Here is a 57671-nt window from a genome sequence, read left to right as displayed (position 1 = left end):
TAAAATACTGACCAGATGATCCAGAATTTTGTCTCGTCCCGGACGAAGTTGCTGGGTTTCCAATGCCAGAAATTGCAAACCAACTTGTAACCATTCTGGTGCTGTATCTCCCAGAATATGCTGGATGTGCAGATATTTAGGTAAAGCACTCAATAGCGGTTTCGCCATCTGGATATCCAGATTGGAACGAATCGCCAAAATAAAACTACGTTCTGCTGAATGGGTGATATTGAGATCCACACATTGCTGTGCATGAGTCTGAAAATAAGAATTGATCGAATGATGTTCAGAAAAATCCGCATTACCGGGACTAGAAATCCGATGGGCAGAACCAGCAGGCAATAACACCAGATCACCTTGTTGCAGCTCAAGCAGATCGCCATCTTTGAATATTAATCGCGCTTGACCCTGTAATAATACATAAGCCAGCATGGACGGTTCATACTGATAATCAAACCCGCCTGGATGAAACACATTGAGGTAGAGATATTCGGATTTTTCCAGATGAATATCATCAAAAATTTTACTTAAAGCATCCATGCCTGACTCTATTCTTTTGTTTTAATTCATTTAATTAAATTTAAATAGCCCAGTCTTGTGATTTAAGGCCAAGACTTGGCCTATTGCGCCAAAGACGCTGACATAGTTTTTCTGGACGTTTAATACTGTTCGCTAATGCTGAAATATTCAACTATATGTGCAGAGTAACATAAAAAGGAGGGTCGCAATGAATGCCCCTGCACAAATTAGCAAAGCTCAGTTCACGCAGGATGCGTCAGCACTGAAAGGTTTACAACTGGATAAAAAACGTTTTGGCTGGCTGCTGAGTCCCGGTTTGCCTGTGATCGGTATGGGAATTCTGGCTGGCTATCATTTTGGTCCCAAAGCCACTAAAAAAGTCTTTGCGATGGGTGGGCCTTTATTATTGCATGTGATTATCCCAACATTAGATGCTTTAATTGGTGATGATGCCAATAATCCAAATGATGAGCAGATTCAGGCATTGGTCAAAGATCCTTATTATGACCGGATCGTGAAGGTGTTTATTCCTTTGCAAATGGCTGCCAATGCTTTTGCAGGCTATGTCGTATCCCGTCCAAATGTTTCTCTGGTCGATCAGGTTCTACTTGGCGTTTCTATGGGGGCGATCAATGGAATCGGTGTGAATACTGCACATGAGCTGAGCCATCGCCCTCAGAAAAAAGACCATTACTGGTCGCATGCCAGCCTGATGCCACTGGCCTATAATCATTTCCGGATTGAGCATCCTTATGGACATCATAAACGGGTGGCGACGCCAGAAGACCCGGCATCTTCGAAAATGGGAGAATCCTTTTACCGTTTCTGGCCACGTACTGTATTGGGTGGCTTGAAATCAGCAATTCAGATAGAAAAAAGACGTTTGGAACGTAAAGGCTTAAAATTTTTTAGTCTGGAAAATGAGTTATTTCATGGCTGGGCGATGAGCGCAGGTTACCATGCCTTAATGCTGAAAACGTATGGCAAGAAAATCATTCCTTATACGCTGACCCAAGCCTTTTACGGCATCAGCCTGTTTGAGATCGTGAATTATATCGAACACTATGGATTGAAACGCGGGCAAAAAGCAGATGGTACCTATGAGCGAACCTTGCCCGAACATAGCTGGAACAATAACAACATCGTGACCAACCTGTTCCTGTACCAGTTACAACGCCATTCGGATCATCATGCCTATCCAAGCCGACCATTTCAGGCATTGCGACATTTTGATGAAGCACCAGAATTACCAAGTGGTTATGCCACCATGCTGATACCGGCACTGATTCCACCATTGTGGTACAAGATGATGGATCAACGTGTGTATCAACATTATCAAGGCGATCTGGCTAAAGCGAATATTCTGCCTTCGAAACGTGCCAAGCTGCTTAAGAAATTTGGTCTAAAAGACACTGCGGCTTGATGATGTAAACAAATAAAAAATGCGCCATTCGAGGCGCATTTTTTATTGATTTTTATTTAGAACCAGTCACTTTGCATATTTAGACAGGTGTCATCGAAGTTCATCAGTAATTTAGCCTGATGTTCAATTTCAGGCAGTTCCCAATGAATAAAATATTGAGCTGCCTGAATTTTACCCGCCAGAAAGGCTTGATCTTCCTGTTGAGAAGATGTGCCAAATTTAAGTTGAGCCTGATTGGCCATTTCCAGCCACAGCCACGCAATAATAGTTTTGCCCATCATATCCAGATATAGGCCAGAATTGGCCAAAGTTTCACTAACTTTGCCTTGATGCAGAGCCTGACCTAAAACCTGTGTGGTTTTTTGCACAGTGACAAGATGCTGTTTATAGACATCTGCCAGTTCTGTTAACTTGCTATCCTGAATCTCAGACAAGGTTTTCTGGATGCGTTGCATGAGCAGGGTCAGGCCTTTGCCATTGTGCTGCCAGAGTTTACGACCTAGTAGATCCAGAGACTGAATCCCATAAGTGCCTTCATGAATCGGATTAAGGCGGTTATCCCGATAGCATTGCTCAACCGGATATTCACGCGTATAGCCCGCACCACCCAAGACCTGGATCGCCAGATCATTGGCTTTAGGACCATAGGCAGAAGGGAAGGACTTGACCACTGGTGTAATGAGATCCAGCAAAATGGTACTCTCTTCATCTTGTGCAGCCTGATGTTCATCAATTAAACGAGCTGCAAATAAGCACAGCGCTAAAGCACCTTCAACATAAGATTTTTGTGCCAATAACATGCGTTTGACATCAGTATGCTCAATGATATTCACGGGCTTGGCGTCAGGTGTTTTTTCATGAACCGGACGACCTTGAGGACGGTTTTTAGCATAGTCCAGAGACTCCAGATAACCACGATAACCGATCATGGCTGCACCCAGACCGACACCAACGCGCGCTTCATTCATCATCTTGAACATGTATTTTAAGCCATGCCCCGCTTCACCAATTAAATAGCCTAAGCAATTATCATTTTCTCCAAAGCTTAGCACTGTTGATGTGGTGCCACGATAACCCATTTTATGTAAAAGGCCAGCTAATTGTACATCATTGGATTCACCTATAGTTCCATCTGTATTGGTTTTGAATTTCGGCACGATGAATAGGGAAATACCTTTTACCCCTTGCGGAGCATCTTGGATACGAGCCAAAACTAGATGTACAATATTTTCAGTAATGTCCTGATCACCACCAGAAATAAACATTTTCTGGCCTTTAATTTTATAGCTTCCATCTGACTGAGGAATCGCTTTAGTGGTCAGATCTCCCAAAGAGGAACCTACATTCGGCTCGGTCATCGCCATAGTCCCGGCAAAGCGGCCACTAAGCATATGCGGCAAGAACATTTGTTTTTGTTCTGGAGAGGCAAAGGCTTGAATCAGATTTGCTGCAGCGGCTGTCAGAAAAGAGTAGGCAACAGTCGAAGGATTGGCCGACATGAAATAGGCATTGCAGGCCATATTCACCAAAGTCGGCAATTGCATGCCGCCGTCTGCGTAATCATGCTGGGCGCAGAGTAGACCAGCATCAGCAAATTGTTGCCATGCTATTTTTACTTCATCAATGGTCTTCACCTGTTTGCCATCAAAGCTCGGTTCGTGGTGATCAGCCTTGGCATTATGCGGCGCAAAATAATCGGTCGCGATGCCTTTTGCCGTTTCCAGAATACTATCAAAGGTATTTTTGTCATGATCCTGATAGCGTTCCAGTTCAGTTAAGGCTTCGAGTTTGAAAACATCATAAAGCAGAAAATTGAGGTTTTTATCATTAATCAGCTGAGTCACGGTACGGTCCTGAATGTGCAATCCTTGAGATAGCATCAAGACTAACAGTTGCATTTATCAAGGAGGATTGTCAATAATGACATGAAACGGGTGAAAAGCGACAAACAGAACAATATGCAACAGGTAGTGATTTTAGGCTTTGATGGTGCTTTGGCTTCAGCAATTACAGGTGTCGTCGACTTATTCGCCATGGCTGGCGTCAGCTGGAATCGGATTCAGCTGCAAAATGTGCAACGCCTGTTTAAAGTCAGGATCGCCAGTCCAGATGGACAACCAATTCGTTGTATTAACGGCCTGGAATTACCAGCTCATTGTTCATATCAAGAAATTCAAACAGCAAATATTCTGGTAGTGCCGACCATCGCCGCGCCTCTTCAAGAGGTACTGGATGAAAACCCAGGCCTGATTCAGTTTTTAACTTTCGCTCATGCACAATCCATCTTAATCGCTGGAAATTGCACCGGGAATTTCTTTCTGGCAGAAGCGGGTATTTTAGATGATCGTGTAGCGACCACACATTGGGGTTTTCAGGACATGTTTCGTGCACGTTATCCTCAGGTCAAACTCAATGCCGATCTGATGATTAGCCGGGATCAGAATATTTACTGTGCAGGTGGAGGCTTAGCCTGGTTTGACTTAGGCTTGCATCTGATCGAACGTTTCTATGGTTTTGAAGTTGCCATGCAATCTGCTAAATCCTTTGTGATTGATTATCGACGCGATAGCCAACTCTCCTATTCATTAATGAAGATTGGACAACCACATCATGATGAACTGGTGCAAAAAGTTCAGGACTGGTTAGAGCAGCATTTTCATGAAGAGTTTACTTTGAATGCGCTGGCAGAAGGTTTTAATGTCACCACTCGTACTTTAATCCGGCATTTTAAACAAGCGCTAAATATTGCACCGAACCAGTATCTGCAAGCCATTCGTATTGAAGCGGCCCGCAAACGGCTTGAAGAAACCGATCAGGCAATAGATCTGATTATGCAAAATGTCGGTTATCAGGATCCAAGTTCATTTCGGCGTTTATTTTATAGAAAAACAGGACTTACGCCGCTAGAATATCGCCGTCGTTTTAGCCGACGTTTCTAGATTTTGATAAAAAGAGAGATTCGAAAATCTCTCTTGGCATACATATTAGCTAAAGATATCTTTACGTAAATAATGCGTATAAATGGTTGATGCGATGCTTTGCAGGAAGCCGGTGAACATAATCCAGTAAATGAAAATTTCACGTTCTAACTATTTTAGTCCGAAACCTTCAAATCCGATGATGATCAAGAAGGCTGAACTAATCCCCAAAAATAAAATGTTATAGGATAATGACTTCTGCTTTAATAAAATCATTGTTCCTCTTTCGTCTTTGTCTTCTTGTGAGCATTCAAAGCGTATTTTATATATTTCACAGCAGATCACAGCAACCACAATACTTAAAATACTAGCCATCAATAACCAATAGTGTCATGTTTCTTCCTCAGCATAACTAAACAGTTCCTCAATCGTGGTTTCAAGTGCATTTGCTAACTTGAATGCCAGAATCAAGGAAGGGTTGTACTTCTCTTTTTCTAATGCGGCAATCGTTTGGCGGCTGACTGCCACTGCATCAGCAAGCTGTTGTTGTGTCCAACGTTTTTTAGCACGGAACACGATGATGTCATTCTTTAACATGTCTTTACTCCAACATCATTTAGAATGTAATATATATTTTACATTATGTGAACTATATATTTCATAATGATAAAAATAAGCGTCATTTAAAAGAGTTGAGATATAAAAAACGGGCTTGATGCCCGTTTAAAAAAGTATTGAATCAACTTGTTTAAGCTTTGACTGAGGTCGATTTAACCTTGCGGCCATGCAGCAGGTAATACCAGATTAGACAGCTAAAGGTAAGCAATGCAGAGAACAGATAAAGCTGACGATACCCCACCTGATCCAGCAGCATACCGAGGAAATAAGGTCCGAAACCAAGACCGGCATCTAGCGCAATAAAGAAAGTTGAGGTGGCCAGACCCATCCGTTGCAAGGTGGTACTTTTTACAGCAATAGTTTGACACACGGACTGGATATTCCCGAAACCAAAACCTAATAACGCGGCACTCGCCAGTAACATCACAGAGTTTTGTGCCTGACTCAGCATTAGAATACCTACTGCCATAATCACGATTGCAGGATAGATAATGATGTTTTCACCTTTACGATCCATTAATGGGCCAGTAAATGGACGCGACAGCAGAATGGCAAAAGCATACATCAGGAAGAAGAAAGAGGCTGCTTCGACCAGATTGATGTCTTTGGCATAGAAGTGGATAAAGGACAATACGCCTGAATAACAGGTAGCCACCAGCAGGACAATGATAGCAATCGGCAAGGCATTCGGCTCTACATACTGAGCGAGCTTACTGGCAGATTGTGGAACAGAGGAAGTCGATGTACCACTCGCTTTAAGGCGCGGCGGCTGGATAAACAGACCGCAAATCAGGCAGCTGAGCGCAACAATAGTAGTAAAGATAAAAATCACCTGATAATTAAAATTCGTCATCAGCCAGATCCCGACAAAAGGACCAATCGCTGTACCAAGCGTACTGCTCATACTGAAATAACCAATACCTTCACCACGTCGTGTTGCTGGAATGGTTTGCGCAATTACTGTGCCGAGTACGGTAGAGGCCATACCCATCATAAAGCCGTGTATCAGACGAATACCCAATAACACTTCTAGTTTGGCCGGAATCATATAAAGTCCGGAAAATAGCAAAAAGCCAGTCAGGCCAATCACCAGGGTATTTTTCAGTCCTAGACGATTCAGCAATTTCCCAATAAATAAGCGTCCAATTAGCGTTCCGACAATAAACAGACCGGATACCAGACCGGCTTGTGCAGTCGATGCTCCCAGTTCAGCGACCGAGAAACCGACAATCACAATCACCAGCAGGTAAAACACCAGAACGAGCTGGAAATTAACCAGACTGACCAGGACGAAATTAGAGGTCCATAAGCGGGCTTGATCTTGGCTCATTGTGGTGTTTCCTGAGATGAAGGATGTAATTGCTGAATCAGCTGTACCAAAGTGTTTTTACTGCTTTGCAGATCATGTGCGTCAATCTGTTGCAGTAACTGATCTTCAAAAGCATCAATCTGTTTGGAACACAGGTTAAAGGTTTTAACCCCTTGCTCGCTGAGTTTGAATAATTTCTGACGTTTATCTTCGGTTTCGATCTGGCAGATTAAGTCGAGTTCACTTAAATGCTGGATACGTTTGGTTATGCTTGGTTTTGAAACATTTAAATAGCTTGAAATATCAACCAGTGTGCATTGCTGTTGGGATTGAATGGTATAGAGCACTTGCCATAAGGAATAATTAAGTTGGGAGGATAACAAAATAGTATTGATTTCATCACTCATGAGTCGTGCGCAACGCAGCAACAGTGAACGAAATCTGGAAGAGGGTTGAAACATATAGTTAACCTGGCTAACTAAATTGTGCCTAATTTACGCCTCTTTATTGAATTAGACAAGAGGGAAATTTTGAAAATTTTTGCATGGTTAACGTCTTTTTGACTAAGTTATTACAAGTCTTTAACCTGATTAAAAAACAATCAACAAAAGACTACATACTTTTAAGAATGATTCAGCCTAAGCTACCTAAGCACTAGAAAAATCCATCACTTAATAACTGAAGGGCAGATATGCCAAATAACACTGCATAGGTGAAGTTTATGACTCTGGGTTTAACTGCATTAGAGTTAGCACGAATACAGTTCGCCTTTACTGTATCTTTTCATATTATCTTTCCTGCAATTTCAATCGGATTAGCAAGTTTTTTGGCTATTCTGGAATGGCGCTGGTTAAAGACTAAAAATCCGATTTTTCAGGATCTGTTCAAGTTTTGGGTCAAAATTTTCGCCGTCGCATTTGGTATGGGCGTCGTATCCGGTGTGGTAATGAGCTATCAGTTCGGAACCAACTGGAGTGAGTTTTCCCGGGTCGCTGGAAGTGTGACCGGACCCTTGCTGGCTTATGAAGTTTTAACTGCGTTCTTTTTAGAAGCCGGATTCTTGGGCATCATGCTCTTTGGCTGGGATCGGGTTGGCCCACGAGCGCACTTTTTCTCCACTTTAATGGTCGCAATCGGCACCTGTATTTCCATGTTCTGGATTTTATCTTCCAATAGCTGGATGCAGACCCCCCAAGGTTTTGCGATTGAAAATGGCCTGATCGTCCCGCAGGACTGGGTAGCGATCGTATTTAACCCGTCTTTTCCTTATCGTCTGGCCCATATGGCAATGGCCGCCTTTCTGGTTTCGGCCTTACTTGTAGCCTCAACAGCGGCATGGCATCTGATCAAGGGCCGTCGTGATCCTTTAGTCAAAACTTCGTTTTCCATGGCTATGTGGCTGATTCTGGCACTTGCACCTTTACAGATTTTTGTGGGGGATATGCATGGTCTGAATACACTTGAACATCAGCCAGCCAAACTGGCCGCGATGGAAGGCCATTGGGAAACCAATCATGATGAAGGAATGCCTTTATACCTGTTTGGGATTCCAGACATGCAAGCTGAAGAAACCAAATATGCAATTGGTATTCCTAAATTGGGTAGCCTGATTCTGACGCATTCTATGGATGGAAAAGTCACGGGGCTTAAAGATTTTGCACCTGAAGATCGACCCAATTCACTGGTCGTGTTCTGGAGTTTCCGGATTATGGTCGGGCTGGGTATGTTAATGCTCTTGCTTGCACTCTGGGGATTATGGTCACGTACTCGAGGACGGTTTTATGAGTCACGTGGTCTGCATCGTTTTGCACTCATCATGGGTCCATCCGGATTTCTTGCCATGCTGGCAGGATGGTTTACCACAGAAGTCGGCCGTCAGCCTTGGGTTGTCTACGGCATTATGCGGACCAAAGATGCATTATCACCAGTGTCCGCTGAACAGGTCGGTTTGACCTTGATTATCTTTGTGGTGGTGTACTGCGTTGTTTTTGGCGTGGGAATTTTCTACATGATGCGCCTTATGCATAGAGGACCAGAATTTATTCATTCCAGACCACACCATGAATCGGATAGCGATGTGGTTCAGGCTTCCCGTCGACCATTGAGCAGTATTCGCGAACGTATTGAAGAGGTTCCTGAACATCCGGATCAGGAGGATAAAAAATGATTGATTTATCATTAATTTGGATTGCGATTATTGGCTTGGGTGTACTGATCTATACCATTCTCGATGGTTTCGATCTGGGCATTGGCATTCTATTTCCATTCTTCCCGCATCAGGATGAACGCGATGTCATGATGAATACGGTCGCTCCGGTCTGGGATGGTAATGAAACTTGGATGGTTCTAGGGGGCGCCGGATTATTTGCTGCCTTTCCATTGGCTTATTCGACGGTACTCTCAGCGCTATATATGCCCATTATCCTGATGGTGATCGCCTTGATTTTTCGTGGTGTCGCTTTTGAGTTTCGTTTTAAGGCGAATAAAAGCAAACACTGGTGGGATAAAGCCTTTATTGGAGGATCGATCGTTACCAGTTTCTTGCAAGGGATGATCCTGGGTGCATATATTCAGGGGATTGAAACACGAAATGGTGTCTATGTAGGCGGTGGTCTGGACTGGCTTAGCCCATTCAGTATCTTTACCGGAGTCAGTGTCGTAGTGCTATATGCAGCATTAGGCTGTGGATGGCTCATTTATAAAACCGCTGATGATTTACAGGATCGCATGTTTAAACTGATGCCGAAACTGATTATTGCCTTACTGATTATTCTAGGTGCTGTCAGCGTTTATACGCCGTTGACCCATCCGCAAATTGCGGAGCGCTGGTTCAGCCAGCCACAATTTACCTACTTTATGCCCGTACCGATCTTGGTCATATTGTTTACCTGGCTGGCCTTACGCGCCTGTAAAAGACGCAGTGAACTAGGTCCATTTTCCTATATGCTGGTGCTGGTATTCCTGGCATATACCGGTTTTCTGATTAGTCTGTGGCCATATATTATTCCGCCATCAGTCACGATCTGGCAGGCAGCGGCACATGAAAATAGTCAGTTATTTGCCTTGATTGGTGCCTTGATTCTGATTCCGATTATCGTGATTTATACCTGTATGTCCTATTGGGTATTCCGACACAAGGTACGTGTTGGAGATGATGGTTATCATTAAGGAGCAGTTATGACACGCAAACAGATAGTATGGTTTGTCGGCTTATGGCTTGCAGGTTTTTTGACACTAGCACTTATTGCAGGGGCATTCCGCTTTCTGGTGCATTTGGCCTATTAGGTATATTAAATGAACAAAGAAAAGGGATTTGTTAGTACAAATCCCTTTTTATAGGCTAAATTTTTGATTTTTAAAATATCAAGATGAGGCTTTGATCTGTTTACGATAAACACTTGGACGGACAGGGCGGCTGTTTTTCCATAACCCTTTTTTCTGCTTTTTGGCTTTATTCTGTAGTTCCATCATATAGCGTAAATGGTTTTTATCCCGGATATATTCCTCATAAACCCATGCCGCACCACGTTTCACAATCTCTTCATTGATATTCTTGCGATAACGATAGACCACACCGACACAGCGACCATAACGGTCAATATCCGTAATTTGTACCCGAATCATTTTATTTTTAACCATACTTTGAACCAGGCGTAGTGATTCCTTACCATATGCCTGTGAAGATTCAGGCGCATCGACATAGGCAAAACGCAGTTTGGTCTCAGAGCGACGGATATTAAAACGGTAGCAGGTGAGGGTGTCACCATCACTGACAGCACTTACCCTGCACCAGTATTTCTTACCTTTCTTAAAGGGGCGAAATAGGTCCTTTAAATACACCGTAATTTTATGCAGCAGAAAATAGGAAAAACACAGAAGTACGAAGCCCAGCACAATTTGCCAGGTAGTGGAGAGATGTAACAAGGGCAAGATCCAAATCAGCAAAAACAGCCGCATAAACACAGCTAAAAGTTGAGCCATTTTAGATCAAAGCCACTCCGCATAGGGCTTAAAAAGCCATCAATCGGTGTTTTGTTTTGTACCGATAAAATAGCCTAAGCACTATCAAATTAGGCCAATCTCAATCCTAAAACCTGATAATAAAAATAGCCTAAGCAAGTTTAAATTATCTCATAAATAGCCTAAGCAAAAATTTTATAAATTTCATTTCTCAAAAATTGATGTCTTTTATTCTCCTGCAAATCTTTATGCCAATACATCCCCATATTAATTTTCGGCAGTTGTACAGGAACGTCAAAAATATTCAGACAGTTTGCTAACTGTAGATGAGTCAAAACATTTTTAGGAATTGTCAGCATGGCAGTCTTTTGCTGTTCCAGAATTTGCAGGGCTGTGGAATAGTGCTGACAACGTAAAAAAATCTGTCGGGAATAATGTTTTCGACTTAAATATATATCTTCAACTAAAACTCCCGTACGGCGTGAGGAAACGCCAATATGAGGTGAGGCCAGATAAATCTGTTCATTCATTTCTGTTCGTTGTGTACAGACCACGAATTCATCCTGTACCAGTCGTTCAAACTGAATTTTTTCACTAATACTTTGCTCCAGATCAATAACAAAATCGACCTGTTGAGAGGCGAGATCTGCAGCAATATTTTTACGGTCGAGTTTCATGCTACTCAGTTGAAGATCCAGGTTAATTTTTTGGAAATGTTGAACCAGTTTAGGAAATATCATGGGTTCAATTTCGTCATGTACAGCAATTTTTAAGCTATGAATCGATTCCGGTCTGAATTGCTGATGCTGCATCGAAATATTCTGAATCGTAAAAAGTGCATTTTTAATTTCAGGATAGATCTGATCCGCAAACGGCGTAGGTTGCATCTTGCTACCAGTTCGCACAAATAAATCATCTTGTAAATGCTGTCTTAAACGTTGTAAAGCATGACTGGCCGCTGACTGGCTTATCGATAGAATTTGCGCAGCTTTAGAAATACTGTTTTGTTCGTAAATGGCAATAAAAAGTGGATAAAGATTAATATCAATACGATGAAAATTTCGTAGATCCATCACGGTTTTTGAATGAATACTATGCATACTACTATATGGAATTAAATCATTTTATTCATAATAAGTTTTGGGTTAAGGTGTTGTAAAGCGTATGAATTAGAATATTCAGAGGGATAAAGCAATGTTTGAGCTGTCAGCACGTGCACAGGATTATTTAAATAGAACAAAAAAGTTTATTACTGATGAAATTGAACCTGTCGAGGCTGATTTCTGGCATCAGGTGCATGAACTGAATCAAGGCGGTGACTGGACCAAATGGCAATGGCCGGCAGAACTTGAAACATTGAAAGATAAAGCCAAAGCGGCAGGTCTCTGGAATATGTTTTTGCCTTGTCCAGAATTAGGTCAGGGATTATCCGTTCAGGAATATGCGCATATCGCTGAACTTTCTGGACGAAGCTTAATTGCACCTACCGTCTTTAACTGTAATGCACCAGATAGCGGCAATATGGAAGTATTGTGGCGCTATGGTTCTGAAGAACAAAAACAGCAATGGTTAATGCCACTACTGGAAGGGAAAATCCGTTCAGTGTTCTGTATGACTGAGCCTGCAGTGGCTTCAAGTGATGCTACCAATATGCAGGCGACGGCGGTAGTTGAAGGTGATGAAATTGTTTTGAATGGTCGTAAATGGTGGTCTTCGGGTTTGGGTGATCCAAATGCCAAAATCATCATCTTTATGGCACAGACGCCAGATGAATCCAAAGACCGTCATCATCAGCATTCCATGGTTTTAGTTCCAGTCGATACTGCAGGCGTAAAAATCGAACGGATGCTTCCAGTCTTTGGTGATTATGATGCGCCACATGGCCACGGCGAAGTCAGCTTTGATAATGTTCGTGTTCCAGTTTCGAATTTTATTGGGGGGGCAGGTCAAGGCTTTGAAATTGCCCAAGGTCGTTTAGGGCCAGGCCGTATTCACCATTGTATGCGTTGCATCGGCGCTGCTGAAAAATCATTAGAACTCATGATTGATCGGGGTATGAGCCGTACCGCATTTGGTAAAGAGATTTTAAAACTGGGTGGTAACCTGGAACGTGTCGCAGAAGCTCGCGTTGCCATTGATCAGGCTCGACTATTAACCTTGTATGCTGCCTATAAAATGGATACTTTAGGGAATATGGCAGCACTGACTGAAATTTCTGCAATTAAAGTCGTTGCGCCAAGTGTACTGGAAAAAGTTGTGGATATGGCGATTCAGATCCACGGTGGTGCGGGTGTTTCTCGTGATACACCGCTGACCGGATTCTTTGCCCAAGCCCGTGCCTTACGTCTGGCTGATGGTCCGGATGAAGTGCATAAAGGTATGATTGCCAAGCTGGAACTGGCAAAACGTGGTTATAGCACACGTCGTAAAAAATAAGCTGGCTTTATATACAGAACATTGAAACGTATTAGAAGATTTTAAGGAAAAATTATGGCGGTCATTGATGTAGGTGGATCAGTTCGTGAAGGTGAGGAACTGGATGTACAGGCCATCACAGATTGGTTAAATCAACAAGGAGTAAATGTAGAAGGTCCTTTAGAGCTTACTCAATATTCCGGTGGAGCTTCAAACTGGACTTATCGTTTGCAATATGTCAATGCCGATTTGATTCTACGTCGTCCGCCTCAAGGGACTAAAGCTAAATCTGCGCATGACATGGCACGTGAATATCATGTACAAAAAGCTTTGGCTGAACACTATCCAGTCGTACCTGAAATGGTGGCACTTTGTCAGGATGAATCAGTCATTGGCTGTGATTTTTATGTGATGAAACGCATTGAAGGTATTATTCCGCGTGCCAAGCTGCCGCCTGAATTACAACTGACTGAACCAGATATCCAGACTCTATGTATTAATGTGATTGATAAGCTGATCGAACTACACCAAGTTCCTTACACTGGTACAGAACTGGAAAAGTTAGGCAAAGGTGAAGGCTATTGCCGTCGTCAGGTAGAAGGCTGGGATGCACGTTACGAAAAAGCCAAAACATTAAATGTTCCATCTTTTAAATACGTGCGTAACTGGCTGAAAGATAATATTCCATCTGATTCTAAAACCTGTGTCATTCACAATGACTGGCGTTTTGATAATGTCATTTTGGATCCAGAAAATCCAACTGAAGTTATTGGGGTGCTGGACTGGGAAATGGCCACCCTGGGTGATCCGCTGATGGACTTGGGTTCTGCCTTGGCTTATTGGGTAGAAGATACGGACAATGCCATTTTTAAAGCAACACGTCGTCAGCCCACCAATTTAAAAGGTATGTTTACCCGTAAAGAAGTGGTGGATTACTATTTGGAGAAAACCGGTCTGCAACCGGAAAACTGGACATTCTATGAAGTGTTTGGGATTTTCCGTCTCTCGGTAATTGCTCAGCAGATCTATTATCGTTATTACCACAAACAAACCAACAATCCAGCCTTTAAGGATTTTTGGGTAGTCATTCATGCCTTGCATATTCGTGCCTTAAAACTGATTGGTCTACAAAAGCTTGAAGCCAATGACATTGCACAAAAATATATCCTGAAATTTAAAGAGTTAATGCCAAAATGACCACCATTTACTTGATCCGGCATGGACAGGCATCTTTCGGGGCAGCCAGTTATGATCAGCTTTCGCCAAATGGGGAACTACAGGCAAAATTGCTCGGTCGTTATTTTGATGAAATTCTGAAAGAAGCACCGTATGTAGTGGCTGGTTCTATGCAACGTCATCAACAGACGGCACAGTTATCTTTAGATGAATGTTTTCCTGAAAGCGAGATTTTGACCGATAGTGCCTGGAATGAGTTTAATCATCAGCAGGTCTTTGCCCGTTATGAACCGCGTTTTAATCAGCCTGAACTGCTTAAGCAGGATGTCTCAGAACATGCCAATCCACGGGATTATCTGAGCAAGATCTTTAGTGGAGCGATTGCTCGCTGGACCTGTGATGATTATCACCATGAATATGATGAATCCTGGCCAAATTTTAAAAGCCGCGTAGAAACCGGTTTGCAGAACTTATGTGATCAGCTTGCGCAAACTAAACCGCGCTATGCAATCGTGTATACCTCAGGTGGCGTCATCTCTGTGGCGGTAGGCAAAATCCTGGGTCTGAGTCCGGAAAAAACTTTCGCTTTAAACTGGGCAATTACCAATACCAGCATTACTACATTGCGTCTGGTCGGAAATGAACCCCAGCTACTCAGTTTGAATGAACATCATTTTATTAAAGCACAGCGTCCAGACCTGCTAACCTGGATTTAAAAATTATTGAAGATAAAACACCTTATAAAATAAAGGGATAGGGTAAAAATATGGCTAAAACGATTTTAATTACTGGTGCAAGTTCAGGGATTGGTGCCGGTATGGCACGTGAATTTGCAAAAAAAGGGTATAACCTGGCGATTTGTGCACGTCGTCTGGAACGTCTGGAAACTTTGAAGCAGGAACTCGAGAGCCAATATGATATTAAAGTCATTGCCAAAACACTGGATGTGACCAATTATGATCAGGTTTTTGAAGTTTTCCGTGCCTTTAAAGAAGACTTTGGCACCATTGACCGGATTATTGTCAATGCCGGTGTAGGTGAAGGCCGCCGGATTGGTAAAGGTAATTTTGCGATCAATAAAGCTACTGTTGAAACCAACTTTATTTCTGCATTGGCACAATGTGAAGCTGCAGTGGAAATTTTCCGCGCACAAAACTCCGGTCATCTGGTGATGATTTCATCGATGAGCGCAATGCGTGGTATGCCAAAACACTTGACTGCTTATGGCGCAAGTAAGGCTGGGGTTGCACATCTGGCTGAAGGCATTCGTGCTGAGCTAATTGATACACCAATTAAAGTCACGACCATTTTCCCAGGCTATATTCGTACTGAAATTAATGATGGCGCGAAAAAATTACCATTTGAAGTGGATGAGAAAACTGGTTCACGTTTATTGGCAGAAGAAATTGAGAAAGCGCCAGTCAAAGCCTATGTACCGAAATGGCCTTGGTTGCCACTCGGTCTGGCAATGAAAGTATTGCCGCTAAAATTAGTCAATAAATTAGGTTAAAACTTCAATTTAAAAAAGCTCCATTCGGGGCTTTTTTAATTTTTAGTATTTAAAAATTTGGATAAAAGTAGGTTGGATAATTCTGGCATCGGATCTAAAGGTATTATAAATTATTAAAATAATTAGTTAATTCACTAAAAGTCATTAACACTTTGATGATGAATAAATTTTATTTATATATAAAAATTAAAATTCTATCAGAATAGAAATAATTAAATTTTTAAGAAGAGAATTTTTAGACGACAAGTTTTATAGAAAATACTCCTTATTTTTCTGCTTTATTCTTGATCTTGAAAAAATTACTAAAACTGCCCAAAACTTGGACATACTCGCTGCGAAAGTGGAAAGATAACTTCTCTTTTTTATAAATTCCTTTAATGTACAACTGTTCAGAAATCAAAGGTTGTCCATATGTCTACATCTTCGGATATGACTGACCAACAGCGAATCTCTAAGGTCAGAAATATCGTTACACAGGCCGGGGAAGAAATACGTACCCGTTATCCTATACTTAAACATCAGAATTTCATTGGTGCGAGTATTTTAGGTTTTGCCTGGACGGGGATGATCGCATGCGCATTGGCATATGGATATGGTTATCTTTCTGCGTGGTTCACCATTCCCCTAATTGCAATTTTTGCTTCACTGACACATGAATTAGAACATGACCTGATTCATTATATGTATTTCAAAAAAACACCTTGGGCACATCATTTAATGTTGGCTTTAGTGTGGCTGGCTCGTCCAAATACGATTAGTCCATGGGCTCGCCGACGCATGCATTTGCATCATCATAAATATTCAGGCACTGAATATGATCTTGAAGAACGTGGCATCAGTAATGGTATGCCATGGGGGATTCGCCGCATACTAGTGATAAGTGACCAGTTGATGTCGGTCTATTTACGTCCTTTTCAGATGTTTAAAATGATTCATCTTTTTATGGAAAAACAGCCTGAAAAAGAACGTAAAGTTGCCATGATTTCTCAGCTATTAGGCTTCTTGCCATTAAGCTTGATTTATTATGGTCTGTGCTATTTATTTGTAGTCTTTCATGTAGGCAATGCCGTTGCACCAATCTTTGGTTATGAAATGCTTTGGTCGGAAAGTATCATCGAAGCTATGCCGCTCGTGAATTTCTTGGCAGTAATTTGGATCATTCCGAATTTTATCCGTTCTTTTAGCCTGCAATTCGTTAGCTCCAATATGCATTATTATGGTGATATTGATCCACGCGATGTCATCAAGCAGACTCAGGTACTGAATCCATGGTGGATGGTGCCATTCCAGTTATTTTGCTGTAATTTCGGTTCAACTCATGCGATCCATCATTTTGTGGTCAAAGAACCCTTTTATATACGTCAGTTGACCTCTAAAACGGCGCATAAAGTCATGAAAGAAGTGGGTGTACGCTTTAATGATATTGGGACGTTCAAGCGCATGAACCGCTGGAATGATCATAAAGTTTGATATATCAGCCACATTAAAAAAATCCCGTTAAACGCCGGGATTTTTTTATTTTGCTAGTTAAAGTTACGTGAATATTCATTAAAAATGACTGCTGAGGTATTACTCGTAATCCATAAATTGCAGTAAAATTAATCATATCTTTATATAAATTAGTCCATTATGTTGCTCAAAGCTGCCACTATCGCCTTAATTCCCGCGCTCGTAATTCAGGGTAACCGTGTCAAAAAAAATACGATAAAACTTCCAGAACCAGAGGGTGCACGTGAAGGTCAAACAGGAACAGGCAAAAAACTTTCATTACTGATTGTGGGTGATTCAGCAGCAGCAGGGGTCGGGGTAGATCATCAGAATGATGCCTTACTTGGCGCGATTCTGAATGAGCTAAAAAATGACTTTGAAATTGAATGGAAGTTACAGGCAAAAACGGGCGATACCACCTCAAAGGTCATTCGTACTTTAGACCAGATTGAAGCTAAATCCTATGATGTGGTCGTGACTTCAGTCGGCGTGAATGATGTGACTAAGCTCATGCCTGCCGATGTCTGGATCAAGAAGCAGGAACAGTTTTATGGCAAAATCCAGCAAAAGTTTAATCCAAAACTGGTCATTGCAGCTGGTGTTCCTCCAATGAATATGTTCCCGGCTTTACCGAATCCTTTGGCCTGGTTATTTGGTCAATATGCCAAACACATGAACCAGCAGCTGGAAAAATTTGTGAACAAGCAGATCAACATGCAATGGATTGAATATGATATTGAAAAATATCGTGCCATGAATTTACAAATGGCCAAAGACGGTTTTCATCCAAGTAAGGAAGTTTATACACTTTGGGGACAAGAAGTTGCTAGCAAGATCCGTCAGGCATTCTAAAATAACTGAAATACCTGAATCTGGAACAGTTTATGTCGGATATTGAAACCCATCCATTACCGCCATTTTTACCGCCCAATGCCAAATTACTGATGTTGGGCAGTTTTCCGCCACCCGCAACGCGCTGGAAAATGAATTTTTATTATCCGAATTACCAAAATGATATGTGGCGGATATTTGGATTAATTTTCTTTAAAAATAAAGATTACTTTTTGGACTTACCTAATAAAAAATTTCAGGAACATCTAATCCGTGAGTTTCTAACTGAAACGGGGATTGCGATTTTTGACAGTGCTTATCAGATCCGACGCCTGAAGGGAAATGCTTCCGATAAATTTCTAGAAATTGTAGTGCCAACCAATTTGCAGGATCTATTAGGGAAAATGCCGGACTGCAACCACATCATGACTACAGGCGACAAGGCCACAGATACTTTGATGCTCTCTATGCCTGAAGGTACGTTGAAACCCGGTATAGGTGAGCCAACACAGGCACATTTTCTTGGCCGTGACCTGTATCTATACCGGATGCCATCTTCATCCCGGGCTTATCCTTTGGCTCTGGATAAGAAAGCAGATAGTTACCGGATGATGTTCGAGCATGTCGGTCTAATTTGAGTTATGAATAAATATAAATATTAAGTATATTTATGAAATAAGCTTATTTTTAGAAAGTATTTAAGTATTTTCTACCTGCATATTGGGATATTCGACCCAGCGATAATCCTTAACTTTAATATCCCGAACATGATGAAAGCTGGACCAGATCAGTTTGCTACCTTTACTCCATTTTAATGTAGAGATACGAGATTCAACTTTCTCAATCTCTTCCGCTGTTGCAGGACGTAAAGAGCCAATCTCTGCATATAAACGTACACCGGGATAATGCTTAAATTTTCCCTTGAACATGGAACTTAACCAGAACAGTTTGCTGCTATTCACAGCCTGAATGCAGGCAAGTGGCTGATGCTGTAAATTTTCAGAGAAGGTGGTGGAGTAAGTATCAAAAAAGAAACCTGTACTAGACTGCTGATCCAGAAAGACAGTTCCGATCGGAGTAATACTAGGAAAGCCTTGGGGATTGACGGTTGCGATCGAACAATGCATTGCTGCACGCTGCGCATCTGCAACAACTTGACGGATATTTTGCCATTCAGAAGGGGAAATCATGATGTTTTCTCTTTATTATTTTAATCAAGCTTAATCTGTATGTCTAAAATAGGCATTGCCATAAAAATATTCAGGCAAGGGCAATTTAACCAATTAAATATATTAGGTAAATTCCCTGTAAACGAAAAAGAGCCGATATGGCTCTTTCAAATTTTAGAAATGGAAAAATGAATTAACCATCATATTCCACATAATCCCACAGGTTTAAGCGCGCTTTAATTTCTTTGCGGATATTCGGCAACATCGGGAGTAATGTCCCGTCAATCCATAAACTTAAAGCTTGTGCAGAAATCAGTTGCTGTTGTTCATCGACCAGTTGCGCGCCTTTAACCATCACCAGTGTTTCTTCAGAAGCTTCGGTTTCAACACCTTTGAATAGCACCTGTAATTCATAACCGGTATCCTGAATCAGCCATTCCAGTTCGACCTGGATATTCTGATTAGATTTAAGTACGACCTGACCTTCGACCAAGTCCGAATCAGACAGGCAGTCATGTTCAATCCGTATTTTGGCTAAAAACCATTCTTGTTGAGACAGATCCTGCAAGGTCTTAACAGGGGTGAGAATATCACTGAGTTTAAACTGACGACTTAAATCAAAAAATTGCATGGGAGTGGAAAGCGAAAATTCGCAAAATACTGGAAAAGTGTAATTTTAGAGCAATCAACGGAATAGGTAAAACCTTTGTAGGTATTGATCTGATTAATATATAAGAAATAAGCTGAAAAATATAAGTATAAAAACCCGATTTAGAGATTTAGTCAATTTTATATTGTTCAGCTTATCACCAATAAAGATTTAAAATATCCAAAGCTAACTATCAATTAAGGAAAAATCACATTAAATGTAATTTGATTGCAATGTATCTGTCATTACATTAACCATTCTCCCGGGAATTTTGTTGCCAGATTCATCATATAACGCTGGAACTGTGTCGTTTCAGGGTCATGATTATGCTGAATGACTGAACCATTTTTTTGGTGTTCCAGCCAAATGATCTCACCCTCTTTATCTAACTTCAGTTGATAAGCCATTCTGGGTAAATACTGGTTTAAGGACTTAGTAATTTCATCTTGAAGTTGATCGGATTCAATCACCAGACCGACTTCAGTGTTTAAATAGGCAGAGCGTGGATCAAAGTTAAAGGAACCAATAAATACCATGCCATCCAGATCAAAGAATTTGGCATGTAAACTGGAACTGTTCTTATTTTTGGCCGGAATAATATTACCGGTCATAATTTCATACCAGGTCCGTTTTGGCCGTTCAATATAAGGTTTGAATTCCCAGAGCTCGATTCCATTCTTGAGCAGCTGTTTACGGTATTGCTGATAATAGGCATGAACCAAAGCAACATCATTTGCTTGGAAAGAATTGGTTAAAATTCTGATTTTGACACCCTGTTGGGAACGTTTACTTAAATAATCCGCACCTTCCTGAGTAGGAATGAAATAAGAAGAAACCAATTCCAGGTGGTCTTTGGGTTCACCCATGAGTTCCAGCATATGGGTATAAATATAATCGCCATTCTGGGCGCTACGACGAACCTTGGAAGGGGCATCGGCAACAAAATAGGCATTTCCCCATTTGATCGGGCGCTTTCTCAGTTGTTCATCAATCTGCTGCTCCGCAATACCGACTCGGCGTTTCAATTCATTTTTATCGACTTCATCTTCTTTAAATTCAGTTCTTAGTCGTTTTAAAAGTTGTGGATTACCCGAATCATTTAGAACTTGTCGGATATCATAGCTTAGATCATCGTTCCAGAATTTGATAAAGGTTTGATTCGCATCGTGTGCTGGCTTTCCGGCAAAGAAAATATCAACATCGCTAAACTGAAAATCCTTACTGGCATCAAAATATTCACTACTGATATTCCGACCACCTGTGACCGCTGCCGTACCATCCGCAATAATCAGTTTGTTATGCATACGCGGATTAATATATTTCATACGGAATCCGTAATCCAGGGCACGCAATTGACGGAATTTATAAGGATTAAATAGTCGGACTTCGAAATTAGGATGCTGGGCTAAGGCCAGCAACTTATCATCCAGTTGAGTCCCGTTCTGGTTATCAATCTGAACCCGAACCTTCACCCCACGGTCTGCGGCTTTTAATAATTGGGAGAGGATCATGTTGCCAATATAGTCATCTTTCCAGATGTAATATTGCAGGTCGAGATGGTATTTGGCTTGATTAATCAGATATAACCTTGCCGCCATACTCATAAAACCGTCATATAAAGGCAGATAAGCCGTTTTCCCTTCCTGAATCTGTGGCAGTTGTTCCTCTCTGATCCAGTGGGTCGATTGTACTGGAGTAATAGCTTCTTCTTTTGCTGTATTGGGAGCTAATTCACAGCCAGAAATAGTCAGGCTAAAAACAAAAATACTTAAACATGTAATTGACGAGGGCTTAGTCATTGATGTTCCATTAGTTATAGGGGTTTTATTCCTCAACTTGTGATGTTAATGGTTGAATCTCCGAATAGAAAGAGGTTACTGTTAACCATCTGTAAATCAGTAATAAAAGGATCGTTTTACATGAAATCACGTGCAGCGGTTGCATTTGGCCCAGGTCAGCCATTAGAAATTGTGGAAGTAGATGTTGCTCCACCAAAAGCAGGTGAAGTACTGGTAAAAATTAGCCATACTGGCGTATGTCATACCGATGCATTTACCTTGTCTGGTGATGATCCGGAAGGCGTATTTCCAGCCATTTTAGGCCATGAAGGCGCGGGTGTGGTCGTTGAGGTAGGTGAAGGCGTGACGAGTCTGAAACCGGGTGATCATGTGATTCCACTTTACACAGCAGAATGTGGTGAATGTCTGTTCTGTAAATCGGGTAAGACCAACCTGTGTGTAGCGGTTCGTGCGACTCAGGGTAAAGGTGTAATGCCAGATGGAACTACCCGTTTTTCTTATAATGGCCAGCCGATTTATCATTATATGGGCTGTTCAACGTTCTCTGAATATACAGTCGTTGCAGAAGTTTCTCTGGCGAAAATTAACCCTGAAGCTAACCATGAGCAAGTGTGTTTATTGGGCTGTGGCGTGACTACCGGTATTGGTGCAGTACATAACACTGCTAAAGTACAGGAAGGCGATAGCGTCGCTGTATTTGGCTTAGGCGGTATTGGTCTTGCAGTTGTACAAGGTGCTCGCCAGGCCAAAGCCGGCCGTATTATTGCCGTGGATACCAATCCAGATAAATTCGAACTGGCTAAACAGTTTGGCGCTACTGATTTTGTGAATCCAAAAGACTATGACAAGCCAATTCAGCAAGTGATTGTGGAAATGACCGGTTGGGGCGTAGACCACTCTTTTGAATGTATTGGTAATGTCGACGTAATGCGTTCAGCACTAGAATGTGCACACCGTGGCTGGGGTCAGTCTGTGATTATTGGCGTAGCAGGTGCAGGTAAAGAAATCTCAACTCGTCCATTCCAGCTAGTCACAGGCCGTAAATGGATGGGTACGGCATTTGGTGGTGTTAAAGGTCGTTCTCAATTACCGGGCATGGTTGAACAGGCCATGAAAGGTGAAATTCAGTTAGAACCATTTGTGACACATAAGATGCCATTAGAACAGATCAATGAAGCCTTTGATCTGATGCATGAAGGCAAATCGATCCGTAGCGTGATTCATTTTGATTAAAATGATTTAGCGATTTAAACTTCATAAAGGCCGGTAAACACCGGCCTTTTATTTTAATAATTAAAATATATCAGATACATTTGCCTATCAAAGCACCACAGAGCTTTACCTAAAAAACACAAGGCTTCTAAGGTCATTACATGCCAGATGCTTATAGTGAATAGAAGCGTATTGAGAGACGCGATTAAAACCATGTTTAAGAATCATTTTAAAGAATAAGGATAAGCTCTATGTCGAATGATAGATTTGATCGTATTAAAAATTCTCCTAAAGATGTCCGTGATGATTTAAATGCCGATCCAATTAGCGGCGAGCCAGGTGCACATCCTATTGGCACAGGCGTAGGTGCCGCCGGTGGCGCAGCTGCAGGTGCAGCGGTCGGTGCAGCAGGCGGTCCGGTCGGTGCAGCAGTAGGCGGTGTTGTTGGGGCAGTGGTCGGTGGTCTCGCAGGTAAAGGCGTAGGCGAAGCTGTGAACCCGACTGAAGAAGCAGCATTCTGGCGAGATAATGCCGTTGAAACCCCTTATTATTCAGATGCCCGTACCACGTATAGCGATTTAGATTACGATCGTGACTATGATGCGGCCTATCGTGTCGGTTATGAAAACCGTGGAGCATATGATGCCAATACCCGTTTTGAAGATGTAGAAAGCGATCTGAAAGTAAAATGGGAACAGGCAAAAGGCCAGTCACGTCTGAACTGGGAACAGGCAAAATTTGCAGTACGTGATGCATGGAATCGCGTAACCCGTTAATTGCAAATGCCAAAACCAAGATCTAATATGCTCTTGGTTTTAAGGAAATGGGCAAAGTCTGCTGACCGTCACGACTTTGTCCATTATTAATATCTGAAAGGTTAGAATTCTAGGGCAATAAGTAAAAGTATAAATACTGATAAATATTTTTTTATATTTACTACTTGTCAAAACTGGATAGAGCGCGTATTTTAATTTCAGATTCACATTTTTATGAAAGACATAAACATGTTAAAGCAACCTATCATTTCAAACGCTTATTTTTATTTCTGGCAGTTTAGATAATTGCCTGAATGCGTTTGGGCAATGAAAAGGTTGCCCACCAGTTAATACCTGATCGGCAACCCTGATCAGGTTTTTTTATGCATGTGATTTAACAATTTTTTGGAGACAGCCATGACAAACTTTAACTATTCATACTTTAGCAACTTTTATTGGTCTTACTTTAGCCAGCTAATGACGCTTTCGACATCTTCGATTAGACCCATAACGCTCAAATAAAAGTTTGGACTGATTGCCAGTCCCAGGATTTAAAGTCATGAATATTGCACATACATCACAACAACATCAAACAGAAACCATTTTAGCTTTACCACAGCAGCTTAAGCAGCAATTGCCACTGTCTCCGCAATTGGCTGCACAAATCGCTGAACAGCGTCAAATTATTCAAAATATTTTAGAGGGTAAAGATCACCGTTTAATGGTGATTACCGGACCATGTTCCATTCATGATGAAGCTTCCGCACTGGAATATGCAGAAAAATTAAAACAGCTTCAGGAACAGGTTTCTGATCAAATTTTCCTGGTTATGCGGGCCTATATTGAAAAACCACGTACTACTGTAGGCTGGAAAGGCTTCCTGTATGACCCAGAACTCGATGGCTCATCCAATATGCAATTGGGTCTGGAAAAATCTCGTGCACTGTACCTAAAACTGATTGGCATGAGCCTGCCGATTGCCTCAGAGATCTTAAGTCCAATGGCAACGGCGTATTTCGATGATCTATTGGCCTGGGGTGCGATTGGCGCGCGTACCAGTGAATCACAAATTCACCGTGAAATTTCCAGCCATATGCCGTACAGCATCGGTTTCAAAAATGGGACAGATGGTTCGATTCAAATTGCTCTTGATGCTATTCAGTCAGCTTCCAATCCACATCAGTTCATGGGCATGAGCCAATCGGGTCTGCCGTGTATCCTGAGCTCAAAAGGGAATCCAAAAGCACATTTGATCCTGCGTGGTTCAAATAGTGGTCCGAACTACCAGTTGTCTGAAATTGAAAAAATTAAAGCGAAACACTCAACCGATTTGCCGGCCCTGGTTATTGATTGCAGTCATGGTAATAGTTCAAAAAACCCAATGCTACAACCTGAAGTGCTGGAGCAAATCGTCGCTGAACGTTTGCACAGCAATGTGCGGGGTGTAATGCTCGAAAGTCATCTGGTCGATGGCAATCAGAAAATCTCTGAAGATATGGTTTACGGCCAGTCAGTGACTGATGGATGTCTGGGCTGGACAAAAACCGAGCAATTATTGTTAAATATGGCTGATTCACTGCGATGCGAAAGTTTAAAGCGTAGCGCTTAAACTCACGATCTTATCTTTCCTCAATTCGTTGAGGAAAGATATTATGATCGGATATGGTTGTTCAGAAGTATTTTTCTAAATGCTGAAAGCAACAATTCGATATTTTGAAAATTAAAACAATGAGTATTAAAACGATTTTAAAAAATTCATAAAAAATAATTAATTTAAAAAAATAAACAATAACAATAATTTATTAGAGGTCAGCCTGATACTGTTTTTAAACAGCGGATGAGTAATGATCCCGGGAAGCTTGCTATGTATACAACTGAATTACTCGATGAAGCACGTAAATTTATGCACCATATGCTGACCAAAGTCGTGGAATATGGTGGTTCCGACCTTTTTATTACAGCTGATTTCCCGCCCAGTATCAAACAGCAGGGGTTGATGAAACCATTTGGTCAGCAGAAACTCACAGCCGATAAGACCCGTTTGTTTGCTTATGCCTTGATGAATGAGCGACAGATTCAGGAATTTGAATCGGTGATGGAATGCAATTTTAGTATTAGCATCCCGGGCGTGTCGCGCTTCCGGGTTAATGTCTTTCAGCAACAGCACAATGTAGGCATGGTGATTCGAATCATTACGACAGATATTCCAAGCTTTGAGCAGTTAGGCTTACCAGCTTCATTGCAACAGGTCATCATGCAGAAACGTGGTTTGGTGCTGGTAGTTGGTGCAACGGGTGTCGGGAAATCGACTACATTGGCAGCCATGATTGATTATCGTAATACGCATACTGAAGGGCATATTATTACGATCGAAGACCCGGTGGAATATGTCTATCAGCATAAAAACTCGATGATCACCCAGCGTGAAATTGGTGTAGATTGCGTTTCCTGGCACAATGCACTGATTAATACCATGCGGCAGGCACCTGACGTTATCGTGATTGGCGAAATCAGGGATACAGACAGTATGGAGCATGCAATTGCCTTTGCTGAATCTGGCCATTTATGTCTTGCAACACTCCATTCTAATAATGCCGATCAGGCACTGGACCGGATTATTAACTTCTTTCCAGAAGAATGCCGTAATCAGTTACTGCTAGATTTATCAGCTAATATCAAAGCCGTGATTTCTCAGCGGCTAATTCGCACTGAAGATGGTAAAGGTCGTCGGGCTGCGGTAGAAATTCTGCAAAATACCCCTTTAGTTTCTGACCTGATTCGTAAAGGTGAATTCCATGAACTTAAAACGATTATGGCTCGTTCGCGGGAACTGGGCATGCAAACCTTTGATCAGGCATTATTTGATTTATATAACCAAGGCATTATTTCTTATGAAGAAGCCTTGCGTAATGCAGACTCCAGCAATGAATTACGTTTGCAAATCAAGCTGAAGAGCAGTCGTATTAATCCTGTTTTACAGGCAGAAAATGCACAGATTTCACTTCTGGAACAGTCCGGATCGCGTGTACTTTCTCCTGATTAATCTTTTTTTAATAAACAGATTACTATTCAGCTCAATAGAACTGAGTCATAAATCTTCTTTAATGGTGGCTTTTAAGCAAGGCTGCTTTCAGCCACCTATCTAATTTTTTAATTTTATCCTTACTTGCCTGGTGAATTCAGTTTCACCGTCTTGCATTTATCCTGAATATGATCTTTTTCATTGTAATATTCTTTTAAAATGAAATAGGTTTTAAAAGGCAATATATGTCTACTTAATTGATATTTAATTGAACTACATCACATAAATTTTAAAAAATATTTTCTTTATAAATCAAATCTGTTTGAGGCTTTAAAAAAAACGCTGCACAATAAAAATCAAATGATATTGGCATGAATCAAGCATTTAAATTCATGTAATTGTGTATTTCCAGGGGAAGAGAATGTTCACGGCAGAACTGTTGGACGAAGCAAAAAAATTCATGCATCACATGCTGACCAAAGTAGTGGAATATGGGGGCTCAGACTTATTTATTACCGCAGATTTTCCACCGAGTATTAAACATCAGGGCTTAATGAAGCCCTTTGGACAACAAATTCTTACTGCTGAAAAAACCAAACTGTTTGCTTATAGCTTGATGAATGATAAACAGCGTCAAGAGTTTGAAGCTGAACTAGAATGTAACTTCGCGATTACTGTACCGGGTGTATCGCGCTTCCGGGTAAATGTTTTTGTACAACAGCTTCAGGTCGGGATGGTAATCCGGACCATTACGGCAGAAATTCCAAATTTCCAGAAACTGAAATTACCAGAATCATTGAAACACGTGATTATGGAAAAACGCGGTCTGGTACTGGTTGTAGGAGGAACGGGTTCAGGTAAATCGACCTCTCTGGCAGCGATGATTGACTACCGCAATGAAAATTCGGCGGGGCATATCATTACCGTGGAAGATCCGGTGGAATATGTACATAAACACAAGAAATCCATGATTACTCACCGTGAAGTTGGAGTCGATTGCCATTCCTGGCACAATGCGCTGAAAAATACCTTGCGTCAGGCCCCCGATGTAATTCTGATCGGTGAGATTCGGGATACCGAAACCATGGAACACGCAATTGCCTTTGCTGAAACCGGACATTTATGTCTGGGTACACTGCATTCCAATAATGCTAACCAGACTTTGGACCGGATTATTAACTTCTTCCCGGAAGAACGCCGTAATCAGTTATTAATGGATTTATCTTCGAATATGAAGGCGATTATTTCCCAGCGTCTGATTCGTACTCAGGATGGAAAAGGGCGTCGGGCTGCAATTGAAATCATGTTAAATACACCTTTGATTTCTGATCTGATTCTAAAAGGTGAGTTTCATGAGCTGAAAGCCATTATGGGCAAATCTCGTGAACTGGGCATGCAGACTTTCGATCAGGCCTTATTTGACCTGTATAACGAGGGTGCGATTTCTTATGAGGAAGCATTGCGTAATGCTGATTCGACTAATGAATTACGTTTACAGATCAAGCTGAAAAGCAACCGCCAGGATAATCCTGCTGCTGGAGAAGCAACACAATTCACGATGATGCAAGAACCGAAAGCTGAAGAAAAAGAACAGGAAAATACTTCAGCATCTGAATAAATACATCTTCGTGTCAGAATTAAAACAGGCAGTTCATCTGCCTGTTTTTTTATTATATTTAGATATTAACTTGTATTAGGCAGTCTTAACTTGAACGACCAGTTTAAAGTAAACAATACTGCATAAGGTGAGTAAACTACAGAGAATAAAGGCGAACTGATAACTATAAGTCGCAATAAGCGCCCCAATCAGTAGCGAACCGACCGCAATTCCTACATCATAGAAGGTATAAAAGGTCGAAGTAGCATAACCAATCCGGTGTTTCGGTGCACGTTGAATGGCCAGTGTTTGAATGCAAGGTTGTGCGCTGCCAAAACCGACACCAATCAATACCGCAGCCAGTAAGAATCCCCCCAACGTCTGAATCTGACTGAGTAAAAAAAGTCCTAAACTAAAAACTAAGAGCGCAGGATAAATTACATATTGTGGGCCTTTACGATCATAAATTTTTCCGGTAATTGGACGCAAACTCATCATGGAAATGGCAAATACAACAAAGAATAAACTGGCATAAGCCATCAGATTTTTACTGGCAGCAAAAGGCGCAATAAAAGACATGATGCTGGCGTAAGAGAAGGAAATCAGAGCAGCCAGAACAGCAACAGGCAGCGCTTTCTTTTCTACAACATCAGAAAACACCAGTCCTTTTTTATCAGGAATAGTTTGAATGATGTTCTCAGTCTCCTTGACCGGAATCATTAAGCAGAAAGCAAATCCGATAAAAACTAATGCAATCAGCAATGTTGTGATCTGAAAATAAGACCAGTATTCAATCAGACTTAAGCCAATCAATGGTCCTAGAACAATACCCAGATTGACTGACATAACGTAATAGCCCATGCCTTCGCCTTTACGCTGCTCTGGAATAAACTGATTCACCACAGGAACACAGACGGTAGTCAAAATACTAAACCAGATCCCATGCAAAAAACGGATGATAAATAAGGTCGTCAGCTGATCGGCAAGCAAGTAGGCTAGGGAAAATAGACTGAAAAAGATTCCAGAAACAATCAAGGTTTTACGGATACCCAATTTCTCAATAATCAGGCCGCTAAATGGTCGTACAGCAATCGCTGAAATCATGAACAAGGTCATGGCCAGACCAGCTTGGGCTAAGTTTCCGCCTAATTCTTTCAGAATATAAATCGGTAAAATCGTGGTTTGTGCAAAATAGAAAATAAATAAAAACAGGTTATTGGCCAGACACAGCACAAAAGGCTTGGTCCATAAAGGCAATAGATTGGATTTCATAATTTTCCTAAATTGATCTATAGGGAAATGCTACGGTGAACATGAATATTATTTTTATAAAGCAGCCTGAGCTATCTGATGCGAGTGATAGCAGGTACAGCAAAGACTTTAAGAAAAATGTGTGAAAAATACAATAAAATTCCGATATAAATACATTGTATTTGATGGTGAGCTTTAAATACGAAGTTTTCAATGCGTAAAAAAATCAGCCCGCAGGCTGATTCTTATTTTTCATGTCAAATCGAAGTGGCTTATAGGCCAGCTTCATATTCTGTTTTAGACAATAGCTTTTCTACATCTGCCATATTGTCCGGTTTGATTTTATAGATCCAGCCTTTGCCGTACGGGTCATCATTAATGAAGTCAGGATCATCTTCAAGCGCAGCATTGATTTCAACCACTGTACCAGAGACAGGTGCATGAATATCAGAAGCGGTTTTTACTGATTCAACCACGCCAGCCTGTTCGCCCGCAGTAATATGTGAGTCAAGATCTGGTGCTTCTACATAAACCAGATCACCTAATGCATCCTGTGCATGGTCGGAAATACCGGTCACAACAAGATCACCCTCAATGCGTACCCATTCATGTGTACTTGCGTACTTTAATTCTGAAGGATGATTCATTGATAACTCCCTAAAAATCTTAAGATCATTTTTGATATGTTTTATACATTCTTTTTGGTCAAAACAAAAGGTTTATCCATGCTTATAAATAAGGATCTTTACGCCAGTTGCTCGGGCTACGACCACTCCAGCGCTTAAACGCCCGACTAAAATTGGCCACATCACTATAGCCAAGTTCATCAGCGATCTGCTCCAGAGTAAAGTCTGTACGGGATAATAAGGAAGTGGCATGCCGATAGCGCACTTCATCCACCAGCGTCGAAAAAGAAGTACCTTCAGCGGCCAACTGACGCTTTAAGGTTCGATCTGACATATGCAGGCGTTCAGCTACGCTTTCAATACTCAGATAATGCTGTTCGGAATGAGTCAGAATATCCCGCACCCGCATGGCAATCCGATGCCGTTCACCTAAAGCAGATAATTCGGCTTCACACTGGTTAATCGCAATCTGGCTGGCAATTGGATCAGCATGTACCAACTTGTTCATCAGGTAGCTTTTATCAAAACTTAAAATTAAATGCGGCTGTTCAAAACGGAACTGATGCGTAGGAAATTTCGCCATGAAGCGTTCAAAGCCTTCCGGCTTTTTGAAATCGAAGTCGATTTCACCGGTTGCATCGTTAACCCCGGTAATGGCTTTTGCCATACTGATCAGGCCAATCATCAGGGCAATCGAAATTTCGGTACGTAGCGGTTCAAGCTGAATATCAGTTTGCAGCTGTACGGTTGCCTTAGCGCCAAAGGTCGAGAAAAATAACTGCAGGAAGGGTAAGCGTAGCTGAATGAATCGGTTCGCCAGCACCAGAGCTTCGGTAATATTATTCGCCGTCATGATGGCATAACCGATAAAGCCATGAATCGAAATCCGCATCTGGGTACCTAAGTGATAACCCAAGGTTGGTTCACCAGTGAGCTTCAAGGCATGCTTGACCAGTTCATTGGCCACAGGGGTCGGAATACGGTAATCAGGATCTGCCAGCTGTTCACTGGTCAGGCCAAAAGGCTTAAAAAGCGACTCATTATTATACCCCCAGCGGGAAATGACATCGAGAAGCAAGAGACCGTATACACCTGGAATACCTTGGTCTTGGCGTGGAGCTATTGTTTTCATGCGCGATCCGTTGCACTCATTCAAATTTTTTTATTTTCACTTCATATTGGCATGAAAAAGCCATTTTCTTGATAAAAATTGTTGGACAAAGCTGTGGCAATTTCCACAAGCAGATTTTAATCAACTTAAAGCAGAGTAGCTCAACTTAAAGTTGGAAATCAATGTAAACCAGAGATATTTTAGGGATTTAATTTTAAGCCTACAGATTTCTATTAATTCAGAATAGGGCTGTTTTTTGAATAATCTGGAATTTAAAAATGCTTGTGGAATAGTTGATATTCCCATAAAAGCAAACCGAAGCATGGCTATTCAAGTGACTCAAATAGAATGCTTCGGTTTCTGTTGTAGAGCTTAGCTACTACTGAATAGAGCGATTATGCTTCGTGTAAGTTATCAGTTTTGGCATGTTGCTGTACCAAGAACCCGCCGGTTTGACGCTGCCATAGCTGCGCATAGATTCCGTTTAAGGCCACCAGTTCATCATGCGTACCTTGCTCGGCAATTTTACCTTGATCCATCACAATCAGACGATCCATCTGCGCAATGGTAGAAAGACGATGCGCAATGGCAATAACCGTTTTACCTTGCATCAAATCATCCAGACTATTCTGAATAGCCGCTTCAACCTCAGAATCCAGAGCACTGGTGGCTTCATCCAGAATCAGAATCGGCGCATCTTTCAAGAATACCCGGGAAATGGCAATACGTTGGCGCTGTCCACCAGAAAGCTTCACGCCACGTTCACCTACATAGGCGTCATAGCCTCTACGGCCACGCAAATCAGTCAGATTCGGAATAAATTCTTCTGCTTTGGCCTTGCGTACAGCTTCAAACATCTCTTCATCAGTTGCATCCGGACGACCGTATTTGATATTTTCAGCTACGGTACGATGCAGCAAAGACGTATCCTGAGTGACCAGCGCAATATTTTTACGCAAACTGTCCTGAGTGACATCGGCAATATCCTGATCATCAATCAGAATACGGCCCTGATTCAGATGATAGAAATGCAATAGCAATTGAATCAGGGTCGATTTACCAGCTCCAGAACGCCCCACGATCCCGATTTTTTCACCTGGGCGAATGGTCAGATTAAACTGGTCAATGACCGGTTTTTCATTATAGGCAAAAGTGACATTATCGAATTTAATCTCACCGTGTTTTAGCTCCAGTTCTTTCGCATCTTCTTTGTCTTGAATATTGATCCGACGACCTAGAGTTTTCATCCCGTCCTGAATGGTACCGACATTTTCAAACAGGGCAGAGGTCTGCCACATCATGAACTCGGCAATACTATTCAGCTTCAATACCATCGCTGTAGTGGCTGCAATAATCCCGAGCTGCGCTTGACCTTGCATCCAGAGCCAGATTGCAGTACCCAGCACACCTGCATATAGCACAACACTCAGCATCAGAATGCTGATTTCGTATTGAGCGCCCAGACGCATTTGCTTATACACCGTAACCATAAATTCCTGCATAGAGGATTTGGCATACTGGCTTTCACGACCCGCATGCGCAAACAATTTTACGGTCTGAATATTGGTATAGGCATCAGTCACACGTCCGGTCATGACTGCACGCGCATCCGCTTGTAAGGATGAAATCTTGCTTAATCTTGGAATGAAATAGCAAGCAGCACAAATAAACAAGAATAGCCAGACCATAAGCGGCAAGATAAGTAAGGGTGAAATGGCACCCAAAACAATATTAATCGTGACGAAATAAATCAGCACATAGGCCAGCATATCGCCCAAAATGACCCAGAATTCTCGGATTGCCAGCGCCGTTTGCATGACTTTGGCCGATAAACGTCCGGCAAAATCATTATGGAAGAAGTCCAAACTCTGTTTGAGCAATAAATTATGGAAGCGCCAACGCAGACGCATCGGGAAATTACTGTATAAAATCTGATGCTTGATCAGGGACTGGGCACTGGCAAACAGGATATTGGCCAGCAAGATAATACTCAATAAGGTCAGGTTGCTGGCATGTTGATCTAAAAAAGTCTCTGGCTGACTTTGACTCAACCAGTTCACCAGATCACCAATTTTTGAATACAGTAAGGCCTCAAAACTGGCTGCACCTGCGGTACACAATACTAGAATCAGCAAATAACGGCGTACCCCATAAGCTGCCTGCCAGACAAAGGGGAAAAACCTGGTGGGTAAAGGTTGATTCAGGTTTTTGGTGGGATAGGGGTCTACCAGCCGTTCAAGCCATCGAAACATTCACGTACTCTTATCATGTATTTTCTTTGCGAGGATTATAAAGGATTCTGCTTTTTGAAGTCTGAATTTGAGTGAAATTGCCACAAATGTTTAACTAAATCAAACTTTAGGTTGCAGAGCAGAAACTCATGCCAGATTTATGCCAGCTGATATGAAAACTAAAAATAAGAGCCTGAATTCATTTTAAATACTGAATAAAAAAGCCCGAAATAGAGATTATGTCGGGCTTAAGTTGAAAGGTTAGTTTAAGTGATAATCGGAGATGAAGAACTCGCGTTAAAAGATTCTTTAAAATCACTCCCAGAAGGCGCCTGATACACCTTCAATCCAAATTCCGGAATAATCGCCAGAATATGGTCCATGATATCTGACTGGATATTTTCATACTCTGCCCAAACCGTCGTATTGGTGAAAGCATAAATTTCCAGTGGTAAACCTTCGCTGGTCGGTTGTAATTGACGTACCATCAATGAGAAATCTTTGGCAATACCAGGATGCTGTTGCAGATAAAATTCCAGATAAGCGCGGAACGTGCCTAAGTTGGTCAGACGGCGCTGGTTGTATTGTGAATGATGCTGGAGCTGCTGGTTAAATTTATCCAGCTCTTCTGATTTGGTATTCAGATATTGATCTAGCAGGATGAAATTTTTCAGTTTGTTCTGTTCTTCAGCTGTCATGAAATGCACGCTGGTTTGATCAATATGAATTGAACGCTTGATTCGACGGGCACCCGCTTCCTGCATGCCGCGCCAGTTTTTGAAGGTATCAGTCACCAGTTTATTGGTTGGAATGGTGGTCACTGTCTTGTCAAAGTTCTGCACAGTCACTGTATGTAATGACATATCAATGACATCACCATCGGCATTTAGGGTCGGCATTTCAATCCAGTCACCAATACGTACCATGTCATAAGATGAAATCTGAACCGAAGCCACCAGTGACAGAATCGTATTTTGAAAAACCAGCATCAGGACAGCGGCCATCGCACCAAAGCCAGCGAGCAAGGTGAATACATCTTTTTTCAGGAAAGTGCCTAAAATCATCAAGCCACAAACAATGAAGATGATCAGCTTGACCAGCTGTAAATAACCTTTAATCGGCTTGTTGCGTGACTTGGGATTACGCTGATAAATCAGGTTAAAGATATTCAGTAACTCACCGAGTGCCAGAGCAATGGTCAGGAAAATAAACGCCTGAGCACCCATTTGCACAAAGGTTTGCACCTTATCGGATAAATGCGGGACAGTGGTAATCCCGTTCATGATCACGATTGCCGGAACAATATTGGAAATCCGGCGAATCACACTATGTTCAGCAAAAATCTGATTATTGGCAAAGGGCATTTTGGAAATCAGTTGACGAATACCGCGTACGACAATCTGTTTGGCAAACACATTGGCAAGGATGGCCAGTAAAATCACAATACTCAGTGAAGATAACATTTCCAGCCATGGGTACTGATCGGCCCAATCTTGAATATTCTGAATAAAATTAAACTGTTCCAACTGATCTTTCTCTTTAACTCAAAAAATTTGTTAGAGTTTATAGGTTTAAACGCAATTTTTTAATCTTGGATAACCTTTTAAAACATATCTTTCTTAGAGGAGGCGAACTTAATCACTATTCAGGCATTTATTTTTTCCTTCAGGTTAATTCAGATTAAATAGATCAATGGAAATTGATTGGTTAATGGCTAGGAAACGTGAAAAATTGATATAACAGCCTAGCTTGTATTTTTTCTAACTTTAAAAAATTAAAAATGTCAAAGTGAATTAAAGAATTTAATAGACCTCTTTCATAAATCGTTTTTTGCTCAGTTCCAAGTTGTAGATTCCAGCGATTAAATTGAATCTCAAACCAAGCCTTTTACCTCTATTTCGATAACGCTCAGCAAGGATTTTGAAGGTTTTCAGGCTGCCAAATACATGCTCAATTCCGATTCTTCTTTTATTGATTTCTTGATTATAGATTTTCAATTCAGGATCCAATTTACAGTGTCTTTTGGCTTTTAATGGCAACAAGCTATTTGGATACACTGTATAAATTCCCTGATAACCCTTATCCGCAAGGATAAAAGCCCCAAAAGGAATCTGGTTTAAATTGCGTTTGAACAACTCGAAATCATGCACTGCACCGCGACTGGTACATAAACTCAGAATTTGCTGAGTTTTGTAGTGAATCATGGCCTGTACTTTAAAGGTATGGGTCTTTTTCTTGCCGCTATAGCTTTTCTTCTGTTTTTTTAGGCCTTTGGATTGGAATTTCCGTGGCATCCACGATTACAACATTCCAGTCGATGCCTTCGCCCTCGGGTAAATCTTTGGGTAAATTAAACAGATTGGACCGAATCAGGCAGTCTTCAACATGACGGACAATTCTTGAGGCTGTGGGCTCTGAAACCCCGTAACTCGTCGCAACGTGAAATAAGGTTCGGTATTCCCGCCAATAGCTCAGACAGAGCAGAACCTGATCCTCCAGGCTTAACTTGGGCGGTCTGCCTTTGGCAGAGACATGCTTCTGCAATTGCTCAACCATCAAATAGAAAGTTGACCATGAGATGCCTGTGTATCGCTTGAACTGAGGATCAGAAAGCTTGTTTGAATCGATGTATTTCATCCGCAGATTATGCACGAATGCCAAGAAATCCGGAGTGCAAATATTAACCAAAAAGAAGATCGTTTTTTGATTTATGAAAGAGATCTATTTTACATTTTATATACTTACGATAGTGCTAGGATTAAAATCATATAATCTTAATCATTAAAAATGAAAAATCTTCAAATAGTTATAGCACAAGCTCTACATTCCTATGAACTGGAACATATTGAGCAATCAATAAGCCATGAAATTAATAACACTATATTAGAGATAGTGGTTAATGATGAATCTTTTGAAAAAATTGATTGTTACTTGTATTCAAAGAAAGATCCGAAAAAAATTCTTAAAAGCTCTATACATTATGTAATAGCACTCTTAGAAAGAGCAAAGTATAGGGTAGAAAAAGCTCAGCAAAATAACGTGAGTCCTTTGCATATCTGCTTATACGTTATTAAGAAAATTGAGGGATTTATTGAATATTTACAGACTAAATTTTAGTTATTAGCGCTTTCATTTAAAGCCTGTTATATGAAATCTTAAGTTTCCAAATAGGATTTGAATTGAGTGAAATTTGCTATCTATTAAAACAAGAATATGCAAAAGACAAGCTGACATAGACTTAATGAAACAGATTAAAAAAACCGGCAAGTATGCCGGTTTTTTTATTTATGCTTTTCTTTTAAGGAAAATGTGCTTACCACATTAAATCATCAGGAATCACATAAGCTGCATATGGATCTTCTTCATCAGTAGTTTCTTCATTTTTCTCTGAATTATTCACGATGATAAAGCCTTCCATTTTTGAATTGATACGATCTGCCAGAGCTTTAGGCAGGAAGGCATAACTCTCATTTTCACGTGCAATCACCAGACTGCCAGCGACCAGTGCATTATAAATCTGCTGGTTGATATAAACTTTCTTGATCTTGCTGTCATCAATAAACTGATAACTAATTTCGCCATCCGTATCGCGGATTTTATGCTGATTAATCATCTGCATGATGGCAGCTTTGAGTTCTTTTTCCTGCAACTGGGCTTTTTTCGCCTGTTCAATGGCTTGGTCTTTAGCCAGCTTTTCCTGTTTGTCCTGTTCAATCTTGGCCTTGATTTCGGCTTCTTTACTGTCGCCTGTGCGCTTTTCATGTACAGCCTGTTTAGACAGTTTTTTGGCTTTTTTATTATCGACCAGGCCTGCCTTTAACAATTGTGCCTGTAATGCATTTTTAACCATGAGAGTTTCCAGAAATTAGTCGTGTTGATGTCGATAACGTAAATAGATCACCCAATAGGTCAGGCTAAGCAGCAGGCTTAACACTGTAGGGACCAGGAATGCATTTAATTTTAAATAAGGATAAATCCAGCTGGCAAGTATGCCGCCCACCAAAAAGCCGACCAGAATCAGCATATGCAGGATCACTTTACGGGATTCTACTACCAGACCACGCAGGCGATAGCCCATAGCCAGACCTAAATCGGTCAGTACACCTGACAGATGCGTGGTCCGGATAATGGCACCTTTATAGTGGCTGACCATGGCATTTTGTACGCCCATCGAGACACAGGCCCATAACAAGGCATAACGCGGGAAATAGGGCAATAATAGCCAGCAAATGAATATAAAAAAAGCCACTAGGCTTAAAGGATAACCATACAGGCGTCCCAAGCGAAAGTGACTATTTCCTAAAATCAGCCCGCTATACATCGAGCCAATCACATAACAGAGCGTAACCAGAATCAGATACAAAATCTGGCGTGGTTGCCAGTCCAGCAGCGCCATCGCCAGCATACTGACGTTACCGGTCATATGTGAAACGGACTGATGCAACACGGTCACCAGTCCTAATACATTAATCATTCCGGCATTTACCGCAAGGAAGAATGCACCCAATTGAACCCACGATGGTAAACGCTGTAATGGCATGGCAATATCATTAGAAAAACATCTTGATTCTTCAATATAAAATCAATCTGTAGCGCGGTCTACTGCTGTTGTAAATAAAACATCGGTAGATGAGTTGAGTGCAGTCTCGGTAGAGTCCTGCAATACACTGATCACCATACCAATTGCCACCACTTGCATTGCGATATCTGAAGAAATCCCGAACAGGCCACAAGCCACGGGAATTAGCAATAGTGAACCACCAGCCACACCTGAAGCACCACACGCAGACACAGTCGCTACGATAGAAAGAATTAGCATAGTGGTGAAGTCAACATTAACACCTAAAGTATTTACTGCAGCTAAAGACAACACGGTAATCGTCACTGATGCACCGGCCATGTTAATTGCTGCACCTAAAGGAATTGCTACGCTTGAAGTAGTCTCTTTCACACCTAAGCGTTTTGCCAAGTCCAGGTTTACCGGAATATTGGCAGCAGAACTGCGGGTAAAGAACGCGGTAATGCCACTTTCACGTAAGCAGGTAAAGACCAGTGGATACGGATTACGACGGGTAATGAAACCCACCATTAATGGGTTAATCACCAAGGCTACAAATACCATGGTACCCAGCAGAACAGCTAATAAATGCGCATAGCTGGTCAAGGTATCTAGGCCCGCTTCAGCAAAAGTCACGGCAACCAGACCAAAAATACCCACTGGCGCAAAGCTGATCACCAGACGAATTACATAATTGATTGCATTGGCAGCGTCATTTAAACAGGTTTTAGTTGTGTGTGATGCATGACGGAAGGCAATTCCTAACGCAATTGACCATGCCAGAATTCCAATAAAATTCGCTTCAGCAATGGCAACCACCGGGTTCGCTACAAAGCTCAGCACCAGATTTTTGAGAATTTCACCTAGGCTGCCTGGCGGCTGTAAATCACCTTGCGCTGCAATATCCAGGAACAATGTGCTTGGAAATAAAATACTGGCGATCACAGCGCTTAATGCTGCCAGGAACATGCCGACAGCATACATCAGCATAATAGGTCTTATCGTTGAATTGGTCTGGCCAACCTGGAAATTTGCAATTGATGCAAGAACCAGAATGAAAACCAGAACTGGCGCGACGGATTTTAGTGCCTTAATAAACAGATCACCCAACAGGCTTAAGGAAGGTGCAGCTTCAGGAAATAACAGAGCCACACCAACGCCTAGAATAATGGCGATGATGATTCGGGAGACTAAACTCAGACGCGATAGGGCAGAAAACATAAGGTTGCCTTGTGAAAATTACGAGGGCTAAATGCGAAAAAAATTTGCGTTATTTTATACTTAAATTAAGGATCGCTTAAAATATATTTTTAGATAATATTTAAGTGACTGAAAATTAATAAATAATTAAGATGGTTTTTTATCTTGATCGTATTATTTCCATACAAAATTCTTAGAAATAGCCAGATTTACTGATTGGTTTTTAATCTTTATTTTTTAAATGAATATAGAATTTAAATCAAACATTTCCAGTTATGTTTCAGTTCAATTCTTTGCATGACAGCATGTCTATCATGCAAGGAATTAAAAAATCTTAAATCATATAATGTTGAGGCTTCTCGAAGATTTCCGGAGCCAGATCCTGAATTGCCTGAAAATGGGTTAGATAAATCCGTCCACTCAAATGTGTCATGAGTTTGGAGGCTTGCAAGCGGTCGAATACCGGGCCTTTCACTTCTGCAAAATGCAGGCGAATATTCAGTTTTGACAATTCAGCATTGAGCTCTTCCAGTGTTTCCAAGGCACTCAAGTCAATCGCACTAATACTAGAGCAGTTCAAAATCACATGCTCTAACTTGTCATTTAAACTTAACTGATTAATCAGATAACCTTTAAGAGTATGTGCATTTAAAAAACTCAGGTTTTCATCAATACGCAGAGATAGAACCCGATCAGAAGTCATCACCTGATGACGCTGGATATTCCGGAAATGCTGGGTGCCTTCGACCAGACCCACGACTGCAATATGAGGGCGGCTGATGCCCCATAGCATAAGAATAAAGGTCGAAATAATCCCGACGATTAGACCGGTAGTAATATCCAGTAATACCACACCAAAAAAAGTAATCCACATGGCAATGCCATCAGCTTTGGAATAACGCCAGGCATCGACGAAAGGCTGGAAATTGACCAGTTTCCAGATAGACACAATAATGGTTGCAGCCAGAATGGTCAGCGGCAGATCCTCAAAGAAGCTGGTAAAAAACAGACTAACCACGACAATCAATAAAGAAGACAATACGCCAGCCAAAGGTGTTTTGGCGCCAGCGTCAGCATTAACCACAGTACGTGACAGACTACCGGTTACAGGAAAGGCGGAACTGATTCCGGCACTGATATTGGCTACACCGAGCGCAATCAGTTCCTGATTACTGTTCAAATTGCTACGCTGCTGTAGCGCCGTTGCCTGAGCAATAGAGAGAGATTCCACAAAACTGATCATGGCAATCATGCTGGCACCCGGTAATAAGGTCATCACCAACTCCCAGTTCCAGTGTGGGAAAGACAAAGGCGGAAAGCCTGAAGGAATTGCACCGACCGTTTTAATGCCTTGAACTTTTAAGTCTAAAAACAGAACGGCTGCAATACCGAGAAAAACCAGAATCAGTGGAACTGCTCGAACCAGAAAATCAGTCGAACCGATCCGGCTTTGTACTGCTTGAGATTTTAATAGTTTCGGCAGATAAACCAGTAAACCGATAGAAAGCAGGCCAAAGATCAGACTCGGGAGATGCAAAAGTGGTAAATATTCAATCAGGCTTTTTACCAGCTCGGGAATATTATTGGCTTTTAAAGGTAAATCCACCAGAAACTTGAACTGACCAAAAGCAATCAATAGAGCCGAAGCAATAATAAAACTCTGAATGACCGGATGGCTGATCAGCTGAATTAAAAAGCCGAAACGGAATACACCTAAAAGCAGGGAAATAATGCCGACCATCAATGCCAATAAAGTTGCCGCTTCAATATAGACCGGAGAACCCACTTCAAATAATGGATTCAGTGTGGCAAAGGTCATCATGGAAATGATGGCTACTGGTCCAATCGATAAGGTCGTACTGCCGCCCAATAAGGCATAAATGATCATTGGTAGAATACTGGCATAGAGTCCCATAATCGGTGGCAAACCTGCCAGCATGGCATAGGCCATCCCTTGGGGTACCAGCATCGCGACGACAATCAGGGCAGCCAGTACATCTGATTTTAATTTCACTGGACTGTACTGACTTAACCATGACCAGGCAGGGAGTCTATTGAGCAGTCTAGACTTAAAATTTGGCATATACAGGTCTAAATCACAAATATAGATATATTATGCACAAATTCTGCTAAGAAGTCTTAGGATATAAATAGGTGATCATTCACATTTTAAAAAATGAATGAGGGGACAAAGGATCAAGGCAAAAGACTTAAAACTCTCAGTAAAGAAAATTTAAATCAGGCAGATCGCTTTAAAATAAAACAGGACGAATGAGGTAAATTGCAGCTTTAAGCGACTGCTTGATTTACACAGTAGATTTGATAAAGCTTTTTTAACATTTCTACCAGGTTCTGGTCTTTGATCGAATAATAGATCTGTTTACCGTCTCGACGGGTATTTACCGCATCGCTTTTACGCAAAATCATGAGCTGCTGAGACAGGGTTGGCTGTCTGATGTCGGTAATCTCTTCAATTTGAGAGACATTCAGTTCATTTTGGGAGAGATGACATAAAATGAGCAGTCGGTCCGTATTGGCCATTAACTTTAAAATACCGACAACCTGTTGAGCTGAATCCCGCATCGCGGCAATTTCAAGATCGGTTTTCATTTACTATGTCCATTTATACAATTACAGCCCGCGAATTATACGACTCGAACAGCGTGAATTGATGGATAGAAAGCGTGAATTACTATGGTTTTTAATGAATTGTGTTATCAAGAATAGTTATAATTTACTAATTAAAATATAAGATAATTTTATCGTGTTCCGGTTTTTTAGAAAGAAGATGTTTCATTTCAAACTGCTATCGTGATTCCATCTTGTTTCAGGCATCTACAAAGCCGGAAAATGCTTGTATCATGTAAATACATCTTGGCGAATAACATCAAGGATATTCTAATGACTACAGATTCAGCTTTTCCAACACCTGCCAATTTAGGTATCGCGGTTTATAGCAATAATGCAGAGGCAATTGGTAATACCCCTCTGGTTCGTATCAATCGTGCCATTTCAGGCGGAGCGACTGTACTTGCGAAAATTGAAAGCCGTAACCCTGCATTTTCGGTGAAATGCCGTATTGGCGCAGCCTTGATTGCTGATGCAGAAAAGTCAGGTAAATTGAAGCCGGGCATGCACATTGTTGAGCCAACCAGTGGTAATACCGGTATTGCGCTGGCATTTGTAGCAGCGGCTAAAGGCTATGATATTACCTTAACCATGCCATCCAGCATGAGTATTGAACGTCGTAAAGTGGTGAAAGCATTAGGTGCTAATTTAGTACTGACAGATCCAGCCAAAGGCATGAAAGGCGCGGTGGAAGAAGCACAACGTCTGGTGAATGAAAATCCTGAACTGTATTACCTACCACAACAGTTTGAAAATCCAGCTAACCCAAAAATCCATGAAGAGACGACCGGTCCTGAAATCTGGGAAGCGACTGCAGGTAATGTCGATATTCTGGTAGCGGGTGTAGGTACAGGCGGTACGATTACCGGTATTTCACGCTTTTTTGAAAAAGTGAAAAACAAGCCGATTTATTCAGTTGCTGTAGAGCCTGCTGAATCTGCCATTATTGGTCAGGCAAAACGTGGTGAGACACTCACTCCAGGACCACATAAAATTCAGGGTATTGGCGCGAACTTTATTCCAAAGAACCTGGATCTGGATCTGGTCGATGAAGTGATTGCCATTACTAGTAGCGATGCAGTGGAATGGGCACGTAAAACTGCGACTCAAGAAGGCATCTTGGTGGGTATTTCAAGTGGTGCTGCAATGGCTGCAGCTGCGCAACTGGCTGCACGTCCTGAAAATGCAGGCAAAAATATCGTGGTGATTCTGCCAGATGGTGGTGAGCGCTATTTATCTTCAATTCTTTTTGAAGATATTTCTGCTGAGTAAATATTTAACAAATTAGTTTCACTAAATCTCGAAAAAGCCTGAAGTCATCTTTGGGCTTTTTTATTGGACTTTATGCCTTCATATAATGAAAGATCAAGAATTTAAACCAGAAGCTTGACCTTCCCATTATGGTAATGTTTAAGCTATAGCATAGGCAGTGAATGGGTGAATGGAGAGCGCAGAATGAATAAACCAGCAACCACACAGTTGTACGAACAGCAGGTACAGATTTCAGGAATGACCTGTGCCTCTTGTGTCGCACGTGTGGAAAAAGCCTTAAAGAAAATTGAAGGTGTGGTGGAAGCGAACGTCAATCTCTCCACTGAACAGGCTTTTTTAAAAAGTGAACAACCTATTCCTGCAACGCAACTCGTCAATGCTATCAATAAAATCGGTTTTGAAGCCGTGATCCAGCAGTTTGATTTAAATATTGAAGGCATGACCTGTGCCTCTTGTGTAGCTCGTGTTGAAAAAGCCTTGAAAAAAGTCGATCAGGTACTGGATGCGCAGGTTAATCTGGCAACCGAAAAAGCTCATGTCACTGCAATTCGTCCTCTCGCTGTTTCCCAACTGGTTAAGGCGGTACAAAAAGCTGGCTTTGATATTCAAACCGACCGAATTGAACTGGCTATTGAAGGAATGACCTGTGCCTCCTGTGTGGCACGTGTAGAAAAGGCCTTGAAAAAAGTCGATCAGGTAAATGAAGCACAAGTCAATCTCGCCACTGAAACAGCTTGGGTCAAGGCGCCGCGTAGTCAGCTTCCAGCTTTAATTGCTGCTGTCAAAAAAGCTGGATATAACGCCCATGAAAAATTAGATACACAGGCTACCGATGCTCAAACGATTTTTCAGGAAAAGAAAACCGCTGAAACTGAACAGCTAAAACGTGACTTATGGTTGGCCCTAATTTTAGCTGTTCCGGTGTTTATTCTGGAAATGGGTTCACACCTGATTCCGGCTTTTCATCACTGGATTGCACATACGCTAGGTACCCAAAACAGCTGGTATATCCAGTTTGTACTGACGACTCTGGTTTTGCTGATACCAGGACGGCGGTTTTATCAGCATGGGATTCCGGCATTGTTGCGACTGGCACCCGATATGAATTCTCTGGTTGCCGTGGGAACAATAGCCGCTTATGGATTTTCCTGTATTTCCACTTTCTTTCCGCAATTATTGCCGCAAAGCACTGTACATGTGTATTTCGAAGCGGCGGCTGTGATTGTTGCCTTGATCTTACTGGGACGTTATCTGGAAGCTCGAGCCAAAGGTAAAACCTCTGAAGCGATTCAATATCTGGTTGGCTTGCAGCCAAAAACTGCTCGAGTACAGCAAAATGGAACCTGGGTTGATCTGAAAATTGCTGATGTGCAGCAAGGTATGCTGATTGAAATCCGTCCGGGTGAAAAAGTTGCTGTCGATGGTGAAGTTGTTAGCGGGCAAAGTTATATCGATGAAGCCATGATTAGTGGTGAACCTTTACCTGTGGCCAAACAGGTTGGCGATCAGGTCGTGGGGGGTACGGTAAACCAGAACGGAACCCTGCAAATCAAGGCCACTGCGGTCGGACAGGATTCGGTGCTGGCACAGATTATTCAAATGGTAGAACAGGCGCAAGGCTCAAAATTGCCGATTCAGGCCGTGGTCGATAAAGTAACCTTATGGTTTGTACCTGCGGTCATGGCGCTAGCGGCCTTGACCTTTATGGTATGGTTCCTGTTGGGTCCTGAACCGAATCTGACTTATGCACTGGTCAATGCTGTTGCAGTACTGATTATTGCCTGTCCTTGTGCAATGGGCCTGGCTACGCCAACATCTATTATGGTCGGCACCGGCCGGGCAGCAGAGCTGGGTGTCTTGTTCCGTAAAGGCGAAGCATTGCAACTCTTGCAGCAAACCAGAGTTGTGGCGGTGGATAAAACCGGAACCTTAACTGAAGGGAAACCAGCCCTAACCGATTTTGCAGTGACATCTGGTTTTGAGCAGCAAATAGTATTGCAAATGGTCGCAGCAGTGGAAGCCAAATCTGAACATCCCATTGCTCATGCGATTGTGGAAGCTGCGAAAGCACAACAGTTGCAACTACCTGAAGTCAGTGATTTTGATTCAATCACCGGTGCAGGCGTGAAAGCTCAAGTTTCAGGTCAGCAAATTCATATTGGCGCAGAACGCCTGATGCAGCAATTGGGCTTAAGTGTCGATATTTTTAAAGAGAAAGCACAACAGTTAGGCGAGCAGGGACGCACGCCTTTATATGTCGCGATAGATCAGCAGTTGGCTGCCATTATTGCTGTGGCTGATCCGATTAAAGCCACAACCTATAGTGCGATTCAGGCCTTACATGATCAAGGCTTAAAGATTGCCATGATCACCGGTGATAACCAGCATACTGCACAGGCCATTGCCAGACAGTTGAAGATTGATCATGTCATTGCTGAAGTTCTGCCTAATGAAAAAGTCGATGCGGTACGCCAACTCCAACAGCAACATGGCATCGTCACTTTTGTCGGTGACGGGATTAATGATGCACCTGCTTTGGCTCAGGCCGATGTTGGAATGGCAATAGGAACTGGTACGGATGTCGCAATCGAAGCAGCAGACGTGGTGCTGATGTCTGGAAATTTACAGCATGTGGCAACCGGTATTGGCCTGAGTCAGGCGACCATGCGCAATATCAAACAGAACCTGTTCTGGGCCTTTGTCTATAATATTGCCTTGATTCCGATTGCTGCCGGTCTGTTGTATCCATTCTTCGGTATTTTGTTATCACCGATGTTTGCAGCAGGCGCGATGGCATTATCCTCAGTTTTTGTGGTCAGCAATGCGCTTCGTTTAAAGACTTATCAGCCGATCCAGTTGAAGGAGGCAGTGTAATGAATATTGGACAGGCCGCGAAACGCTCCGGGATCTCGGCCAAAATGATCCGTTATTATGAAGATATCGGTTTATTACCCAATCCTAAACGTAGCGATTCGGGTTATCGTATCTATAGTGACGATGACATCAAGACTTTAAGTTTTATTCAGCATGCGCGTGAACTGGGTTTTTCTTCTGAACAGATGAAAGAATTGCTCGGCCTATGGCTGAACGATGCCAGACACAGCAGTGATGTCAAACAGTTGGCGCAAAAGCATATCGAGTTACTGCAACAGAAAATTGCGGACATGCAAAATATGATGAAAATTTTGCAGCAATCGGTTGCACAGTGTGCTGGAGATGAGCAATCTGACTGTCAGATTCTGAAACAGATTGAGCAGGGTGTGTCACATGGGAAAACTGCACATACGGCTATCAAAGCAGATCAATAGCCTTGAATTAAAATTCGCTTAACCCAAATTTAAACTGATCAAAGGGAGATCAAGATGAAATTCCGTATTGAAAATATGACTTGTGGTGGTTGTGCACGTAGTGTGACTGCAACCATTCAGGAGCTGGATGAAAATGCTAAAGTCAATGTTGATGTAGTCAGCAAAATGGTGGAAGTTGAATCGAGTGCAAGCGAATCTGAGATTATCGCGGCATTAACTGAAGATGGCTTTCCGCCTGAAACTATGGCTTGATATTTGCCATTTAAAAAATAATTTTAAAATGCCTAATCATGATTAGGCATTTTTTATGAAACTGCCGATATTTTATCTGGCGTCATCAATGCCTGATTAATATATAGCTTAATCAGGCGTTCACGTGAACCAATCGCTTTTTGATAACTGGTCGAATTTAATAATAATGAAGCGCCATAAGTGACTGTCCAGATATAAGATAAATAATCCCGGATTGACATGGCACTATCTAAAGACACCAGATAATCATGGGTCATATCTTTAATGCGGATAATCCGTTCTTCACGAATACGGTAGAGTTCCTGAAATAACTCTTTCAGGTTTTTTTCATTATTGGTTAAACGCTCTTCAATAACATGCAGCAAAATAGTCCGGTTTGAATTGAGCATGTGATAAAGCATATATTGCGAAACATAATTTTTAATATCGTTATTATATTTATCGGAAATTGCCAGAATTCTTTTTTCATTCAGAATGATGAGTTCTAAATATAACTGGTTCTTGCTTTTAAAATGCTTGTAGATGGTTCCTTTGGCGATGTCCAGTTCTTCAGCAAGTTCACTCAAGGTGATGTCCTGATTATTATCAAGCAGTAGACTTTCTGCCATGCTCAGGATCTTCTCTTTACGAAGAAGGAAGTTCTGCTGTCTTACAGTCGTCATTTTCTTGACTCATCATTTTAGAAAAGGAACCTACTAAGAATATGCTATTTTCACAGGTATAGCTATAAAACTAAGGTCGTGATATTTATCTAAATTTGTATATTTATTCAACATTTCTTGTAGAGAAAAGTCATATACAGCTGCGCTAAAAATATTGTCAAGAAAATTGAACCCTTGAGATCAACTTTGCTAAATAAAATTCCATTTTCAATATATTTGATTTATGGTTTTAGGGCATAAAGCTGAATCATATTTTCGTTTTAAACCCAGACCAGACAAGGTTTAGCGAAGTGAAGCCAGAGTCATTTTAACAGCTTAAATTTTTCATTCATCAATGGATTTAAGTTTTAATGATTCAGTAAATACCAGAGGTATAAAGTTTTTGATTTTAAATTTTATATCGCTAATTTATGTCAATGAATTCATCGCCAGATTAATTCGATATGATGATTTTTGAATGACATGCATGGATTCGAGCAAAAATCCTCAAAATATTTTCTCGAATCCATAATGAAAAAATACTCAGTAACAGAATTGAGTATCACCAGTGAAGGAATATGAAAATGCCTATTTATAATGCGCCGCTAAAAGACATGGAATTTATTTTAAATGATGTGTTTCAGGCCGAACAATTTTGGCAAGATAATGAAAATCTTGCACATTTAGATATGGCAACTGCAAATGCAATTCTGGAGGAGATGGCCAAGTTTTCCAAGAATGTGATTCTTGATCTGAACCGCCCTGCAGATGAAGAAGGTGGTGCTCAGTTTAGTAATGGTGAAGTCAAAACACCTGCAGGCTTTAAAGAAGCTTTCAAACAGTTTGCCGAAGGTGGCTGGGTGGGGCTGGGCGCGCCTGAAGAATGGGGCGGTCAGGGCATGCCAAAAATGCTGACTGTACTTGCAGACGAAATGATCTGGAGTACCAATCCCTCTTTCATGCTTTACCCGCTGTTAACCGTGGGGGCTGGCATGGCGATCAATGACCGTGCTTCGCAGGAACAGAAAGAAACCTATCTGCCAAAATTCTATACGGGTGAATGGTCAGGCACGATGTGTTTAACTGAGCCGCATTCAGGGACAGATCTGGGCATTATCAAAACCAAGGCTGAACCAAATCAAGACGGTTCATACAACATTACCGGGACCAAAATCTTCATTACCAGCGGTGAGCATGATCTGAGTGAAAATATCATTCACCTGGTACTGGCCAAAACCCCAAACGCGCCAGCAGGTTCACGCGGTATTTCTCTGTTTATTGTCCCTAAATTCCTGGTTAATGCCGATGGTTCACTCGGTGAGCGCAATGCGGTCGCTGCCGGTTCGATCGAACATAAGATGGGTATTAAAGGCTCGGCAACCTGTGTCATGAACTTTGATGGTGCCAAAGGCTATATGGTGGGTAATGAAAATGAAGGTCTGGCGGGCATGTTCGTGATGATGAACTACGAACGTTTGTCGATGGGGATTCAAGGCATTGGCGCGGCAGAATTTGCTTATCAGAATGCCGCACAATATGCGACCGACCGTTTACAGGGCCGTGCATCAACCGGCGCTAAATCACCAGAAAAACCAGCCGATTCGATTCTGGTACATGGTGATGTACGCCGTATGTTGCTGAATGTACGTGCCAATAATGAAGCTTCTCGTGCTTTCGCAGTCTATGTCGGTCAGCAGCTAGATATTACCAAATATTCCACTGATCCTGAGGCAGTGCGTAAAGCAACCGATCGTGTGGCTTTATTAACGCCTATTGCTAAAGCTTATCTCACCGATAAAGCACTGGATGCTGCACTGGAAGCGCAAATGTGCTTCGGTGGTCATGGCTATATCCGTGAATGGGGCATGGAACAATGTATCCGTGACCTGCGCATTTCACAGATCTATGAAGGGACCAATGGGGTGCAGGCGATTGATCTGATCGGCCGTAAAACCACGAAATGTAAAGGTGCTTATATTGCAGAATATATTGCAGAAATCCGTAAGTTTGCCGAAGGTCTGGATGATGCCTTAACGATTAAAAAGGCAACCTTAGATACCTGTCAGCAACTGGAAGATATTACCAATTTTATTGTTGAGCAGTCTCAGCAGAATCCTGATTTCGCCAACTCCATTGCTGTTGATTATTTGCATGCGGTAGGTTTGTTGAGCTTCGTCTATATGTATGCGCGTATCAGTAAAGCGGCGGCTACCAAAGAAGAAAGCTATTTCCAGAATAAACTGGTACTGGCTAATTACTATATTGCTAAAGTACTTCCGGATTTAAGTGCGAGAATTCAACGCATTCAGGCAGGTGCAGAGCTGGTGATGCAATTGCCAGAAGAATATTTCACTGCATAAGCCTAAACCCGCAAATATTGCGAAGGACAAACACTGTAGAGCTATCACTTTACAGTGTTGATAACAATGATGTTAAAGGATGAGATTAGAATGATTGTAATTGTAGAAGCTGTACGTACCGCAATGGGCGGTTTTCAAGGCTCACTTTCAAGCTGTACGGCACCAGATTTGGGTGCTGTAGCGATCAAGGAAGCGGTAGCGCGTGCAGGTCTGGCAGCCAATGATATTGATGAAGTGATCATGGGCTGTGTATTGCCAGCCGGCTTAAAACAGGGGCCGGCACGTCAGGCCATGCGTCAGGCGGGTCTACCGGATTCCACCGGGGCGACCACCATCAATAAAATATGTGGTTCAGGCATGAAAGCGGTGATGCAGGCTGCGGATGCGATCAAGGCAGGTTCGGCAGAAATCGTAGTGGCAGGTGGTATGGAATCCATGTCGAATGCACCCTATTTAATGGACAAGGCACGGGCCGGATTCCGTATGGGGCATGGAAAAGTCATTGACCATATGTTCCAGGAAGGTCTGGAAGATGCGGAAACAGGTCTGTCGATGGGAATCCTTGCTCAGGAAATGGCAGATAAAAAGGGCTATACCCGTGAGCAGCAGGATGCCTATGCGATTGGCTCATTAAATAAAGCCGTGACCGCGGTGCAGCAAGGTTTCTTTAAAGATGAAATCGTACCGGTCACTGTCAGTAGCCGTAAAGGCGATGTCGTGGTAGAACAGGATGAACAGCCTTTAAATGCCAAGGCTGACAAAATTCCAACCTTACGTCCAGCTTTCAAAAAGGATGGAACAATTACTGCGGCAAATGCCAGCTCCATTTCTGATGGTGCTTCGGCACTGGTTGTGACTTCTAGTGAAATTGCCGCGCAGCGCAACTTAAAGCCGCTGGCTAATATTGTGGCCTATGCCAGCCATTCGCAGCATCCATCAGAATTCACCATTGCACCAGTGGGCGCGATTGAAAAAGTCTTGCAAAAAACGGGTTGGGATGCTCAGGACGTAGACCTTTGGGAAATCAATGAAGCTTTTGCCATGGTAACCATGTTAGCAATAGATGCTTTTAAACTTGATCCAGCAAAAGTGAACGTTAATGGTGGGGCATGTGCGCTTGGTCATCCCCTAGGTTCTTCCGGTTCCCGAATTATTGTGAGCTTGATTCATGCCTTAAAGCGTACTGGTGGCAAGAAAGGCATTGCAGCACTGTGTATTGGCGGTGGGGAAGCAACAGCGATTGCTGTAGAACTGATTTAAGTCTTTTCATAATTGCATGATCATATGCTTAAAGTAGCAAACTTAAATATTTTTTGAATTAGACCACAATGCTTCTGGTACGCCAGGAGCAGGCGTCTCTTTATTTTTAATTTTTGAGAATTTTTATGAACGGTTTAGAGCGTATTCGTTTGCTCGCATTACAAGATAAAGTAGTACCTGTAGAAAAAGCACTACAATTGATTCAAGATGGTGATGTAATTGGTTTGAGCGGTTTTGGCGGCGCCGGTGAAGCGAAAACTGTGCCTTTGGCATTGGCTGAATATGCCCGGCAGCATCCGATCCATATTACCTTGGCGACAGGTGCAAGTCTGGGGAACCGGATTGATGGGAAACTGAATGAAGCTAACGTTATAATCCGCCGTTATCCTTATCAGGCTGATCCTTCTTTACGTCAGGCCATCAATAATGGTGAAGTGATGTATATCGATCAGCATCTTTCTGAACTGGCAGACAATATCCGTCATAAAAACCTGCCGGCGATTAATGTAGCTATAATTGCCGCAACGGCCATTACTGAAGATGGCCAGATTATTCCGACCGGTTCTTGTGGAAACTCGGCGAATTTCATCGAAATGGCAGATCGGGTCATTGTTGAAATTGATACAACAGTTAATCCGGTGCTAGAAGGCGTACATGATATTTATTTGCCTAAAACCCGTCCAAACCGTGGTCCGATTCCTTTGACGCAAGCCAGTGACAAGATAGGTACAATCGGAATCCATGTTGCACCTGAAAAAATTGCTGCGATTGTCATTAATGAGATTCCGGATACTTCTTTCGCAATGGATGAGCCGGATGAAGAAACACTGGCGATTGCCAGCCACTTAATTCAATTCTTTGAAAATGAAGTCGCCGCAGGACGATTACCTGAAAATCTGGGGCCGCTGCAGTCCGGAGTAGGTTCCGTGGCAAATGCCGTATTTGCAGGTTTTGAACATTCTAATTTCAACCATCTGGAAATGTATTCTGAAGTCCTGCAAGACTGTACTTTCCAGCTTATCGATTCAGGAAAAATGACCTTTGCTTCTGGTTGTTCCATGACCCTGAGCGATGAATGTGCGGCACGGGTGATGAAGAATTTTGATCAGTACAAAGATAAAATTGTCTTACGCCCGCAAGAACTTTCCAACAACCCTGAGCTGATTCGCCGTCTGGGTATAATTGCAATCAATACCGCACTGGAGTTTGATATTTACGGGAATGTGAATTCAACCCATGTCGCTGGCACCAAGATGATGAATGGTATTGGCGGCTCAGGTGATTTTACCCGTCATGCACATATTGCGATTTTTGTGACTAAATCCTATGCCAAAGGTGGTGCGATTTCGTCTGTGGTTCCACTGGTGAGCCATACAGATCATACTGACCATGACGTGGATATTCTGGTAACAGAGCAAGGTTTGGCCGATCTGCGCGGATTGGCACCACGTGAACGTGCCCGCAAGATTATCGATATTTGTGCTCATCCCGATTATCGTAAAAGTCTGAATGATTACTTTGAGCGCGCCTGTGCGCATGGTGGGCAAACACCGCATTTGTTAAATGAAGCTTTGTCCTGGCATGCCCAGTTTGAAGAAACCGGTTCAATGAAAATTGCTTAGTTCTCTTTCTTAAAATAAGCCCAAAATAAAGCCTGTGAATCACGGGCTTTATTTATTGTACTAGATAAATATTTTAGTTCTGAATCAGACGTGGGTTATTAAAGACTTTATCCAAGATATGCCGATGAATGAAACGCAGTTTATCTTTCACAGCTTCAGTCAGCTTAAAGGGGTAAGCATCTTCCAGACCCATACTGCGGTTTAAGGCATTCAAATTAAAAGTCAGGGTGACCCAGTTTTCCAGGATATGTTCAAAATCCTGTCCACCAATCGGGCATTCTTTAAAGTCCATACTGGCTAGATTTCGGCCATTACCTTCCACGCGTAGACCGGCATAAAATGCAGTTTCCAGTGTTTCCATGATATGCAGATAATGTGACCAGGTTTCAGCCCAATCTTCCCACGGGTGTGCAGTGGCATAGGGACTAATATATTTTTCATGCCAGTTGATAGGCGCACCTTGATTATAGTGCCTCTCTAGTGCTTCACTATAATTTTGCCGCTCATCTCCAAAATAATGGCGAAGTTCATCGAGTAATTCCGGATGTAGATGCTGGATGACATTAAAATAAAAATGCCCACTTTCATGACGAAAATGCCCTAATAATGTCCTGTAATTTTCACCCATATTGACCCGGGTGGTTTCACGATAAACCACATCGGCCTCGAAGGCATTTAAGGTAATCACCCCATTGGCATGGCCGGTAAGTACTGGCTTGTCTTTTTCAGGAAGAAGAAAATCAAAACGCAAACCTAATGGATCATCATCCGAATGTTTTGGACGAGGCATAATGTTCATACGTTGGGTCAGATATAGAAACCGGCGTTTGGCTTCCTCAAGCCGATACCAGTAAATCATGTTTTCGGCATTTTCCAGATTTGGAATTACATGAGTCAGCTGGCAGGATTCGCAAAAATCTTCCTCGTCATCTACGGGGATCATCCAGTTACATACCTGATAATGGGTATAGTTATAACAAGGTTTATAACGGGAATATTGATACTTCTCGGCAACGGGAACCCACTCCTGAGCATTCAGCTTTTTAAATGTCGTCATTTCTTTTTCGGATGCGATATAGCCGATAGACGAAAGGCAGTGATCACATACGAATTTGGCGAAAAAGATCTGCTGTTCGCAAACTGGACATTCAAAATACTTCATCGATACTCCCTGCAAAATGAATGAATTACAATGAATTACTGAAACTCTATAATTTATATTCAGATTGCATTGCGGAATTTTATCCTGTTTAAAAATTCATCATAAAAATTTCTTAAAAAACACTATGTTGATTAATTGTAAAATGCGTGTGATCAATTATTCATTAAATTATAGTTTAGTGACTGTTTATAGACGAAAAGCTGACAGAAATAAAAAAACCGATGAACTGACTTATGTATTTTTTTCTTAAATAAAAACGAGAGTATCAATTTAAAAAAACTGAATAATGCAAACTATAAAAAAATTAGAGATCAAAAATTATTGAAAAAAATTGATTGAATAGCGTTTTTCATAAGACCTAATTGGTATATATTTTCCTCAATGTTAAAACATACATCGTGCAGAAAAATAAATTATTTTTCATTTTATAGTTCTGCTTTTGGGGTATTAAAATATGATGAAGATAAGAAAAGCCACTGTTCAGGACACACTAGCAATTGCGAACGTCATTGCCCCATTTGTTGATGTCTTGATTTCTAGTGAAGAGGGACGCAAGCGTTTTCAACCTGAAATTCTTCAGACCATTTTTGATCGAGCTGATATTCATTATTTTGTTGGAGAAATTAATCAAAAAATTGTGGGCGTGGTGGCCTATATGGAACCTGCACACTTCATGCACTTTTTTCTGGATCCAGCTTATCAGGGGCAGGGATATGGACGACAAATGTGGAATTTTTTAGAAGAACAAATCTGTAATCAAGGGCATCAAAGGATCACAGTCAAATCCAGTTTATATGGCTTCAATATTTATAAAAAATTTGGTTTTGTAGAAACAGGTGAACTTACTCATGAACATGGCATTCGCTTTATTCCAATGGAAAAAGTTTATTCTGATGAAACATCTTCAGTCTCTTAAAATAGAAGAGCCGTTTATTATAAGTTAATCAAAGATCAGGAGTTATTTTCTTATTTATTAGCATAGTTGGAATCTGAGAAATCAATTTTATCCCTGTCAAATTGATAAATTTTAATTATTTTTAAATTAGAAAATTAAACTTTTAGCTATTAGCCATTATCTCATTTTTAATTAGTCATAGATTGTACTAAGGCATAGAATTAATTCACTTTTACGGTATTAATGATCAGGGTATGGCAATCAGCTGGATTTTCTTTACTTTAATGGCTGCATTTATGCAGGCCTGGCGAAATGCCTTTCAAAAGCAGCTCAGTACCACTGTCGATATTTGGGGCGTGACACTGGCACGTTTCCTGTTTGGCTTTCCGTTGGCCGGGCTTTACATTGCAGCTTTATACCACTTCAAACCGGTAGAAAGTGTGGTGCATTTTACCCCGAAGTATTGGATCTATATTCTGATTGCCGGTATTAGCCAGATTCTGGCAACCGCCTTGATGGTGCAGCTGTTTAAACAGAAGAATTATGCGATTGGCGTTGGACTGGCAAAAAGTGAAGCGATTCTGGCAGCCATTATCGGAGTGATTTTTCTTTCAGATCATCTTTCTGTACTGGCATGGATCGGGGTGCTGATTGGTGGCTATGCGGTATTCCTGCTGAGTAAGGGCAATCAGCTCACCGGCCTATCCACCAAGACTTTAGCCATCGGAATCGGCAGCGGTTTGAGCTTTGCTATTACTTCACTCTTGGTACGTGAAGCCAGTCTGGAACTACCAATGTTGCCAACCGTACATCGCGCTTCATGGGTACTAATTTCGGTGATTGGTTTCCAGTGCATCAGTATGCTGATTTACCTCAGTCTGTTTAGCCGAAAAACCTTAGTTGCCATGTGGCAACGTTTAGGTCTAACCTTTAGAGTCAGCTTCTGCAGCTTTATAGCATCCCTCGGCTGGTTTACCGCCATGAGTATGATGAGCGTGCCAATCGTGAAAACCTTGGGACAAATCGAAATCCTGTTCAGTCTGCTAATCTCCGCTTATTTCTTTAAAGAAAAACTGGCGCGTGCCGAACATTGGGGCTTGGGACTGGTGGTGATTGCAGCGATGCTAGTGATCTGGGCCTGATTAAATACCTGTATTCATAATAATCAAAAGGCCACGATATTCCGTGGCTTTTTGATTTTCTAAAATTAATCAGACTGAAATAAATTCTTTTACTGCCTGATTAAAGGCTTCTGGCTGTTCGACATTGGAAATATGCGAGGCATCTATTCCATATAGCTGGCTGTTCGCAATACGTTGCTGCATAAACTGGCCATCTGCAACAGTCGTCACCGGATCCTGCTGACCCGCAATAATCAGCACAGGGATTTGAATGCTACTAAGTTGTTCGCGGACATCCGCCTTAGCCAGAGCTTCACAGCAGTTTGCATAGCCTTCTGGGCTGCCAGCTCCGAGGTCGTTTGAAAGTTCTGCAACGACTGCCGGGTTGCTCTGGATAAAGGGATCGGTAAACCAGCGTGATGCCGCAGTTGCAGCAATCGGAGCAAGACCTTGCTCACGGACAAGCGCAGCACGGTCTTGCCATGCCTGTTCCTGTCCAATTTTGGCTGCAGTATTGCAGACAATCACGTGGCTAAAACGTTCTGGTTTATGAATCGCCAACCATTGACCGGTTAAGCCACCCATAGAAATACCACAGAATGCTGCTTTTGCAATATCCAAATGATCCAGTAGATTCACGACATCCTGACCCAGCTGCTCCAAGCTATACGGGCCTTGTGGTGCTTCCGAACCACCATGACCACGGGTGTCATAGCAGATTACGTAATGATCCTGCTGGAAATGTTCAATCTGTGGCTGCCACATGCTGTATTTGGTACCCAGTGAGTTGGAAAATACCAAGGCAGGTTTGTTGGCATCCCCAAAAGTCTGGTAATTAATCTGGGCATCATTTGATGTAAATGTTGGCATTTGTTATTCCTTTTATTTCCTTCTAAAAGTTCCTCCCTGAACAAGGCATAAGCACTGCTTAAGCCTTGTGCAAGAAAGGGAGGTTAGGAGGGATTTTTTAAACACGTTCAATAATCAGCGCGATACCTTGACCTACGCCAATGCACATAGAGCAGAGAGCATATTTCCCGCCAGTCTGTTCCAGCTGGTTCAGTGCGGTTGTCACCAGACGGGCACCGGAAGCACCGAGTGGATGACCCAAAGCAATCGCACCACCATTTGGATTGACTTTCTCTGAACCGTCTTCGATACCCAAGTCACGGGTACATGCCAGTGCCTGAGCAGCAAAAGCTTCATTCAGCTCAATCACATCCATCTGCTCTAAAGTCAGACCGGTTTGTACCAGTAATTTCTTGATGGCAGGTGCTGGACCAAAACCCATGATTCGTGGTTCAACACCTACAACGGTTGAGCCAATAATTTTGGCACGTGGTTTTAAGCCATGCTGAGCAACAGCTTCATCAGATGCAATCAGCAGGGCAGCCGCACCATCGTTAATACCAGAAGCATTACCCGCCGTTACAGTCCCCTCTGCTTTCACCACAGGCTTCAGTTTCGCCAGAGCTTCTGCTGTGGTAGAGGCACGCGGATGTTCATCAGTATCGACAACGATCGGATCGCCTTTACGCTGCGGAATCATCACAGGAATGATTTCCTTGGCAAAGAAACCTTTGGCTTGTGCTGCTGCTGTACGTTGCTGGCTGGTCAGGGCAAACTTGTCTTGATCTTCACGATTAATATTGAACTGTTCTGCCACGTTTTCAGCAGTTTCCGGCATGGTTTCCACGCCATACAGTTCTTTCAGTTTCGGGTTGATAAAACGCCAGCCCATGGTGGTGTCTTCAATTTTCTGGCTACGGCCATAAGCGGTTTCTGCTTTACCCATGACAAAAG

Annotated in this window: 53 protein-coding genes (2 of these 53 cut by a window edge); 27 read left to right on the top strand and 26 right to left on the bottom strand. The window is 41.9% G+C overall.

The genetic code is table 11. From position 1 onward, the window contains the following. A protein-coding gene (locus FTU01_RS01830) for an AraC family transcriptional regulator (protein WP_125278640.1) crosses the window boundary here: on the bottom strand, positions 1 to 540 show its 5' portion. 411 nt of this gene lie to the left of the window's left edge; only the first 540 of its 951 coding nucleotides appear in the window; it begins with the start codon at positions 538 to 540; the stop codon falls past the left edge of the window. Between the two features lie 187 nt (positions 541 to 727). Here FTU01_RS01830 and FTU01_RS01825 point away from each other — a divergent pair, with 187 nt between their 5' ends. Beyond that, positions 728 to 1942, top strand: a complete 1215-nt coding sequence (locus FTU01_RS01825; protein WP_180070798.1) for an alkane 1-monooxygenase — start codon at positions 728 to 730, stop codon at positions 1940 to 1942. A 56-nt stretch (positions 1943 to 1998) separates the two neighbouring features. Here the strand turns inward: FTU01_RS01825 and FTU01_RS01820 are convergent, their stop codons facing one another. Continuing rightward, complete coding sequence (locus FTU01_RS01820; RefSeq protein WP_180137982.1) at positions 1999 to 3822, bottom strand: acyl-CoA dehydrogenase; 1824 nt, start codon at positions 3820 to 3822, stop codon at positions 1999 to 2001. Positions 3823 to 3900: 78 nt separating this feature from the next. Here FTU01_RS01820 and FTU01_RS01815 point away from each other — a divergent pair, with 78 nt between their 5' ends. Then, positions 3901 to 4881, top strand: coding sequence for a GlxA family transcriptional regulator (locus tag FTU01_RS01815; RefSeq protein ID WP_180137980.1), 981 nt, complete (start codon positions 3901 to 3903; stop codon positions 4879 to 4881). A 369-nt stretch (positions 4882 to 5250) separates the two neighbouring features. On the opposite strand, the gene FTU01_RS01810 is transcribed toward FTU01_RS01815, so the two are convergent. The 3 genes from FTU01_RS01810 to FTU01_RS01800 all read right to left on the bottom strand — a co-directional run bounded on the left by FTU01_RS01810 (position 5251) and on the right by FTU01_RS01800 (position 7248). Beyond that, positions 5251 to 5457 carry a helix-turn-helix transcriptional regulator gene (locus FTU01_RS01810; protein ID WP_180014751.1) on the bottom strand — a complete coding sequence of 69 codons (207 nt, stop codon included), beginning with the start codon at positions 5455 to 5457 and terminating at the stop codon, positions 5251 to 5253. Positions 5458 to 5608: 151 nt separating this feature from the next. After that, positions 5609 to 6808, bottom strand: coding sequence for an MFS transporter (locus FTU01_RS01805; RefSeq protein WP_180137966.1), 1200 nt, complete (start codon positions 6806 to 6808; stop codon positions 5609 to 5611). Next, complete coding sequence (locus FTU01_RS01800) at positions 6805 to 7248, bottom strand: MarR family winged helix-turn-helix transcriptional regulator (protein ID WP_180011026.1); 444 nt, start codon at positions 7246 to 7248, stop codon at positions 6805 to 6807. The genes FTU01_RS01805 and FTU01_RS01800 overlap by 4 nt, the downstream gene beginning before the upstream one ends. A gap of 260 nt (positions 7249 to 7508) precedes the next feature. On the opposite strand from FTU01_RS01800, the gene FTU01_RS01795 reads away from it, so the two are divergent. The 3 genes from FTU01_RS01795 to FTU01_RS01785 are packed head-to-tail and all read left to right on the top strand — an operon-like array spanning position 7509 to position 10072. Further along, complete coding sequence (locus tag FTU01_RS01795; protein WP_180137964.1) at positions 7509 to 8954, top strand: cytochrome ubiquinol oxidase subunit I; 1446 nt, start codon at positions 7509 to 7511, stop codon at positions 8952 to 8954. Then, on the top strand, positions 8951 to 9955 hold the full coding sequence (cydB, locus tag FTU01_RS01790) for a cytochrome d ubiquinol oxidase subunit II (protein WP_180137962.1): 1005 nt from the start codon (positions 8951 to 8953) through the stop codon (positions 9953 to 9955). Before FTU01_RS01795 ends, cydB begins: the two co-directional genes overlap by 4 nt. Before the next feature lie 9 nt (positions 9956 to 9964). Then, a complete protein-coding gene (locus FTU01_RS01785; protein WP_104426067.1) occupies positions 9965 to 10072 on the top strand; it encodes a DUF2474 domain-containing protein in 108 nt (35 codons plus the stop codon). Between the two features lie 78 nt (positions 10073 to 10150). On the opposite strand, the gene FTU01_RS01780 is transcribed toward FTU01_RS01785, so the two are convergent. Together FTU01_RS01780 and FTU01_RS01775 are read right to left on the bottom strand one after the other, a co-directional pair. Continuing rightward, positions 10151 to 10768: a thermonuclease family protein gene (locus FTU01_RS01780; RefSeq protein WP_180137960.1), complete on the bottom strand. Its 618-nt coding sequence runs from the start codon at positions 10766 to 10768 to the stop codon at positions 10151 to 10153. A 161-nt stretch (positions 10769 to 10929) separates the two neighbouring features. Further along, on the bottom strand, positions 10930 to 11847 hold the full coding sequence (locus FTU01_RS01775; protein ID WP_125278631.1) for a LysR family transcriptional regulator: 918 nt from the start codon (positions 11845 to 11847) through the stop codon (positions 10930 to 10932). 94 nt (positions 11848 to 11941) lie between these two features. Here FTU01_RS01775 and FTU01_RS01770 point away from each other — a divergent pair, with 94 nt between their 5' ends. The 7 genes from FTU01_RS01770 to FTU01_RS01740 all read left to right on the top strand — a co-directional run bounded on the left by FTU01_RS01770 (position 11942) and on the right by FTU01_RS01740 (position 18805). Continuing rightward, positions 11942 to 13183 carry an acyl-CoA dehydrogenase family protein gene (locus FTU01_RS01770; RefSeq protein ID WP_180137951.1) on the top strand — a complete coding sequence of 414 codons (1242 nt, stop codon included), beginning with the start codon at positions 11942 to 11944 and terminating at the stop codon, positions 13181 to 13183. Between the two features lie 54 nt (positions 13184 to 13237). Continuing rightward, the gene (locus FTU01_RS01765; protein WP_180137948.1) at positions 13238 to 14359 is read left to right on the top strand and encodes a phosphotransferase family protein; all 1122 of its coding nucleotides are present in this window, start codon (positions 13238 to 13240) and stop codon (positions 14357 to 14359) included. After that, a complete protein-coding gene (locus FTU01_RS01760; RefSeq protein WP_034702771.1) occupies positions 14356 to 15054 on the top strand; it encodes a histidine phosphatase family protein in 699 nt (232 codons plus the stop codon). Before FTU01_RS01765 ends, FTU01_RS01760 begins: the two co-directional genes overlap by 4 nt. A gap of 50 nt (positions 15055 to 15104) precedes the next feature. Then, positions 15105 to 15848 carry an SDR family oxidoreductase gene (locus FTU01_RS01755; RefSeq protein WP_180137947.1) on the top strand — a complete coding sequence of 248 codons (744 nt, stop codon included), beginning with the start codon at positions 15105 to 15107 and terminating at the stop codon, positions 15846 to 15848. A 411-nt stretch (positions 15849 to 16259) separates the two neighbouring features. Next, positions 16260 to 17318 (top strand): fatty acid desaturase, encoded by a 1059-nt coding sequence (locus FTU01_RS01750; RefSeq protein ID WP_125278627.1) that lies wholly within the window; start codon positions 16260 to 16262, stop codon positions 17316 to 17318. A 159-nt stretch (positions 17319 to 17477) separates the two neighbouring features. Then, positions 17478 to 18188 carry an SGNH/GDSL hydrolase family protein gene (locus FTU01_RS01745; RefSeq protein WP_159122902.1) on the top strand — a complete coding sequence of 237 codons (711 nt, stop codon included), beginning with the start codon at positions 17478 to 17480 and terminating at the stop codon, positions 18186 to 18188. A gap of 32 nt (positions 18189 to 18220) precedes the next feature. Next, the gene (locus FTU01_RS01740; protein WP_034704166.1) at positions 18221 to 18805 is read left to right on the top strand and encodes a uracil-DNA glycosylase family protein; all 585 of its coding nucleotides are present in this window, start codon (positions 18221 to 18223) and stop codon (positions 18803 to 18805) included. Between the two features lie 60 nt (positions 18806 to 18865). Here the strand turns inward: FTU01_RS01740 and FTU01_RS01735 are convergent, their stop codons facing one another. From FTU01_RS01735 to FTU01_RS01725, 3 genes are all read right to left on the bottom strand, one after another. Next, on the bottom strand, positions 18866 to 19357 hold the full coding sequence (locus FTU01_RS01735) for a pyridoxamine 5'-phosphate oxidase family protein (protein ID WP_180104912.1): 492 nt from the start codon (positions 19355 to 19357) through the stop codon (positions 18866 to 18868). Between the two features lie 172 nt (positions 19358 to 19529). Further along, positions 19530 to 19967 (bottom strand): hypothetical protein, encoded by a 438-nt coding sequence (locus FTU01_RS01730; RefSeq protein ID WP_180137945.1) that lies wholly within the window; start codon positions 19965 to 19967, stop codon positions 19530 to 19532. A 263-nt stretch (positions 19968 to 20230) separates the two neighbouring features. Continuing rightward, on the bottom strand, positions 20231 to 21784 hold the full coding sequence (locus tag FTU01_RS01725) for a phospholipase D family protein (RefSeq protein WP_180137943.1): 1554 nt from the start codon (positions 21782 to 21784) through the stop codon (positions 20231 to 20233). Between the two features lie 120 nt (positions 21785 to 21904). Here FTU01_RS01725 and FTU01_RS01720 point away from each other — a divergent pair, with 120 nt between their 5' ends. From FTU01_RS01720 to FTU01_RS01700, 5 genes are all read left to right on the top strand, one after another. Continuing rightward, positions 21905 to 23017, top strand: a complete 1113-nt coding sequence (locus tag FTU01_RS01720) for an S-(hydroxymethyl)glutathione dehydrogenase/class III alcohol dehydrogenase (RefSeq protein ID WP_180053222.1) — start codon at positions 21905 to 21907, stop codon at positions 23015 to 23017. Between the two features lie 230 nt (positions 23018 to 23247). Then, positions 23248 to 23772, top strand: coding sequence for a hypothetical protein (locus tag FTU01_RS01715; RefSeq protein ID WP_159122907.1), 525 nt, complete (start codon positions 23248 to 23250; stop codon positions 23770 to 23772). Between the two features lie 538 nt (positions 23773 to 24310). Further along, the gene (locus tag FTU01_RS01710) at positions 24311 to 25360 is read left to right on the top strand and encodes a 3-deoxy-7-phosphoheptulonate synthase (RefSeq protein WP_180137941.1); all 1050 of its coding nucleotides are present in this window, start codon (positions 24311 to 24313) and stop codon (positions 25358 to 25360) included. 255 nt (positions 25361 to 25615) lie between these two features. Continuing rightward, entirely contained in the window at positions 25616 to 26794 is a 1179-nt protein-coding gene (locus tag FTU01_RS01705; RefSeq protein WP_180137939.1) for a PilT/PilU family type 4a pilus ATPase, read from the top strand. A gap of 400 nt (positions 26795 to 27194) precedes the next feature. Continuing rightward, positions 27195 to 28391 carry a PilT/PilU family type 4a pilus ATPase gene (locus FTU01_RS01700; protein WP_125278619.1) on the top strand — a complete coding sequence of 399 codons (1197 nt, stop codon included), beginning with the start codon at positions 27195 to 27197 and terminating at the stop codon, positions 28389 to 28391. 75 nt (positions 28392 to 28466) lie between these two features. Here the strand turns inward: FTU01_RS01700 and FTU01_RS01695 are convergent, their stop codons facing one another. The 7 genes from FTU01_RS01695 to FTU01_RS01665 form a co-directional block, all read right to left on the bottom strand. Then, positions 28467 to 29642, bottom strand: a complete 1176-nt coding sequence (locus tag FTU01_RS01695; protein WP_180137937.1) for an MFS transporter — start codon at positions 29640 to 29642, stop codon at positions 28467 to 28469. A 251-nt stretch (positions 29643 to 29893) separates the two neighbouring features. Then, on the bottom strand, positions 29894 to 30268 hold the full coding sequence (gene gcvH, locus FTU01_RS01690; protein WP_166138133.1) for a glycine cleavage system protein GcvH: 375 nt from the start codon (positions 30266 to 30268) through the stop codon (positions 29894 to 29896). 82 nt (positions 30269 to 30350) lie between these two features. Continuing rightward, positions 30351 to 31379 (bottom strand): AraC family transcriptional regulator, encoded by a 1029-nt coding sequence (locus FTU01_RS01685; RefSeq protein WP_104426084.1) that lies wholly within the window; start codon positions 31377 to 31379, stop codon positions 30351 to 30353. A 374-nt stretch (positions 31380 to 31753) separates the two neighbouring features. After that, positions 31754 to 33610, bottom strand: a complete 1857-nt coding sequence (locus FTU01_RS01680) for an ABC transporter ATP-binding protein (RefSeq protein WP_179992608.1) — start codon at positions 33608 to 33610, stop codon at positions 31754 to 31756. Between the two features lie 245 nt (positions 33611 to 33855). Next, the gene (locus tag FTU01_RS01675) at positions 33856 to 35115 is read right to left on the bottom strand and encodes a mechanosensitive ion channel family protein (RefSeq protein WP_180137935.1); all 1260 of its coding nucleotides are present in this window, start codon (positions 35113 to 35115) and stop codon (positions 33856 to 33858) included. A gap of 276 nt (positions 35116 to 35391) precedes the next feature. Beyond that, entirely contained in the window at positions 35392 to 35883 is a 492-nt protein-coding gene (locus FTU01_RS15480) for a transposase family protein (protein WP_218952459.1), read from the bottom strand. After that, positions 35831 to 36277 carry a transposase family protein gene (locus FTU01_RS01665; protein WP_153567213.1) on the bottom strand — a complete coding sequence of 149 codons (447 nt, stop codon included), beginning with the start codon at positions 36275 to 36277 and terminating at the stop codon, positions 35831 to 35833. The genes FTU01_RS15480 and FTU01_RS01665 overlap by 53 nt, the downstream gene beginning before the upstream one ends. Before the next feature lie 99 nt (positions 36278 to 36376). Between FTU01_RS01665 and FTU01_RS01660 the strand changes: the two genes are divergently transcribed. Next, positions 36377 to 36706, top strand: coding sequence for a hypothetical protein (locus FTU01_RS01660; RefSeq protein WP_180137933.1), 330 nt, complete (start codon positions 36377 to 36379; stop codon positions 36704 to 36706). A gap of 196 nt (positions 36707 to 36902) precedes the next feature. On the opposite strand, the gene FTU01_RS01655 is transcribed toward FTU01_RS01660, so the two are convergent. The 5 genes from FTU01_RS01655 to FTU01_RS01635 form a co-directional block, all read right to left on the bottom strand. Next, positions 36903 to 37439, bottom strand: coding sequence for a DUF2058 domain-containing protein (locus FTU01_RS01655; protein WP_104426088.1), 537 nt, complete (start codon positions 37437 to 37439; stop codon positions 36903 to 36905). A gap of 15 nt (positions 37440 to 37454) precedes the next feature. Further along, the gene (locus tag FTU01_RS01650; protein ID WP_180137931.1) at positions 37455 to 38129 is read right to left on the bottom strand and encodes a YoaK family protein; all 675 of its coding nucleotides are present in this window, start codon (positions 38127 to 38129) and stop codon (positions 37455 to 37457) included. Positions 38130 to 38171: 42 nt separating this feature from the next. Further along, on the bottom strand, positions 38172 to 39368 hold the full coding sequence (gene sstT, locus FTU01_RS01645; protein WP_004785593.1) for a serine/threonine transporter SstT: 1197 nt from the start codon (positions 39366 to 39368) through the stop codon (positions 38172 to 38174). A gap of 313 nt (positions 39369 to 39681) precedes the next feature. Continuing rightward, positions 39682 to 41430: a SulP family inorganic anion transporter gene (locus FTU01_RS01640; RefSeq protein ID WP_180137929.1), complete on the bottom strand. Its 1749-nt coding sequence runs from the start codon at positions 41428 to 41430 to the stop codon at positions 39682 to 39684. Positions 41431 to 41636: 206 nt separating this feature from the next. Further along, positions 41637 to 41957 carry a metalloregulator ArsR/SmtB family transcription factor gene (locus FTU01_RS01635; protein WP_104426093.1) on the bottom strand — a complete coding sequence of 107 codons (321 nt, stop codon included), beginning with the start codon at positions 41955 to 41957 and terminating at the stop codon, positions 41637 to 41639. Positions 41958 to 42248: 291 nt separating this feature from the next. Between FTU01_RS01635 and cysK the strand changes: the two genes are divergently transcribed. The 4 genes from cysK to FTU01_RS01615 all read left to right on the top strand — a co-directional run bounded on the left by cysK (position 42249) and on the right by FTU01_RS01615 (position 46807). Further along, on the top strand, positions 42249 to 43247 hold the full coding sequence (cysK, locus tag FTU01_RS01630) for a cysteine synthase A (protein WP_159122914.1): 999 nt from the start codon (positions 42249 to 42251) through the stop codon (positions 43245 to 43247). A gap of 183 nt (positions 43248 to 43430) precedes the next feature. Next, entirely contained in the window at positions 43431 to 46121 is a 2691-nt protein-coding gene (locus tag FTU01_RS01625) for a heavy metal translocating P-type ATPase (RefSeq protein ID WP_180137927.1), read from the top strand. Next, positions 46121 to 46555: a Cu(I)-responsive transcriptional regulator gene (gene cueR / locus FTU01_RS01620; protein WP_159122916.1), complete on the top strand. Its 435-nt coding sequence runs from the start codon at positions 46121 to 46123 to the stop codon at positions 46553 to 46555. Before FTU01_RS01625 ends, cueR begins: the two co-directional genes overlap by 1 nt. Before the next feature lie 54 nt (positions 46556 to 46609). Beyond that, entirely contained in the window at positions 46610 to 46807 is a 198-nt protein-coding gene (locus FTU01_RS01615; RefSeq protein WP_125278609.1) for a heavy-metal-associated domain-containing protein, read from the top strand. A gap of 53 nt (positions 46808 to 46860) precedes the next feature. On the opposite strand, the gene FTU01_RS01610 is transcribed toward FTU01_RS01615, so the two are convergent. Next, on the bottom strand, positions 46861 to 47469 hold the full coding sequence (locus FTU01_RS01610; RefSeq protein WP_005235816.1) for a TetR/AcrR family transcriptional regulator: 609 nt from the start codon (positions 47467 to 47469) through the stop codon (positions 46861 to 46863). 563 nt (positions 47470 to 48032) lie between these two features. Between FTU01_RS01610 and FTU01_RS01605 the strand changes: the two genes are divergently transcribed. From FTU01_RS01605 to FTU01_RS01595, 3 genes are all read left to right on the top strand, one after another. After that, positions 48033 to 49808 (top strand): acyl-CoA dehydrogenase C-terminal domain-containing protein, encoded by a 1776-nt coding sequence (locus tag FTU01_RS01605; RefSeq protein WP_180137925.1) that lies wholly within the window; start codon positions 48033 to 48035, stop codon positions 49806 to 49808. Positions 49809 to 49892: 84 nt separating this feature from the next. Then, positions 49893 to 51068: a thiolase family protein gene (locus tag FTU01_RS01600; RefSeq protein ID WP_180137978.1), complete on the top strand. Its 1176-nt coding sequence runs from the start codon at positions 49893 to 49895 to the stop codon at positions 51066 to 51068. A gap of 125 nt (positions 51069 to 51193) precedes the next feature. After that, positions 51194 to 52690 carry a succinate CoA transferase gene (locus tag FTU01_RS01595; protein ID WP_180137923.1) on the top strand — a complete coding sequence of 499 codons (1497 nt, stop codon included), beginning with the start codon at positions 51194 to 51196 and terminating at the stop codon, positions 52688 to 52690. 73 nt (positions 52691 to 52763) lie between these two features. Here FTU01_RS01595 and FTU01_RS01590 read toward each other — a convergent pair whose 3' ends face one another. Then, positions 52764 to 53852: a putative zinc-binding metallopeptidase gene (locus tag FTU01_RS01590; protein WP_180010995.1), complete on the bottom strand. Its 1089-nt coding sequence runs from the start codon at positions 53850 to 53852 to the stop codon at positions 52764 to 52766. Positions 53853 to 54309: 457 nt separating this feature from the next. On the opposite strand from FTU01_RS01590, the gene FTU01_RS01585 reads away from it, so the two are divergent. Together FTU01_RS01585 and FTU01_RS01580 are read left to right on the top strand one after the other, a co-directional pair. Then, the gene (locus FTU01_RS01585; RefSeq protein ID WP_179992616.1) at positions 54310 to 54768 is read left to right on the top strand and encodes a GNAT family N-acetyltransferase; all 459 of its coding nucleotides are present in this window, start codon (positions 54310 to 54312) and stop codon (positions 54766 to 54768) included. 233 nt (positions 54769 to 55001) lie between these two features. Then, positions 55002 to 55889 carry a DMT family transporter gene (locus FTU01_RS01580; RefSeq protein WP_180137921.1) on the top strand — a complete coding sequence of 296 codons (888 nt, stop codon included), beginning with the start codon at positions 55002 to 55004 and terminating at the stop codon, positions 55887 to 55889. A gap of 69 nt (positions 55890 to 55958) precedes the next feature. On the opposite strand, the gene pcaD is transcribed toward FTU01_RS01580, so the two are convergent. Both pcaD and pcaF read right to left on the bottom strand, forming a co-directional pair. Next, entirely contained in the window at positions 55959 to 56738 is a 780-nt protein-coding gene (pcaD, locus tag FTU01_RS01575; RefSeq protein ID WP_180069490.1) for a 3-oxoadipate enol-lactonase, read from the bottom strand. 97 nt (positions 56739 to 56835) lie between these two features. Further along, positions 56836 to 57671 carry the 3' portion of a 3-oxoadipyl-CoA thiolase gene (gene pcaF, locus FTU01_RS01570; RefSeq protein WP_180137919.1) on the bottom strand. The gene runs 370 nt beyond the window's last position, so the window shows 836 of its 1206 coding nt (coding positions 371–1206); its start codon lies off the right edge, out of view; its stop codon occupies positions 56836 to 56838.

The sequence above is a fragment of the Acinetobacter sp. YH12043 genome, assembly GCF_013419915.1.
Lineage (GTDB): Bacteria > Pseudomonadota > Gammaproteobacteria > Pseudomonadales > Moraxellaceae > Acinetobacter.
The sequence above is the reverse complement of the archived record's forward strand: the minus strand, read 5'-3'. Positions and strand labels throughout refer to the sequence as shown.

Coding starts and splice junctions, on each gene's coding strand:
- FTU01_RS01825 (WP_180070798.1), top strand. CDS start 728: ATGAATGCCCCTGCACAAATTAGCAAAGCTCAGTTCACGCAGGATGCG.
- FTU01_RS01820 (WP_180137982.1), bottom strand. CDS start 3,822: ATGCTATCTCAAGGATTGCACATTCAGGACCGTACCGTGACTCAGCTG.
- FTU01_RS01815 (WP_180137980.1), top strand. CDS start 3,901: ATGCAACAGGTAGTGATTTTAGGCTTTGATGGTGCTTTGGCTTCAGCA.
- FTU01_RS01810 (WP_180014751.1), bottom strand. CDS start 5,457: ATGTTAAAGAATGACATCATCGTGTTCCGTGCTAAAAAACGTTGGACA.
- FTU01_RS01805 (WP_180137966.1), bottom strand. CDS start 6,808: ATGAGCCAAGATCAAGCCCGCTTATGGACCTCTAATTTCGTCCTGGTC.
- FTU01_RS01800 (WP_180011026.1), bottom strand. CDS start 7,248: ATGTTTCAACCCTCTTCCAGATTTCGTTCACTGTTGCTGCGTTGCGCA.
- FTU01_RS01795 (WP_180137964.1), top strand. CDS start 7,509: ATGACTCTGGGTTTAACTGCATTAGAGTTAGCACGAATACAGTTCGCC.
- cydB (WP_180137962.1), top strand. CDS start 8,951: ATGATTGATTTATCATTAATTTGGATTGCGATTATTGGCTTGGGTGTA.
- FTU01_RS01785 (WP_104426067.1), top strand. CDS start 9,965: ATGACACGCAAACAGATAGTATGGTTTGTCGGCTTATGGCTTGCAGGT.
- FTU01_RS01780 (WP_180137960.1), bottom strand. CDS start 10,768: ATGGCTCAACTTTTAGCTGTGTTTATGCGGCTGTTTTTGCTGATTTGG.
- FTU01_RS01775 (WP_125278631.1), bottom strand. CDS start 11,847: ATGCATAGTATTCATTCAAAAACCGTGATGGATCTACGAAATTTTCAT.
- FTU01_RS01770 (WP_180137951.1), top strand. CDS start 11,942: ATGTTTGAGCTGTCAGCACGTGCACAGGATTATTTAAATAGAACAAAA.
- FTU01_RS01765 (WP_180137948.1), top strand. CDS start 13,238: ATGGCGGTCATTGATGTAGGTGGATCAGTTCGTGAAGGTGAGGAACTG.
- FTU01_RS01760 (WP_034702771.1), top strand. CDS start 14,356: ATGACCACCATTTACTTGATCCGGCATGGACAGGCATCTTTCGGGGCA.
- FTU01_RS01755 (WP_180137947.1), top strand. CDS start 15,105: ATGGCTAAAACGATTTTAATTACTGGTGCAAGTTCAGGGATTGGTGCC.
- FTU01_RS01750 (WP_125278627.1), top strand. CDS start 16,260: ATGTCTACATCTTCGGATATGACTGACCAACAGCGAATCTCTAAGGTC.
- FTU01_RS01745 (WP_159122902.1), top strand. CDS start 17,478: ATGTTGCTCAAAGCTGCCACTATCGCCTTAATTCCCGCGCTCGTAATT.
- FTU01_RS01740 (WP_034704166.1), top strand. CDS start 18,221: ATGTCGGATATTGAAACCCATCCATTACCGCCATTTTTACCGCCCAAT.
- FTU01_RS01735 (WP_180104912.1), bottom strand. CDS start 19,357: ATGATTTCCCCTTCTGAATGGCAAAATATCCGTCAAGTTGTTGCAGAT.
- FTU01_RS01730 (WP_180137945.1), bottom strand. CDS start 19,967: ATGCAATTTTTTGATTTAAGTCGTCAGTTTAAACTCAGTGATATTCTC.
- FTU01_RS01725 (WP_180137943.1), bottom strand. CDS start 21,784: ATGACTAAGCCCTCGTCAATTACATGTTTAAGTATTTTTGTTTTTAGC.
- FTU01_RS01720 (WP_180053222.1), top strand. CDS start 21,905: ATGAAATCACGTGCAGCGGTTGCATTTGGCCCAGGTCAGCCATTAGAA.
- FTU01_RS01715 (WP_159122907.1), top strand. CDS start 23,248: ATGTCGAATGATAGATTTGATCGTATTAAAAATTCTCCTAAAGATGTC.
- FTU01_RS01710 (WP_180137941.1), top strand. CDS start 24,311: ATGAATATTGCACATACATCACAACAACATCAAACAGAAACCATTTTA.
- FTU01_RS01705 (WP_180137939.1), top strand. CDS start 25,616: ATGTATACAACTGAATTACTCGATGAAGCACGTAAATTTATGCACCAT.
- FTU01_RS01700 (WP_125278619.1), top strand. CDS start 27,195: ATGTTCACGGCAGAACTGTTGGACGAAGCAAAAAAATTCATGCATCAC.
- FTU01_RS01695 (WP_180137937.1), bottom strand. CDS start 29,642: ATGAAATCCAATCTATTGCCTTTATGGACCAAGCCTTTTGTGCTGTGT.
- gcvH (WP_166138133.1), bottom strand. CDS start 30,268: ATGAATCATCCTTCAGAATTAAAGTACGCAAGTACACATGAATGGGTA.
- FTU01_RS01685 (WP_104426084.1), bottom strand. CDS start 31,379: ATGAAAACAATAGCTCCACGCCAAGACCAAGGTATTCCAGGTGTATAC.
- FTU01_RS01680 (WP_179992608.1), bottom strand. CDS start 33,610: ATGTTTCGATGGCTTGAACGGCTGGTAGACCCCTATCCCACCAAAAAC.
- FTU01_RS15480 (WP_218952459.1), bottom strand. CDS start 35,883: ATGCCACGGAAATTCCAATCCAAAGGCCTAAAAAAACAGAAGAAAAGC.
- FTU01_RS01660 (WP_180137933.1), top strand. CDS start 36,377: ATGAAAAATCTTCAAATAGTTATAGCACAAGCTCTACATTCCTATGAA.
- FTU01_RS01655 (WP_104426088.1), bottom strand. CDS start 37,439: ATGGTTAAAAATGCATTACAGGCACAATTGTTAAAGGCAGGCCTGGTC.
- FTU01_RS01650 (WP_180137931.1), bottom strand. CDS start 38,129: ATGCCATTACAGCGTTTACCATCGTGGGTTCAATTGGGTGCATTCTTC.
- sstT (WP_004785593.1), bottom strand. CDS start 39,368: ATGTTTTCTGCCCTATCGCGTCTGAGTTTAGTCTCCCGAATCATCATC.
- FTU01_RS01640 (WP_180137929.1), bottom strand. CDS start 41,430: ATGCCAAATTTTAAGTCTAGACTGCTCAATAGACTCCCTGCCTGGTCA.
- FTU01_RS01635 (WP_104426093.1), bottom strand. CDS start 41,957: ATGAAAACCGATCTTGAAATTGCCGCGATGCGGGATTCAGCTCAACAG.
- cysK (WP_159122914.1), top strand. CDS start 42,249: ATGACTACAGATTCAGCTTTTCCAACACCTGCCAATTTAGGTATCGCG.
- FTU01_RS01625 (WP_180137927.1), top strand. CDS start 43,431: ATGAATAAACCAGCAACCACACAGTTGTACGAACAGCAGGTACAGATT.
- cueR (WP_159122916.1), top strand. CDS start 46,121: ATGAATATTGGACAGGCCGCGAAACGCTCCGGGATCTCGGCCAAAATG.
- FTU01_RS01615 (WP_125278609.1), top strand. CDS start 46,610: ATGAAATTCCGTATTGAAAATATGACTTGTGGTGGTTGTGCACGTAGT.
- FTU01_RS01610 (WP_005235816.1), bottom strand. CDS start 47,469: ATGACGACTGTAAGACAGCAGAACTTCCTTCTTCGTAAAGAGAAGATC.
- FTU01_RS01605 (WP_180137925.1), top strand. CDS start 48,033: ATGCCTATTTATAATGCGCCGCTAAAAGACATGGAATTTATTTTAAAT.
- FTU01_RS01595 (WP_180137923.1), top strand. CDS start 51,194: ATGAACGGTTTAGAGCGTATTCGTTTGCTCGCATTACAAGATAAAGTA.
- FTU01_RS01590 (WP_180010995.1), bottom strand. CDS start 53,852: ATGAAGTATTTTGAATGTCCAGTTTGCGAACAGCAGATCTTTTTCGCC.
- FTU01_RS01585 (WP_179992616.1), top strand. CDS start 54,310: ATGAAGATAAGAAAAGCCACTGTTCAGGACACACTAGCAATTGCGAAC.
- FTU01_RS01580 (WP_180137921.1), top strand. CDS start 55,002: ATGGCAATCAGCTGGATTTTCTTTACTTTAATGGCTGCATTTATGCAG.
- pcaD (WP_180069490.1), bottom strand. CDS start 56,738: ATGCCAACATTTACATCAAATGATGCCCAGATTAATTACCAGACTTTT.